The organism is Streptomyces sp. NPDC089424 (genome assembly GCF_044749345.1).
Lineage (GTDB): Bacteria > Actinomycetota > Actinomycetes > Streptomycetales > Streptomycetaceae > Streptomyces.
On sequence record NZ_JBIVHU010000004.1, the window covers coordinates 400,802 to 457,462 of the forward strand.

Here is a 56,661-nt window from a genome sequence, read left to right on the forward strand (position 1 = left end):
ACGACCGAGCTGGGGAACCTGCCCCGGCTCGAACGCCCCGCGTACCTCGGCTCGTCGTCCGATGTCGTGGCCGAGGTCGTCTCGCCCACCGAGAAGGTGGTCCTCCGGGACCTCGCCGCGGGCACCACCACGGACGTCGCCCTGACCCACGGCACCTACGCGGCCACCTTCGGCACCCATGTGCTGACCCAGGCCCGGGAGGCCGACGGCGACCGGGTGCTGTGGCTCCACGGCGACGGCGCCCCCGCCGGCGGCACCCCGGTCGACGGATGGCCGACCGGGATCAGGGCCGACTTCACCGTGCTGGGCGGCGACAGCCGTACCGCCGTCATCGGCTCCGCCCGGGGGAACGGTGAACAGCACCTGACGCTGGTGGACCTGGCCACCGCGACCGTCACCGGCGACGTGACCGTGTCCCACGCTCCGACGGCCGTCGCGCTCGGCGCGGACCGGCTGGTCTGGTACCGGACCGACAGCGCGGTGGCCCACGTCCTGGACCGCGCCGACCTGTCCGCCGCCGAGACCACGGTGACGATGCCCGGCACCGGCACCCCCTCCGTGGGTCTCGCGGGGCGCTGGCTGGTGGTGGCCCGTGCCGTGCCGTCGTCCCCGGGTGACATGGTCGACGTGTCCGGCCAGCGGCTGATGGCCGTCCCGCTCGCGGGCGGTGCCCCGCTGACGCTGCTCCGGCACGCGCACGCCTCCCTCGTCACGGCGGACGACGGCAGTCTGCTGACCGTGGGTGGCACCGACTCCGGGCACTGGGCGGTACGCGGGGTCCGCGACACGGGGGCGGACACCCCCACGCTGACCGAGGTGACCGCCGTACCGCCGAAGGCCGCGTGGATCTCGCGGCTGTCGCTGCAGAACGGTCTCCTGGCCACCCACGAGGCCGACAGCAGCTTCATGAGCGCCTACTACAGCCGGCGCATCGCGGCCGACGGCACGCCGAGCGCGCCGACCTGGATGAGCTGGGACTACGAGAAGACGGGCCCCTACGCCACCGGGGACGGCCGTGCGGTGACGTTCACGGCCGACTCGCTCCCCGGGGGCTCGTACGTCCAGTCCCTCGACGACGACCCGGCCGGCTTCTTCTATCTGCCCTCGGCCTCCGGCACCGTCCTCGACGTCTCCGGCCGCTACGCGCTCGTCAACGGTTCCTCCCCCGCCAAGCAGTACGTCGGCGACCTCGGTGTCCACACCGACCTGCAGCCCGTCGTCACCCGCTCCGTGACGGCGGCCTCCGTCTGGGGTACCGGTCTGTGGACTCCGGGTACGGGCACCGGTGTCGTCACCGCGAAGGACCTGAAGACCGGCAGGACCACCGACACCGTCCGCACGGGCGCCCCGTGCGTCCCCAAGGAACTGCAGGTGGTGGGCCGCTGGATCCACTGGTCCTGCGGCCCGACCGCGGTGTCCGGCGTCTGGGACCGCAAGGCCGGGAGGAACATCCCGGTCCCGTCCGGCCAGGCCCTGCTCGGCGACGGCTACCTCGTGCGGCACGACACCGCGGCCGGGGCACTCCTGCTCACCGCCTTCGCCGACGGCACCGCGAGCACCCGCAAGATCGGCGACCTCGCGGCCGGCGGTCCAGGCCTGCGCGGCGCGAGCTGGACCGTGGACAAGTTCGGCGGACCCGTGGCCTACATCGACGCGGACAAGCGGATCCATCTCGTGCCCAGCGGGGTCCCCACCCAGCCGCTCTCGGTCATCGAGTCCGAGACGACCGACAACGCGTGGGAGAGCAGCGCGGCCCGCAGCCCTTGGTGGCAGTGGCGCGGACTGCTCGCCAAGCCGGCCGCCTCCTGGAAGGCCACGCTCACCAGCAAGGCCACCGGTGCGGTGGTCCGTACGCTCTCCGGCGGAGCGGTGAACGGCAACCTGACCGCGCGCTGGGACACGCGGGACACCAAGGGCGCACTCGTGCCCAACGGCACGTACACCTTCAGGCTGACGGCCCTGCCCGCCGACGGCTCGGGGGCGGCGCTGACGGTGTCCCAGACGGTGAAGGTGTCCGTCGGAGCCGCCGTACGCCGTGACTTCACCAACAACGGCACCTGGGCACCCGACGGGATCGGCGACCTGCTGACCCTGACCTCGTCCGGCGTCATCAGCTACCGGCCGGGCAACGGCACGGGGGGCTTCGGCTCGTTCATGCCGGCCTCCGGCTGGCCCTCCTCGGTGACGCCGATCCCCTTCGGCGACCTCGACGGCGACCGGCGCAACGACGTCCTCGTCCGGTTCAGCAGCGGCGAACTGCGGGCGTACCGGACCATGCGGGGGCAGACCTTCCTCACGAGCACCCCGCGCACCTCGCTCGGCACGGGCTGGAACCAGTACGACGTGCTGACCTCGCCCGGCGACATGAGCGGCGACGGCCGCCCGGACCTGATCGCCCGCAGCTCCTCCACCGGAACCGTCTACCTCTACAAGGGCACGAGCTCCGGGAAGCTCTCGTCACGCGTGAAGCTCTACAGCGACTGGAAGACGTACAAGAAGATCGTGGGCGTCGGCGACCTCAACGGCGACGGCGTCGGCGACCTGATCGCCCAGGACAGGTCCAACAACCTGTACCGGTACCTCGGCACGGGCAGCGGCACCCTCAAGCCGCGCGTGAAGCTGTTCTCGGCCTGGGGAGTCTCCTACAACGCCGTCGTCGGCGTCGGCGACATCACCGGCGACGGCAGGGCGGACATCATCTCCCGCGACACCTCCGGCAACCTCTGGCGCAACAACGGCACCGGCAAGGGATCCTTCGTCCCCCGCACAAAGATCGCCTCGGGCTGGCAGGTGTACAAGGGCGTGTACTGACGTCGGTCACAGTTCCCTTCCCGTCGTCCTCGGCGCCACGGCCGGTCCCTCGGGGAACTCGACGCCTCGGTCGCTGGTGACGGGCGGTCAGGTGGTCTTCCCCAGCAGATGGGGCGCGTAGGTCGCGACGGCCTCCATCAGCTCCTTCTTCGACGGGTTCACCATCGTGTGGCCGGCCACGGTGACGGTGGGCACGGTCTCGTTCCCGTCCGCGACGGACCGGACGAACGCTGCCGCGTCCGGGTCCCGCCAGATGTTCACCTTCGTGTAGTGGAGCCGCATGAACCGGAGTTGCGTGAGCAGCTTCATGCAGTACGTACACATCGGGCGCCAATAGACGACGACGCCGCCGGGCTCCTCAGGCACAGATCGCTCCCTCTTTTTCCGCCGGGTCAGCTGATCAAGGTGGACAGCAAAAAGGCCCGGGTCTGTGACCTGGGCCTTCTTCGTGGAGCGGGTGACGAGAATCGAACTCGCGCTCTCAGCTTGGGAAGCTGATGTTCTACCATTAAACTACACCCGCGTAAGACGCCGACGAGGTCGGTGTCGGAATGCTCGCTCACTGTACCTCATCGCAGGCTCCCGGTGCTCGGACCGTGGGGCCTGTGCTTGTTCAGGGAGTGGGATGCGGCTGCGGGGCACGGGAGTTGGGGCGTACGGTGGGGGCGCGGAAGAGGGGCCGGGCGGGGTCGGAGTGCCGCCTGGAGGGCCGTCCCATTCATCCCGTAATGTGGCCTTCCTCGTCAGGGCGTCAGCCAGACGCGGCTCTTTGGGGAAGGGACTTCAGGACTTGATGGAGCGCACCGTCGTCCGTTGTGCCGATGGGCACGTGTTCACCACCGCTTCGTTCCCGATGCAGCAGGCCGATCGCCTCGGCCCTGGTCGGCTCCTGCGCTGTCCGCGCTGCGCGCGGTTGCGCAGTGTCGTGCCGGTCAGTCTGCAGAGGCGGTAGGGACAGGGACACCCGGAGACCGGGGGACACAGGTCTCGCCGTGGGCGCGTGGAGCCGTCGCGATTGTCCTGGCTCCGCGCGCCTTGCGTATCCTCGGGGCGTGCTTCTCTCAGACAAGGACATCCGGGCCGAGATCGACGCCGGGCGGGTGCGGATCGATCCCTACGACGAATCCATGGTCCAGCCGTCGAGCGTCGACGTGCGCCTCGACCGCTACTTCCGGGTGTTCGAGAACCACCGGTACCCGCACATCGACCCCTCCGTCGAGCAGGCCGACCTGACGCGACTGGTCGAGCCCGAGGGCGACGAACCGTTCATCCTGCACCCCGGCGAGTTCGTGCTCGCGTCGACGTACGAGGTCATCACGCTTCCCGACGACCTCGCCTCCCGTCTGGAGGGCAAGAGCTCGCTCGGGCGGCTCGGGCTCGTCACCCACTCCACCGCCGGGTTCATCGACCCCGGGTTCTCGGGGCACGTGACCCTGGAGCTGTCCAACCTCGCGACGCTCCCCATCAAGCTCTGGCCCGGCATGAAGATCGGCCAGCTGTGCATGTTCCGGCTCAGCTCGCCCGCGGAGTTCCCGTACGGGAGCGAGCGGTACGGGTCGCGGTACCAGGGGCAGCGCGGGCCCACGGCCTCCCGGTCGTTCCTCAACTTCCACCGGACCCAGGTCTGAGCCGTCCGGCCCTCCGGACCCGCCGGCCGGCCCGCGCCCAGCCCCGAACGACAGAGTGGCATCAGTGACATGAGTGACGTACGAGAGAACCTCACCTACGAGCAGTTCGGCGTCGCCGTGCGCGCACTGGCGCAGGCCGTCGCGGACGACGGGTACGAGCCCGACATAGTGCTCAGCATCGCCCGCGGCGGGGTCTTCGTGGCCGGCGGGCTGGCCTACGCCCTCGACTGCAAGAACATCCACCTGGTGAATGTCGAGTTCTACACCGGCGTCGGCACCACCCTGGAGATGCCGGTCATGCTGGCGCCCGTCCCCAACGTCGTCGACTTCTCGGACAAGAAGGTCCTGATCGCCGACGACGTCGCCGACACCGGCAAGACGCTCAAGCTCGTGCGCGACTTCTGCCTCGACGCCGTCGCCGAGGTGCGCTCCGCCGTCATCTACGAGAAGCCGCACTCCCTCGTCCGGTGCGAGTACGTCTGGAAGCGCACCGACGAGTGGATCAACTTCCCGTGGTCCGTCCAGCCGCCCGTGGTGAAGCGTTCCGGGCAGGTGCTCGACGCCTGAGGGGGCGGCCGGCCGGGCGACGCACGGGAAAGGGCCCCCGGCGGGATCGCCGGGGGCCCTTCCTCGCGGATTGCCCGGGATTGCCGAGAGCGTGGGCTACACCGTGCCCAGCTTCACGATCGACAGCAGGGCGATCAGCTGGATCGCCGACGCGCCCAGCGCCTTCGGCCACGGCAGGTCGTGCGACTTGGACACCATCAGCGTGAGCAGGGCGCCGCCCGCGACCCAGGTGGCCCAGCCGAGGATCTGGACGAAGGGGGCGTCACCGCCCAGGAACGTGGCGACGACCAGACGCGGGGCGTCCGTGATGGACATGATCAGCATGGAGAGGCCGACCGTCGGCTGCCACGCCCCGTCGCCGCCGAGCTGGCGGGCCAGGGTGTGGGTCACCACGCCCAGGACGAACGCGCTGAGCACCATCGCCACGGCCGTGGTCAGGACGATCGGGATGGCGTTGGACAGGGTCGCGTTGATCGCGTCCTCGCGCGCGCCGTCGAAGCCGAAGACCGCGATCAGGCCGTAGAGGAAGGTCACGATGAGGGCCGGGCCCCACACCGTGTAGTCGCGCATCTGCAGGAAGGTCTGGTTGGGGGCCATGACGATGCCCCTCAGCAGGTCCTTCCAGTGCAGGCGCGGGCCGATCGGGGCGGCCGGGGCCGCGCCGGCGTGGTACGTGCCGCTCTGGTGGTACGGGTCCTCGCCGACCGAGAAGACCTGCGTGTGGCCCGGGTTGTTCGCGGCGTACGGGTCCGGGCCGCCCTGCTGGTGGTAGGCGCCGTCGTCGCCGAAGTACTCCGGCTCGCCGCCGCCCGGACCGCCGTACCCGCCGTTCGTCTGCTGCCAGCCGGCGTTCCCGTAGCTCTGCTGCCCTGGGTGCGGGTGCTGCGGGGCCTGCGGGTAGCCGTACGACGGCCCCGGCGCCTGCTGTCCGTGCGGGGGGTGTTGCGGTCGCGTGTGCGGGGCGCGGTCGTTCCGGCCGCCCCGTCCGATCCTGAATCCAGCCACGCCATCGAACGTACCTGGTCTCGGGAAGCGGTGGGCGGGGCCCGGGTTCCGTACCGGGGTTTGCTGCCGAGCTGTGACATCCCTTACGGACGTCCCCTACGGGTCCGCCACGCCCCGCCCGGACGTCGTCGGCCGCGGACACGGGGGAGGATGGAGCCATGAGCGTAGTCAAGATCAATGTGCTGACCGTTCCCGCCGAGCAGCGGGAAGTCCTGGAGAAGCGGTTCGCCTCCCGCGCCCACGCCGTCGAGGGTTCCGACGGCTTCGAGTGGTTCGAGCTGCTGCGCCCCGTCGAGGGCACCGACGACTACCTGGTGTACACGCGGTGGCGGGACGAGGAGTCGTTCCAGGCGTGGATGGAGGGGCCGATGAAGGCCGCCCACCAGGGTGCGGGGTCCGGGGAGGGCGGGGAGCGGCCCCGGCCCGCCGCGTCGGGGTCGACGCTGTGGTCGTTCGACGTGGTGCAGCAGGCCGGGCCCAAGGCTTAACGGGGCAAGGGGGCACTCGCACGGCCGGCCGCGGCCGTGGGCCGGTGGCGGCCCGGGGCCGTGCGGCTCAGCAGTTGCCCCATGTCTCCGAGAGGGCCGCGGGGATCTGCGGGATGTCGGCGCAGCCCCCGGCCCCACGGGGGAAGCTGTCGCCGGCGACGTAGGTCCAGGCACCCGTCGAAGCGGTGCTGAAGTACTTGGTGGCGCTGCCCTCGTCCTGGAGGGACACGAGTTCGTCGAGGGTGGCGCCGGCGGTGGCCTGGAAGCGGGTCGCGGCGTAGCGGACGTCGCCGCACCGGCCGTAGAAGAACTGCTGCGGGACCGGCTGGATGTGGCTGAAGCGGGGGAAGCCGCGCCGGTAGGCGTCGGTGACGGCGGCCTTCACCTCGGGGGTGGCGGCGAGGTTGTGGCAGCCGGGGTCGCTCGCGGGGGCCGGGCGGGGCGCGGCGGGGGTGGGCGACGCGGCCGTGTCCGTGGCGGCGGAGGTGCGCGACGGTACGGGGGTGGCGGCGGCCGGGCTCGTGGGGGTGGCCGGGGTCGCGGGTGAGCGGGTGGGCGCCGGGCTCGCGGTGGTGTCCGCGACCGGGGAGGCGTTCAGGGACGGTGCGGCGGAAGGGGCCACGGCGGCGGATCCGGAGTCCGGCGACTCCTGGCATCCGGTCAGCACCAGGACCCCACCCATGACCGCCATCACCGACGCACCTCTGAGACCGGGCATCGCGCATCCTCTCCTCGACGGACGAGTCACGGGCCGGCACCCGTCCGCTCCGCGGCGACGGATGCCGCCGGCGCGCCGCCGGCGAGTGACTCGTTCCTAGACACGTGGGCCGGGTGGGGGGTTGTGGGGAGCGGGATGCGGGTGGGTCTCGGTTCCGTCACGCCCCGGTACCGGCGCGTCCCCCCGCCACCGCTGCCGGGGCCGGGGGTCCAACGAGTGAATCCGGGTGCTCGGTGCGTGGGCCCGCGGCGGGCAGCGGGAAGGGCCAAGGGGCACACCCGACCAGCGCTGGCAGGGAGTACCCCCATGGCGAAGTTCCTCATCCAGGCCACCTATACGCCCGAGGGCACGAAGGGGCTGCTCAAGGAAGGTGCGAGCGGGCGGCGTGCGGCCGTCGAGCAGGTCGTCACCGGGCTCGGCGGGACCGTCGAGACGATGTACTTCGCCTTCGGGGAGGACGACCTCCTGATCATCGTCGACTTCCCCGATCCCGTCTCCATGGCCGCCGTCAGCCTCACCGTCAAGGCCAGCGGCGCGCTCCGGACGCGGGCGACCCCGCTTCTGACGCTGGACGAGATCGACGAGGCCACCCGCCGGCCGGTCACCTTCCGCGCCCCCGGCGGCGCGTGACCGCGCCTGTCAGGCAGCGGACCGCGACGGCGCGGCCGTCGTCGCGCCGACGACGCGGCGCCGCCTGCTCGGCAGCCCGAGGGTCGGGTTGGCGACGCCCCACGCGGCGCCCTTGCAGACCAACTCCTTGTAGACGGCCGCGAGTCGTCCGGTCAGCGCCGCCCGCTTGGCACGGTCGTCGGCGGTGACGTACTGGATGACGCCCTCCTTGCGGCCCAGCGAGACGCACTGGTTGAAGTAGCGCAGCGGAGCGTTCGGGAGCTTGCCGCCGGTCAGGCGGGCGGCGAGGGCGTCGGCGGCCTGCCACGCGGTGGGGATGCCCGACGCGCACGACATCCTCAGCGGCTTGCCGCCGGGGCCCGCGACCTCGGCCGCGTCGCCGATGACGTAGACGTCCGGGTGCGAGAGGGACCGCATGGTCGCGTCGACCACGATCCGGCCCGTGCCGCCGGCCTTCAGGGTGGTGGCCCGCGCGATCGGGTCGACGGTGAAGCCGGTCGTCCACACGGTGACCGCGGCCGGGACGGACGTGCCGTCGGCCGTGACGACGTGGTCGGGTCCGACGCCGGTGACGGTGGCGTTCTCGTGGACGGTGATCCCGAGCTTGCCGAAGACCTTCCGCAGATGACCGCGGCCCTTGGGCGAGAGCCAGTCCCCGAGGCCGCCGCTCGCCGCGAGGGCGATGTCGAGGTCCGGCCGGGCCTCGGCGAACTCGGTCGCCGCCTCCAGGCCGGTGAGTCCGCCGCCGACCACGACCACGCGCTCCCCGGCGTCCAGCCCGGCCAGTCGCTCGCGCAGCCGCAGCGCTCCGGGGCGGGAGGCGATCTCGTACGCGTGCTCGGCGGTGCCGGGGACGCCCTGGCCGTTCCAGCCGCTGCCGAGCGCGTACACGAGGGTGTCGTACACCAGTTCCTCGGCGCCGCCCGTGCCGGTGACGGCGACGGTCTTGCGGTCGGCGTCGACGCCGGTGACCTTCGCGATCTTCAGTACGACGCCGGTGCCCGCGAACATCTCGCTGAAGGGCCGGGGCCTGAGGGGCCGGCCGACCGCCAGCTCGTGCATCCGGACGCGTTCGACGAAGTCGGGTTCGGCGTTGACGAGGGTGATGACGGCGTCTTCGCGGCGCAGCCGCTTGGCGAGGCGACCGGCGGCGACGGCTCCGGCGTATCCGGCTCCGAGGACGATGATGCGGTGCTGCATCTGAAGGCTCCTGTCTTGAGCGGGTTCGCCCCTTGAACCGGGCGGCCCGTCGTTTCCTGACAGGAACGGCTTGTGAAGCAGCTCACATCGCTGAGCGGGCGCACACCTCCCACATCAGAAGGCGTGGAACAGCGGAGCGCCGTGCTCCCCGGCCGCCCACCGCCTGGTCGCGCGTTCCAGCTTGTCGGGGTTGACCTGGCTGCGGAAGGCGGCGATGCCCTCGGGGGTGATCTCCAGGCATACGACGCCGACGACCCGGCCGTCGAGCACGGCCACGATCGCCGGGCCCCCGTTGGCGGTCGTGACGTGGATCCCGGGCGAGCCGCCGACCAGGTCGCGCTTCGACTTGGCCGGCTTGAACAGGCCCCGCATGAACTTCGCGACCGCGAGGGCGCCCTCGAAGGCCTTGGCGCGGGCCGGGACCTTGCCGCCGCCGTCGCCGATCGCGACGGCGTCCTGGGTGAGCAGCCGTACGAGCGGCTCGGTCTCGCCGCTGGTCGCGGCCGCGAGGAACTCGTCGACGACCCGCCGGGCGGCGGCCGCGTCGATCTCGCTGCGGGCCTTGCCGTCGGCGACGTGCTTCTTGGCGCGGTGGAAGATCTGCTGGCTGGCCGCCTCGGTGAGGTCGAGGATCTCGGCGATCTCGCGGTGCGGGTAGTCGAACGCCTCCCGCAGCACGTACACCGCCCGCTCGCCGGGGGACAGGCGCTCCAGCAGGGCGAGGACGGCGTACGAGACCGACTCGCGCTGTTCGGCGGTGTCGGCGGGACCGAGCATCGGGTCCCCGGCCAGCAGGGGCTCGGGGAGCCACTGGCCGACGTAGGTCTCGCGTCGCGCGCGGGCCGAGGTGAGCTGGTTGAGGCACAGGTTGGTGAGGGCCTTCGTCAGCCAGGCCTCGGGGACCCTGATGTGGCCGGTGTCGGCGGCCTGCCAGCGCAGGAACGTCTCCTGCACGGCGTCCTCCGTCTCGCTCGCGGAGCCGAGCAGCCGGTAGGCGATGGCCTCCAGGCGGGGCCTGAATGCCTCGAACCGGTCGACGTCGTTCACCGTCAGGGCCATGGACCGGATTTTAGCGAGGCCGCACAGGACCGACGCTTCCGCCTCAGCCAGGGGTGGGCGGAATCGAGGCCTCCACCCGGGGCGGCACAGGACCGACGCCCCCGCCCAGGCCGGGGCAGGACCGAGGCCCTCCGCCCGGGGCGGCACGGGACCGACGCCTCCGCCGGGCCGCGACAGGGCCAGCGCCCCCCCGCCGGGTTGGGACGGGATCGAGGCCTCCGCCCGGGGCGGGGCAGGACCGACGCCTCCGCCGGGCCGCGACAGGCCCGGCGCCCTTGGCCGGGGTAGGACGGGATCGACGCCTCCGCCGGGCCGGGGCAGGACCGAGGCCCCCCTCCGGGCCAGGGCAGGGCCGAGGCCCTCCGCCCAGGGCTTCGCAGGCCCGGCGCCCCCGGCTGGGGTGGGACGCGGGATCGGGGCCCTCCGCTCGAGGCGGGACAGTACCGACTCCGTCGCCCGGGCCGGGGCAGGACCGAGGCTCCCCCTCGGGGTGGGACGGGATCGAGGCCCCCGGCCGGGTTGGGACGGGATCGAGGCCCCCGGCCGGGTTGGGACGGGATCGAGGCCCTCCGCCCCGGGCGGGACAGGACCGACACCCCCCGTCCGGCCAGGACACCGCGCCGAGGCCCCCGTCCGGACAGGACGGGGGCCTCGGTGGGGGTGCGGTGGCCTCGGGGCCGGCGGGTCGGCTACTTGACCGGCTCGGGCTCCGGTTCGCTCTCGGTGTCCGCCGTGCCCTCCGGGGTGACCGGGGTCCTGACGGAGTCGAGGAGGAGCTGGGCGACGTCGACGACCTGGACGGACTCCTTGGCGGTGCCCTCGTTCTTGCGGCCGTTGACCGAGTCGGTGAGCATGACCAGGCAGAACGGGCAGGCGGTGGAGACGATGTCCGGATTGAGGGAGAGGGCCTCGTCGACGCGCTCGTTGTTGATGCGCTTGCCGATCCGCTCCTCCATCCACATCCGGGCACCGCCGGCGCCGCAGCAGAAGCCGCGCTCCTTGTGGCGGTGCATCTCCTCGTTGCGGACGCCCGGGACGGCGGCGATGATCTCGCGCGGCGGCGTGTAGATCTTGTTGTGGCGGCCCAGGTAGCAGGGGTCGTGGTAGGTGATGATGCCCTCGACCGGGGTCACCGGGACCAGCTTGCCCTCGTCGACCAGGTGCTGGAGCAGCTGGGTGTGGTGGATGACCTCGTAGTCGCCGCCGATCTGCGGGTACTCGTTGCCGATCGTGTTGAGGCAGTGCGGGCAGGTGGCGACGATCTTCTTGGCCGACCTGGGCTTGCGGGACTCCTCGGTCACCTTGCCGTCGTCGTCCATCTCCTCGCCGAACGCCATGTTCAGTGCCATGACGTTCTCCATGCCGAGCTCCTGGAAGAGGGGCTCGTTGCCGAGGCGGCGGGCGGAGTCACCGGTGCACTTCTCGTCGCCGCCCATGATCGCGAACTTGACGCCCGCGATGTGCAGCAGCTCCGCGAAGGCCTTGGTGGTCTTCTTCGCGCGGTCCTCCAGGGCGCCGGCGCAGCCCACCCAGTACAGGTACTCGACCTCGGTGAGGTCCTCGATGTCCTTGCCGACGACCGGGATCTCGAAGTCGACCTCCTTGAGCCACTCCAGGCGCTGCTTCTTCGCCAGGCCCCAGGGGTTGCCCTTCTTCTCCAGGTTCTTCAGCATCGTGCCCGCCTCGGACGGGAACGCCGACTCGATCATCACCTGGTAGCGCCGCATGTCGACGATGTGGTCGATGTGCTCGATGTCCACCGGGCACTGCTCCACGCAGGCGCCGCACGTGGTGCAGGACCACAGGACGTCCGGGTCGATGACGCCGTTCTCTTCGAGGGTGCCGATCAGCGGGCGCTCGGCCTCCGCGAGGGCGGCGGCGGGGACCCCGGCCAGCTGCTCCTCGGAGGCCTTCTCCTCGCCCTCCATGGTCTTGCCGCCGCCGGCCAGCAGGTAGGGCGCCTTGGCGTGCGCGTGGTCGCGCAGCGACATGATCAGGAGCTTGGGGGAGAGCGGCTTGCCGGTGTTCCAGGCGGGGCACTGCGACTGGCAGCGGCCGCACTCGGTGCAGGTGGAGAAGTCGAGCAGGCCCTTCCAGGAGAACTGCTCGACCTGGGAGACGCCGAAGACGTCGTCGTCACCGGGGTCGGTGAAGTCGATCGGCTTGCCGCCCGACGTCATGGGCTGGAGGGCGCCCAGCGCCGTCCCGCCGGTCGCCTCGCGCTTGAACCAGATGTTCGGGAACGCCAGGAAGCGGTGCCAGGCCACACCCATGTTGGTGTTCAGCGAGACCACGATCATCCAGACGAACGAGGTCCCGATCTTGATCATGGCGACCAGGTAGACCAGGTTCTGCAGGGTGCCGACGCCGAGCCCCTTGAAGGCGAGGACCAGCGGGTACGACGCGAAGTACGACGCCTCGTAGTGGTCCACGTGGTGCAGGGCGCCCTCCAGGCCGCGCAGCACGTAGATCGCCAGGCCGATGGTCAGGATGACGTACTCGACGAAGTACGCCTGGCCCGACTTGGAGCCGGCGAAGCGGGACTTGCGGCCGGGCCGCGACGGCAGGCTCAGCAGCCGGATGACGATGAGGACGGCGATGCCCAGGATCGTCATCACGCCGATGAACTCGATGTACAGCTCGAACGGCAGGAAGCCGCCGATGACCGGCAGCACCCAGTCGGCCTGGAAGAGCTGGCCGAACGCCTGGGCCAGGGTCGGCGGCAGCGTGAGGAAGCCCACGGCCACGAACCAGTGCGCGACGCCCACGACGCCCCAGCGGTTCATGCGGGTGTGACCGAGGAACTCCCGCACCAGCGTCACGCTGCGCTGATAGGGGTTGTCGGTCCGGGTGCCGGCGGGTACGGGCTGGCCCAGTTTGAAGTACCGGACGAACTGACCGACGGCGCGCGCGAGCAGGGCGACGCCGACCACGGTCAGGACCAGCGACACGATGATCGCGGCGAGTTGCATTTGGGGGCTCCTCGGGCCTGCGAGGGAGATTACTAAGCGGTAACTTACCCAGTCCGTCTGAGACTACCCGCATCCCTCGTCGCACTGTAGCCAGGCATGGAGTGATCTGAATCGCTGAGGGTTGCCTCACGATCGGAACGCGTTACCTCACGAACCGAACGTGTTATTCGTACCAAATTGATAGATTCACGCCTAATTTAAGACCGTGCTCTACGGCATCGCCGCCGCTGTCGCGGCCCTCTTCCTCGCCTCGCTGCTCACGGCCGTCCTGCGCGCCCTCGCGCTGCGCCTCGGACTGCTCGACCGGCGCCGCCGCACCCGCCCCGTACCGCTGCTCGGCGGGGTGGCCGTCGTCCTCGCCACCCTCGCCGTCGCGGGCACGGGCGAGTGGACCGGCGTCGCGCCGCTCGGCCCCGGCGTCGGCAGGCTCCTGGTCGCCGCCGGGGCGGTCGCCCTGCTCGGTCTGCTGGCCGACCTGTGGCGACTGCGGTCCCGGCTGCTGCTGTGCGGCGCGGCGGGAGCGGCGGCCTGCGTGGTGCCCTACGAGGAGGTCGGAGTCGTCGGCGGGGTGCTGGCCGTCGGCTGGATCGCCGCCGTCGCCGTGGCGTTCCGGGCGCTCGATCACGCGGACGCGCTGGTGGGGACCGTCGGAGTGGTGACCGCCTTCGGGGTGGGGGCGTGCGCCGCGATCGAACTGATGGACGGGCTCGCGGTGCTGCTGAGCGTGCTGGCGGCGGCGCTGACCGGGTTCCTGATGCACAACTGGCCGCCCGCGCGTATCGCCTTCGGCGCGAGCGGGTCGCTCTTCACCGGGTTCGTGCTCGCCGCCGCGGTTGTGCTCACCCGTGCGGGGTACGCGCCCGGGAGTTCAGCGGGCCCGCTGTTCGCGTTCACCGCCGTGGTGAGCGCCGACGTCCTGCTCGTGGTGCTGGTGCGGCGGCTGTCGGGGCGGCCCGGCCCCGACCATCTGGCCCACCGGCTGCGCCGGCTGGGACTCACCCCCCAGGGGGTGACCGTGGTGCTCGGCGCCCTCGCCTTCGCCGGGGCGCTCGTCGGCGTCCTGGTGCACACCGGGTGGGCCGGCCCGGTCGCCGTCCTCGGCGTCGCGGGCGCCGAGCTGCTCCTCGTACTGGGACTGCTGAGGGTGAAGACGCGCGGTCGGCTGACGGGAACCTCGGCGCACTCCGCCGCGTCCTTGCAGGTCACAGGGCACCTGCGTGTAAGGAACGGATAAGAGTTGAGTCGGTACGACTCAGGTCTGTTGACCCCAGCGCGGGCGTCATGCACACTTGAGCCTGTTCCACTCAAGTCAGCTGGAGGAATCAACCATGGCACGTGCGGTCGGCATCGACCTGGGCACGACTAACTCCGTCGTCAGCGTTCTGGAGGGCGGCGAGCCCACCGTCATCACCAACGCCGAGGGTGCCAGGACCACGCCGTCCGTCGTCGCCTTCGCCAAGAACGGCGAGGTGCTGGTCGGCGAGGTGGCCAAGCGCCAGGCAGTGACCAACGTCGACCGGACCATCCGGTCGGTCAAGCGTCACATGGGCACGGACTGGAAGATCGAGCTCGACGGGAAGCCCTTCAACCCGCAGCAGATCAGCGCCTTCGTGCTCCAGAAGCTGAAGCGCGACGCGGAGGCCTACCTGGGCGAGAAGGTGACCGACGCGGTCATCACCGTCCCGGCGTACTTCAACGACGCCGAGCGCCAGGCCACCAAGGAGGCCGGTGAGATCGCCGGTCTGAACGTCCTGCGCATCGTCAACGAGCCGACGGCCGCCGCCCTGGCGTACGGCCTCGACAAGGACGACCAGACCATCCTGGTCTTCGACCTCGGTGGCGGCACGTTCGACGTCTCGCTGCTGGAGATCGGCGACGGTGTCGTCGAGGTGAAGGCCACCAACGGTGACAACCACCTCGGTGGTGACGACTGGGACCAGCGCGTCGTCGACTACCTGGTGCAGCAGTTCAAGTCCGGCCACGGCGTGGACCTGGCCAAGGACAAGATGGCGCTGCAGCGTCTGCGCGAGGCCGCCGAGAAGGCGAAGATCGAGCTGTCCTCCTCCACGGAGACCTCGATCAACCTCCCCTACATCACCGCCTCCGCCGAGGGCCCCCTGCACCTCGACGAGAAGCTCACCCGCGCCCAGTTCCAGCAGCTGACCGCGGACCTGCTGGAGCGCTGCAAGACGCCGTTCCACAACGTCATCAAGGACGCCGGCATCCAGCTCGGCGAGATCGACCACGTCGTCCTCGTCGGTGGCTCCACCCGCATGCCCGCCGTCGCCGAGCTCGTCAAGGAGCTTACCGGCGGCAAGGACGCCAACAAGGGCGTCAACCCGGACGAGGTCGTCGCCATCGGCGCCGCCCTCCAGGCCGGTGTCCTCAAGGGTGAGGTCAAGGACGTCCTGCTCCTCGACGTCACCCCGCTGTCCCTCGGTATCGAGACCAAGGGCGGCATCATGACCAAGCTCATCGAGCGCAACACGACGATCCCGACCAAGCGTTCGGAGATCTTCACCACCGCCGAGGACAACCAGCCCTCCGTGCAGATCCAGGTCTACCAGGGCGAGCGCGAGATCGCGGCGTACAACAAGAAGCTCGGAATGTTCGAGCTGACCGGTCTGCCCCCGGCGCCGCGCGGCGTCCCGCAGATCGAGGTCGCCTTCGACATCGACGCCAACGGCATCATGCACGTCACGGCGAAGGACCTCGGCACCGGCAAGGAGCAGAAGATGACCGTCACCGGCGGCTCCTCGCTGCCGAAGGACGAGGTCGACCGGATGCGCCAGGAGGCCGAGCAGTACGCGGAGGAGGACCACCGCCGCCGCGAGGCCGCCGAGTCCCGCAACCAGGGCGAGCAGCTCGTCTACCAGACCGAGAAGTTCCTCGCGGACAACGAGGACAAGGTCCCCGGTGAGATCAAGACCGAGGTCGAGGCCGCCATCGCCGAGCTGAAGGAGACGCTCAAGGGCGAGGACACCGCCGAGATCCGCACCGCCACGGAGAAGGTCGCGGCCGTCTCCCAGAAGCTGGGCCAGGCGATGTACGCCGACGCCCAGGCGTCGCAGGCGGCCGCGGGCGGCGCGTCCGAGCAGCCCAAGGCCGACGACGACGTGGTCGACGCCGAGATCGTGGACGACGAGCGCAAGGACGGTGCCGCGTGACGGAGGAGACCCCGGGCTTCGAGGAGAAGCCCGACGTCCCCTCCGGCGCCACTCCTGACGACGCCGAGCCGCAGGCCGCCACCCCCTCCCCGGAGGAGGGGGCGGCCCCGGCCGGGGACGCGAACCAGACAGCGGCCCTGGTGGCCCAGCTGGACCAGACGCGCACCGCGCTCAACGAGCGCACCGCGGACCTCCAGCGGCTCCAGGCCGAGTTCCAGAACTACCGCCGCCGGGTCGAGCGTGACCGGATCACCGTCAAGGAGATCGCGATCGCGAACCTCCTGACGGAGCTCCTGCCCGTCCTCGACGACATCGGGCGGGCCCGGGAACACGGCGAGCTGGTCGGCGGCTTCAAGTCCGTCGCCGAGTCGCTGGAGACCGTGGCGGCCAAGATGGGCCTTCAGCAGTTCGGCAAGGAGGGCGAGCCCTTCGACCCGACGATCCACGAGGCCCTGATGCACTCCTACGCGCCGGACGTCACGGAGACGACCTGCGTCGCGATCCTCCAGCCGGGGTATCGCATCGGCGAGCGCACCATCCGCCCCGCGCGGGTGGCGGTCGCCGAGCCCCAGCCGGGCGCGCAGACCGTGAAGCCCGCCGAGGAGGGCGACGCGCAGGCCGACGACAAGGAGAGCGGTGGCCCGGACGAGGGCTGACGTTGAACGGATGAGAGAGGAGGGACGTCGAGGATGAGCACCAAGGACTTCATCGAGAAGGACTACTACAAGGTCCTCGGCGTCCCCAAGGACGCCACCGAGGCCGAGATCAAGAAGGCGTACCGCAAGCTCGCTCGCGAGTACCACCCGGACGCCAACAAGGGCAACGTCAAGGCCGAGGAGCGTTTCAAGGAGATCTCCGAGGCGAACGACGTCCTCGGTGACCCCAAGAAGCGCAAGGAGTACGACGAGGCGCGCACCCTGTTCGGCAACGGCGGCTTCCGCCCGGGGCCGGGCGCGGGCGGCGGCTCGTTCAACTTCGACCTGGGCGACCTCTTCGGAGGCGCCCAGGGCCAGGGCGGAGGAGCCGGTGGCTTCGGCGGCGGACTCGGTGACGTCTTCGGGGGCCTGTTCAACCGGGGCGGAGCGACGACCGGCACCCGGACCCAGCCGCGGCGCGGCCAGGACATCGAGTCCGAGGTCACCCTCAGCTTCACCGAGGCGATCGAGGGCGCGACGGTCCCGCTGCGGATGTCCTCGCAGGCGCCGTGCAAGGCCTGCTCCGGCACCGGCGACGCCAACGGCACCCCCCGGGTGTGCCCGACGTGCGTCGGCACCGGCCAGGTGGCGCGCGGCTCCGGCGGCGGCTTCTCGCTGACGGACCCGTGCCCCGACTGCAAGGGCCGCGGCCTGATCGCGGAGAACCCCTGCGAGGTCTGCAAGGGCAGCGGACGCGCCAAGTCCTCACGGACGATGCAGGTGCGCATCCCGGCCGGGGTCTCGGACGGCCAGCGGATCCGGCTGCGCGGCAAGGGCGCGCCCGGCGAGCGGGGCGGCCCGGCGGGCGACCTGTACGTGGTCGTCCACGTCAAGGAGCACCCGGTGTTCGGCCGCAAGGGCGACAACCTCACCGTCACCGTCCCCGTGACGTTCACGGAGGCGGCCCTCGGCGGCGAGGTCAGGGTGCCGACCCTGGGCGGTCCCCCGGTCACCCTGAAGCTGCCCCCGGGCACGCCCAACGGCCGTACGATGCGGGCCCGGGGCAAGGGCGCGGTCCGCAAGGACGGCACCCGAGGGGACCTGCTGGTCACCGTCGAGGTGAGTGTTCCCCAGGACCTGACGGGGAAGGCTCGAGACGCACTGGAGGCGTATCGCGAGGCCACCGCGGGTGAGGATCCGCGGGCGGAGCTGTTCCAGGCCGCGAAGGGAGCATGAGTCAGCCATGGACATCAACGGCCGTCGACGCAACCCCTATGAGCTGACCGAGGAGACCCCGGTCTACGTCATCTCGGTGGCGGCCCAGCTGTCCGGGCTGCACCCGCAGACGCTGCGCCAGTACGACCGGCTGGGCCTGGTGTCTCCGGACCGCACGGCCGGCCGCGGCCGCCGCTACTCGGCCCGTGACATCGAACTGCTCCGTCAGGTGCAGCAGTTGTCGCAGGACGAGGGCATCAACCTGGCCGGCATCAAGCGCATCATCGAACTGGAGAACCAGGTCGCGGCACTCCAGTCCCGCGTCGCGGAGCTCCAGGGCGCCCTGGACGGCGCGGCCGCGGCGATGCAGCAGCGGGAGGCGGCGGTGCACGCCTCCTACCGCCGCGACCTGGTGCCGTACCAGGAGGTGCAGCAGACCAGCGCGTTGGTGGTGTGGCGGCCGAAGCGACAGCAGCAGGGCGACTGACGCGGCGCGCGGCGAGAGCCACCGGAACATGCGAAGGGGCCGGGAGAACAGCCAGCAGGCTGTTCTCCCGGCCCCTTTTTCCCTGGCCGGGTTCGTTCGCTCCTCTGTCGGGATCGGGCGCGCTCGGCGCGCGCCGGTGATCACGAACTGTGAGCAAAAGGAGTGGTTGTACGGGTCCGCGTCCACGCCTCAACTCCCCGTGAATGGAGGGGTCGTAAAGGGTATCGGGAGGGAGTTTCGCGGTGTGTTCACAGGCTAAGCGGAACGTGATGTTGCCATCTCGTTAAGTGATTTCGCTTGACGCTGGGGGGCGCTGACGCGTTGGCTTTTCAGTCATCCGGGCCGCAGCGCCGCGGCCACCTCGGGAAGCAGCAGAAGTGGGCTCATCCATGCGTCGTCGTATCGCCATATCCGTGGTCGCCTCGTCGTTGACCCTGTCGTTGGCAGGCTGTGGCGTGCTGGAGGCGACGGGCGACAGCAGCGACGCCAGCCCCACCAAGGGCAACGACATCACCGTCGGTCTGCTGCTGCCGGAGACGGCCAACTCGCGCTACAACGACTTCGACCACCCGATCATCGAGGAGCGCGTGGCCGAACTCACCAAGAACCAGGGTGAGGTCCGGTACGCCAACGCCGACGCGGACGCCAACAAGCAGGCGAGCCAGATGCAGCAGATGATCGACGAGCAGGTCGACGTCATCCTGCTGGACGCCGTGGACTCGCACGCCATCGCGGGCAGCGTGGAGAAGGCCAAGGAGGCGGGCATCCCGGTCATCGCCTACGACCGGCTCGCCGAGGGCCCCATCGACGCGTACATCTCCTTCGACAACGAACTCGTCGGCGAGGTCCAGGGCCGGTCCCTGGTGGACGCGCTGGGGCCCGAGATCGACAGCTCGGACAAGATCGTCATGATGAACGGCTCGCCCACCGACCCGAACGCCAAGCAGTTCAAGCAGGGCGCGCTGTCGGAGCTGACCGGCAAGGTGACGATCGCCCAGAGCTTCGACACCAAGGACTGGAAGCCGGAGAACGCCCAGGCCAACATGGCCGCGGCGATCACCCAGATCGGCAAGGACAACATCGCCGCCGTGTACTCCGCCAACGACGGCATGGCGGGCGGCATCATCAAGGCCCTGGAGGCGGCCGGCGTGACCGATCTGCCGCCGATCACCGGGCAGGACGCCGAACTCGCGGGCGTCCAGCGGATCGTCTCCGGCGAGCAGTACATGAGCGTCTACAAGTCCTACCCGCAGGAGGCCCAGGCCGCCGCGGAGATGGCCGTGGCCAAGGTGCAGAGCAGGGACATCCAGTTCGACGCCCTCGCCCGTGACCGGGTCGACAGCCCCACCCACAAGGGCATCCCGGCCCAGCTGGTGTCGGTGGTCGCGCTGACCCGGGACAACATCATGGACACGGTCGTCGCGGACGGCATCCACAAGGTGGCGGACATCTGCACGGCCGAGTACGAGGACGCCTGCGCGGAGCTTCAGATCAAGTAGCGGGCGGGTCCGTCGCTCGGCTGGGTGGAGGGGTGGTTCGCGCTCGGAGCGCGCCACCCCTTCGGTCATTCTTCCGGTCATTCTTGCGGCCGCGGTCCGGGCCGCGCGGTCGGGCGGGCCCGGCCTTGGCGGGGCCTGAACACACCACCGTCGCGTTGTGGCAAGGTGACGGACGGGGGGAGGGAGATTTCTGGCCATACCGGCGGTTTCCCGCGGTCGCCCTGGAGGGAGCCGTGTTGCGGACCAGGTCCGGTCCGCGCATAGTTGCGCTGCGGAAGAGGCTGGAACCGGGGGTGGAATGGGCCATGGCCGGGCACGGGACGGACGAGCATCCGCATGGTGCTGACCGACTGTGCGAGGCCGGGGATCGCGTGTATTCCCGGGCCGTACGGCGAGGCCGTGTGCCGCGCCACGACGCGGAGCCGGTGCCCTGCCTGCTGGAACTCGCCCTGCTGCACCCCGACCCCGACGACATGGACTGGCTGGTCCCGACCTCCCCGCAGGAGGTCATGACCCGGCTGCTGCGCGGGGTGTACGACGAGATCAGCGTCAGCCAGCGCCGGATGGGATCGGCCGTCGCGGCCTTCGAGTGGTACGCCGGACTGGGCGGCCAGGCCTCGTCCTCCGAGAGTGTGGCGATCCGGGTCCTGGACGGACCCTCCCGCATCCAGGCCGCGCTGGACGAGGCCACGGCGGCCTGCGCGACCGAGGTGCTCACCGTGCAGCCCGGGGGCATCCGGCGCGAGCACGAACTGTCGGAGGGCCTGCACCGGGCGCTGGCGCTGCGGGGCCGGGGCGTGCGGATGCGCGACCTGTACAACCACGTCGCGCGGCACGGCCAGGGCCTGCTGAACTACCTGGAGCTGATGGGCGACGCGGTCGAGGCCCGGACGCTGGACGAGGTCATCGACCGACTGATCCTCTTCGACCGCACGGTCGCCTTCATCCCGGCCAACGCCGACCGCACGATGGCCCTGGAGCTGCGGCACCCGGCGCTGGTGGAGTACCTGGTGACGGTCTTCGAGCGGTTGTGGCGGCTGGCGATCCCGCTCACCGCGGCGCTCCCCGACACCGGCATCGAGGGCATCTCCCACCGCGAGCAGTCGATCGCGGCGCTGCTGGCGGAGGGCCACCAGGACGCCGTGATCGCGGAGCGGCTCGGCATCAGCGTCCGTACCTGCCGGGCCCACATCGCCCGCCTCTCGGAGACGCTCGGGGCGGCGAGCCGGACGCAACTGGGCGTCCGGATAGCGCAGGTCGGCCTGGACGGCCCCGCACGGCCGCTCTCCGCCGCCGAGCTCACCCTTCCCGACCAGGGCTCCCCGACGGCCCGCTGAGGCCCGTGACGGCCCGCTCCCGGCCTCTTCGGCGCCCAGGCAGCCGCTCAGGGTCCCAAGGCCCCGGGCCCCCCGCTTCTCACTGTCCCCGTTCCAGCATCCCCGACTGTGCGATGAGATAGCCCAGCTGGGCGCGGCTGCCGCTGCCCAGGGCGGTGGCGAGCTTGGCTATGTGGGCCCGGCAGGTGCGGACGTTCATGCCCAGCCGCCGGGCGATGGCCTCGTCGACGTGGCCCTCCACGAGCAGCTTGGCGATGGAGTACTGGACCTCGGAGATGCCGTCGGGCGCGGTCTCGTAGGGGGCGCCGGCACTGAGCGGGACCGCTCGGCTCCACATGAACTCGAAGACCTTGATCAGGTAGCTCACCAGTCCGGGGTGGCGCAGCTCGAGGGCGACCTGGCGGTCGTCGCGGACCGGGATGAAGGCCACGCTCTCGTCGCAGATGATGAGCCGCTCGACCAGTTCGTCGATGGTGCGGTACTCCGCCTTCCCGTCGGTGAACTGTTCCATGTAGGCGAGTCGTTCGGGGCTGTAGCGCGCGGTGTGCTGGTACAGCGTCCGGATCCGCACCCCGCGCTCGATGAGCGTGCGATCGCGTTCCATCGCCTCGATGAGCCGGTTCTCGGGGCGCTTGCCGCGGCTCGGCTGCACCGTGAGCACCTCGGACCGGCACTGGGCGGTGGCCAGGTCGAGCGCGTCGTTGATCCGGTCCAGGCCCTCCAGGACGGTGATCGAGTGCGCGGGCGTGATCTGCTGGGCGCTCAGGGCCATGAACGGCTCGAAGGCGTCCGCGAGTTCGATGGACGTCCGCCGGCGCTCGGTGATCTCGCGCTCAATGGGATTGAGCCGTTGGGCCAGGGCGACGGACGGCGGCAGCGGCAGCAGCCAGTTCGGGTCGTCCGGATCGGGGTGGAGCAGCGCGAACTCCATCAGGCAAGGCGCGGCTTCCACCTCCGTACGGGCGATACGTCCTGTACGGAGGGCGTTGGCATAGAGACGACCACCTTCGTCACACAGCTCGGTCACCGCGTGAGGATGCGTCGCCTTCGTCCCATTCGATGCCAAATCTCCACCCCCCAGGGTCCTGAACATGCAGGAACATGATGCATCGATTGTGTGGCCATGACGTGCCTGAATGAGCCATCGTCTTATCCGACGGGGGAAGAGGGGACCTTCAAGTGAGGACGAAGCCGACTATGCGTAAGAGAATGCTTCGCTCGGTGCTTGTCGCCGCCTTCTCCGCCGTTGTGGCCTTCGGAACGCTGAGTGGCCTCTCTGGTGCGAAGAGTGATGCGGCGACGGACGTTGTGCGGTCAGCATCGGTGGTGCCCGGTGAGGGAGACGCGCTGGCGTTCCCGGCTGACACCACCTGGGACTGACCATGACCACTCCACCCGACGATCGCTCCTTCCGTAGAGAGATGGCCACCGCCTACCGATCCGGCTGGCACTTCATCGACCTGGCCACCGCCATCCCCCACAGCGGTGACTCGTTGATGGTGACCGTGTTCGGTGAGCCCGTCGTCGTCACCAGGGACGACGACGACGATGTGCGGGCATACCGGTGCCTGCGGCGGCCTCGGGGGGCGCCGCAGCCGGTGCGGTGCGCCATCCGGTACGGAATGATCTTTGTGAACCTGGACCAGCGTGACCATCGTCTGGCGGAGCCGGAGCCGTCCGCCGCCATGACCATCTCGGCCACCCCCCGCAGTGCCTGACGCGATTCCCCCGTCGTAACAGATCGCTCAGGTGCTTCCCCCCGCAGCGGCGTCACCGTGACCTGAACACGGTGACGCCGCTGCAGTTTTTGCGGATTTTTCGCGCTATCCCGGCCTATCGCATCCCTGTTCGAGTGTGGCCGGAAAGTGCTGCTCGATGTCGATGGCGCGTTCCAGGCTTCCTCCGGGTACTCCATAGAGGCCCCGGGTCGCTCCCACCTATGCCCTTGAGTGGAATAGACTCAACTTTGTGGAAGTTGCCTGAGTCAGTCGCTCACGCAAGGAGGAGAACGGACACGTGGACGCCGAGCTGACCAACCGGAGCCGGGACGCGATCAACGCGGCCGGCAACCGGGCCGTGACCGAGGGGCACGCCGACCTCACCCCCGCGCACCTGCTGCTCGCTCTGCTCCAGGGGCGGGAGAACGAGAACGTCACCGACCTGCTGGCCGCGGCCGACGCCGACCAGGCGGCCGTACGGGCCGGCACCGAGAAGGTCCTCGCCCAGCTGCCCAGCGTGACCGGCTCGACGGTCGCGCCCCCGCAGCCCAACCGCGAACTGCTCGCCGTGATCGCGGACGCCCAGGCCCGGGCCCAGGAGCTCGGGGACGAGTACGTCTCGACCGAGCACCTGCTGATCGGGATCGCCGCGAAGGGCGGCGCCGCGGGCGAGGTGCTGACGCGTAACGGCGCCGACGCCAGGAAGCTGCTGGCCGCCTTCCGCACCGCGCGCGGGGGCCGACGGGTGACCAACGCCGACCCCGAGGGCTCGTACAAGGCCCTGGAGAAGTTCGGGACCGACTTCACCGCCGCCGCCCGCGAGGGCAAGCTCGACCCGGTCATCGGGCGGGACCAGGAGATCCGGCGGGTCGTGCAGGTGCTGTCCCGGCGGACCAAGAACAACCCCGTGCTGATCGGTGAGCCGGGCGTCGGCAAGACCGCCGTCGTCGAGGGGCTCGCCCAGCGGATCGTCAAGGGCGACGTGCCCGAGTCGCTGCGCAACAAGCGGCTCGTCGCGCTCGACCTCGGCGCCATGGTCGCCGGGGCGAAGTACCGCGGTGAGTTCGAGGAGCGGCTGAAGACCGTGCTCGCCGAGATCAAGGACTCGGACGGGCAGATCATCACGTTCATCGACGAGCTGCACACCGTCGTGGGCGCCGGGGCCGGCGGCGATTCGGCCATGGACGCGGGCAACATGCTCAAGCCCATGCTCGCCCGCGGTGAGCTGCGCATGGTCGGTGCCACCACCCTCGACGAGTACCGCGAGCGGATCGAGAAGGACCCGGCGCTGGAGCGCAGGTTCCAGCAGGTGCTGGTCGCCGAGCCCAGCGTCGAGGACACCATCGCCATCCTGCGCGGGCTCAAGGGGCGCTACGAGGCCCACCACAAGGTGCAGATCGCGGACAGCGCGCTGGTCGCCGCCGCCACCCTGTCGGACCGGTACATCACCTCACGCTTCCTGCCCGACAAGGCCATCGACCTCGTCGACGAGGCCGCCTCCCGGCTCCGGATGGAGATCGACTCCTCGCCGGTCGAGATCGACGAACTCCAGCGCGCCGTCGACCGGCTGAAGATGGAGGAGCTGGCCCTCAGCAAGGAGACCGACGCCGCCTCCCGCGAGCGTCTGGACAAGCTGCGCCGCGACCTCGCCGACAAGGAGGAGGAGCTGCGGGGCCTGAACGCCCGCTGGGAGAAGGAGAAGCAGTCCCTCAACCGGGTCGGTGAGCTGAAGGAGAAGCTCGACGAGCTGCGCGGGCAGGCCGAACGCGCCCAGCGCGACGGCGACTTCGACACCGCCTCCAAGCTGCTGTACGGGGAGATCCCGGGCGTGGAGCGGGACCTGGAGGCCGCCACGGAGGCCGAGGAGGAGGCCGCCCAGGACACCATGGTCAAGGAGGAGGTCGGCTCCGACGACATCGCGGACGTCGTCGCCTCCTGGACCGGGATCCCGGCGGGCCGGCTGCTGGAGGGCGAGACGCAGAAGCTGCTGCGCATGGAGGACGAGATCGGGCGGCGGCTCATCGGGCAGACCGAGGCCGTGCGCGCGGTGTCCGACGCCGTACGCCGCTCCCGGGCGGGCATCGCCGACCCGGACCGGCCCACCGGCTCCTTCCTCTTCCTCGGGCCCACCGGCGTCGGCAAGACCGAACTCGCCAAGGCGCTCGCCGACTTCCTCTTCGACGACGAGCGGGCCATGGTCCGCATCGACATGAGCGAGTACGGCGAGAAGCACAGCGTCGCCCGGCTCGTCGGCGCCCCGCCCGGGTACGTCGGCTACGAGGAGGGCGGCCAGCTGACGGAGGCCGTGCGGCGCCGCCCGTACAGCGTGGTCCTGCTCGACGAGGTCGAGAAGGCGCACCCGGAGGTCTTCGACGTCCTGCTCCAGGTGCTGGACGACGGGCGGCTGACGGACGGCCAGGGGCGGACGGTCGACTTCCGCAACGCCATCCTGGTGCTGACCTCCAACCTGGGCAGCCAGTTCCTGGTGGACCCGATCAGCAGCGAGCAGGAGAAGAAGGAGCAGGTGCTGGAGGTGGTCCGGGCCTCGTTCAAGCCGGAGTTCCTCAACCGCCTCGACGACCTGGTCGTCTTCTCCGCGCTGAACAAGGACGAGCTGAGCCGGATCGCCCGGCTGCAGATCGACCGGCTGGCCCGGCGGCTCGCCGAACGCCGGCTCACCCTGGAGATCACCGACGCGGCGCTGGCCTGGCTCGCCGACGAGGGCATGGACCCGGCGTACGGGGCGCGCCCGCTGCGCCGTCTCGTCCAGACCGCGATCGGCGACCGGCTCGCCAAGGAGATCCTCTCCGGCGAGATCAAGGACGGCGACACGGTACGGGTGGACACCTTCGAGGGCGGCCTGATCGTGGGACCGGCCACGGGCAAGACGCTGTAGCCGCCGCGCGGGTGCTTCTCGGCGTCACGGACCGCGGGAGACCGTGAACGCCGAGAAGTACACGCGGACGGAGCCGGCGCCCTCCGGGTGCACGGCCACCCGCACCCCGTGCGCCGCCACGCCGTCGGGAAGACCGGCCGGGGAGCGGCCGAGGTCGAGACACAGGTCCGCGTCGGCGTCCGCGCAGTCGGTCCGCGGGGCCGGGGCGTCCGGGTAGGTGCGGGCCGGCCGGCCGCGCAGGTCCGCGCGGGGCATCGGGAAGTCTGCCGCGTAGGCGGTGGTGATCCCGTGCGTCACCGCGCACGACGCGGTCCCGGCGCCGGGCGGCAGCGCGGCCCCGCCGAAGCCCAGCGCCCGCGCGCAGCTCGCCGTCCCGGGGGTGCGGCTGCCGGTGTCCTCGTCGCCGGTGAACAGGAAGGCCACCACCAGGGCCACCGCGAGGAGGCCCGTCAGCAGGACCGGTACGCCCGCGATCGCCGCGAAGACGCCCCACCGCGTCCGGCCGGGCAGGGCCGCCCCCGCCGTCGCGACCTGCCGCTGCCCCGCCATGGCCCCCCGCCCCCCGTACCGGCCGACCGGCCGGATCGCGTCCGCCGACGGCTGACAGACTACGGCGGGGCTTGCCACCCCCCTCCCCGCATGGGGGAGGATGGCGGAATCCGTACGAAGGGAAATTCACGGTGACCATCGACCCGTCCTCGATTCCGAACTTCGGGGGCAAGCCCCAGCCCGAGCCCCAAGGGCCGGCGGGCCCCGTCGTCCCGGATCAGGACCTTGTGAAGCAGCTCCTCGACCAGATGGAGCTGAAGTACGTCGTCGACGAAGAGGGCGACCTCGCGGCGCCGTGGGAGCAGTTCCGTACGTACTTCATGTTCCGCGGCGAGGGTGACCAGCAGGTCTTCTCGGTGCGGACGTTCTACGACCGCCCCCACCCGATCGACGAGAAGCCGCAGCTTCTGGAGTCCATCGACGACTGGAACCGGCGGACCCTGTGGCCGAAGGTCTACAGCCACACCCACGACGACGGCACGGTCCGTCTCATCGGCGAGGCCCAGATGCTGATCGGCACCGGGGTCAACCTGGAGTTCTTCGTCTCGTCGACGGTCAGCTGGGTGCGCGCGGCGATCGAGTTCGACCGCTGGCTGGTCGAGCAGCTCGGCCTGGAGAAGGAGATCAACGACTCGGACGAGCCCGAGGGCGACGAGTAGGACGGCCCAGAGCCCTTCGGGAGCCCGGTCAGGGCACCGGCCGCGACGGCCGGGTGCCCGGGCCGGGCTCTGCCGTGTCCGGGGGCCTGGGAGGGGTCAGGGGAGCCTGTCGCCCTCCCTGAGCCCCGACACGCGCCGCCATGTCAGCCTCACCCTTCTCGCCCGTCTCACCCCGCGAGAGTCTTCAACCGCTTCACGGCCTCCTCCAGCACCGCCCGCTGCTTGCAGAACGCGAACCGTACGAACGGCGCCCCCGCCTCGCGATGGTCGTAGAAGACGGCGTTCGGGATGGCGACGACGCCCGCGCGCTCCGGCAGGGCGCGGCAGAAGGCGATGCCGTCGCCCTCGCCGAGGGGGCGGATGTCGGTGGTGACGAAGTAGGTGCCGGCCGGCCTGAACACCCTGAATCCCGCGTCCGCGAGGCCCGCCGACAGCAGGTCCCGCTTGGCCAGCATGTCGTCGCGGAACCCGGAGAAGTACGCGTCCGGCAGCGCGAGGGCCTCCGCGACCGCGTACTGGAAGGGCCCCGACGCCACGTACGTGAGGTACTGCTTCGCCGACCGCACCGCCGTCACCAGCCCCGGCACGGAGGTGATCCACCCGACCTTCCAGCCGGTGAACGAGAAGGTCTTGCCGGCGGACGAGATCGTCACCGTCCGCTCGCGCATACCGGGGAAGGCCGCCAGCGGCACGTGCACGGCGTCGTCGAAGACGAGGTGCTCGTACACCTCGTCGGTCACCACCAGCAGGTCACGCTCGACGGCGAGCTCGGCGATCGCGGTCAGCTCCGCGCGCGTCAGCACGGTGCCGGTCGGGTTGTGCGGGGTGTTGATCAGCAGCAGGCGGGTGCGGTCGGTGACGGCGGCGCGCAGCTCGTCGAGGTCCAGCCGGAACGAGGCGCCCCCCTCGCCGTCCGGCCGCAGGGTGACCGGTACCCGGGTGCCGCCCGCCATCGCGATGCACGCCGCGTACGAGTCGTAGTACGGCTCGAAGGCGATCACCTCGTCACCGGGCTCCACCAGCGCCAGCAGCGCGGCGGCGACGGCCTCGGTGGCGCCCGCGGTGACCAGGACCTCGGTGTCCGGGTCGTAGGACAGTCCGTAACGGCGCTCCTGGTGCGCGGCGACGGCGGCGCGCAGCTCGGGAACGCCGGGCCCCGGCGGGTACTGGTTGCCGCGCCCGTCGCGCAGGGCCCGTACGGCCGCCTCGCGGACCTCCTCGGGGCCGTCGGTGTCGGGGAAACCCTGGCCCAGATTGATCGAGCCCGTGCTCAGGGCCAGCGCGGACATCTCCGCGAAGATCGTCGTCCCGAACTCGGCGAGGCGGCGGTTGAGGAAGGGGCGCTCGGTGGAGGTCATGGCCGTCATCCTGCGCGCAAGCTCTGGAGTTCCTCAACTCTGCTTTGGGCCGGGCGGCGGCCGGGCATCCCCACCGCACGCAAGAGAACGAGGCGCCCACGGGGGGCCGCTTCGGGGGAAACGGAAGGAGGGTGACGCCATGGTCTTCGGCATCATCCTGGCGCTCTTCATGGCCTTCGTGCTCGTGTGCATCGTGGCCTCGGTCCGCAGTGGCAGGAGGACGGTGGGCAACCGCTCGCGCCGCGGCGGCGGCTCGTCCGACGGCGGCGGCTGGTGGGCCGGCGGCGGGGACGGCGGGTCGGGCGGCGACTCCGGGGGCGGAAGCTCCTGCGGGGGCGGCGGCTCGTCCTGCGGAGGCGGCGGTGGATGCGGGGGAGGCAGCTGACACGGGGCAGCTGAGCTCCGGCAGGGGGAACCGCATCCCTGCCGCGCGGCGCCCGCCGGGCAGCGGTCCGGCCGGGCGCCGCACGCGCGCCGTCCGTGCGCCGGGCCGTCGTGGTTCACGCTCACTCCGGCGTACGCCGACCTCGCTCAGTCGTACGCCCTGGTTGAACAGTTGAGCTGACGAGCCCTCTGAGGGATGGAAACCCTACGAAGTTGGGTAAAAACGCTGTGGCGTAGCCAGAGTTCATGATTCCCTCTACATCACCAACGCGGCCCTCGGACGTCCTGCGGACCCCGCCACCGACCGGGCTCCTGACAGGGCCGCCGGGCCGATCTCCCGGTGTCGACCGGGGTGCGCCGGACCCACCCCGCCTTTCTTTGCGTGCTAGCGGAGCCGACCCATGCTCACGACCCTGAACACCTCCTACACCGACACGCGCGCGGCCGACCTCGCCTGGGCGCTGGGCCGTGAACCACTGCCCGCCCTCGCCACCCTCGACCTCGAACTGGAGGGGGCGAAGCTCCAGTTGCGCCTCCTCGGCGCGTCCCACCAGGTGCTCCTGGAGGAGGAGCGGAGCAGCTGCTCGGAGACGGTGGCGTGCATTCCGGGCAGCAGCACACCGCTGCCGCTCGGCGTCGCCAAGCGGGTGGGGGACTGGGAGTACGAGTTCGCCGCGCGCGTCGAAGCACTGTCACCCGGCTCCTTCGCGGGCCGCGCCCAGGAGTTGCTGGCGCTCGTCTCCGACCACCCGCACGGCCTGGTCGGTGTCTTCCCCGGCAGCCCGCACGCCTTCACGGCCCTGCTCGCCCAGCACCACGAGGGCCAGGTCCACTGGCGCACGTGGCACGCGTATCCCCAGGACGGCCAGTTGGTCGCGACCCGGACGCGGGTGGGGGTCCGGCCGGGGCCGGGGCACCGGCCCCGGGCCTCCGCCACCAGCCTGTCCGGCGACTGAGGAAGCGGCCGGTCTGGCCCGAGGGCAGGCCAGTACGGGGGCGTCGCCTCCCGCGGCGCCCGTTCAAACGCCGCGGGCCCCGACGGCGCGCGGTTCCACACGTGTGGGTGACGAATACCTCCGCATCTGTGACGTAACGTCGCAGTTGTGATCGACCCGCACGCGCCAGCCCCACCCGGCACCCCGCCCGCCTGGCGCGCCCCCGCGCGGATCCCCGTACAGCAGGCGACCGGACGGTTCCTGGTCCTCGCGGGAGTCTTCGTCTGCGCGGCCTGCGGACTGGTGTACGAGCTGGAACTGGTCGCCCTGGCCTCGTACTTGATCGGTGACTCGGTCACCCAGGCGTCCGTCGTGCTGTCCGTCATGGTCTTCGCGATGGGCATCGGCTCGCTCGCCGCCAAACGGCTGCGCCGCCACGCCGCCGCCGGGTTCGCCGCCGTCGAGGCGACCCTCGCCCTGGTCGGCGGGTGCAGCGCGATGGCCCTCTACGCCGTCTTCGCCTGGACCGGCGACTGGGGTGGCCTGTGGGCCGACGGCCCCCGCTGGCTGCTGGTCGCCTTCTCCCTCGGTATCGGGCTGCTGATCGGCGCGGAGATCCCCCTGCTGATGGAGCTGATCCAGCGCGTCCGCCGCCAGGACGCGGGCGGCGCGGTGGCCGACCTGTTTGCCGCGGACTACGTCGGAGCCCTGGTCGGCGGCCTCGCCTTCCCCTTCCTCCTGCTGCCGTTCCTCGGCCAGTTGACGGGCGCGCTGCTCACCGGCGCGGTCAACGTCGTCGCCGGCGGCTGCCTCGTGCTCGGTCTGTTCCGGCGCGATCTGACGTGCCGCGCCCGCCGGCTGCTGATCGTCGCCAACGTCTGCGTCCTCGCCGTCCTCGCCTCGGCCGCCGTCCTCGTCGACGACTTCGAACGCGCCGCCCGCACCGCCGTCTACGGCGGGGACGTCCGCGTGGCCCTGCGGACGGACGTCCAGGAGATCGTGCTGACCGGCGGTACCGAGGGCCGCCCCCTCGACCTGTTCATCGACGGCCGGCTGCGCGTCAGCGGCCGCGACGAACGCCGGTACCACGAAGCGCTGGTGCGCCCCGCGATGAACGGTCCGCACGCGCGCGTGCTCATCCTCGGCGGCGGCGACGGACTCGCCGCCCGCGAGGTGCTGCGCCACGCCGGGGTACGCCGCGTCGACGTCGTCGAACTCGACGCGGAGGTGGTGGAGTTGGCGTCCAGGGATCCGGCACTCTCCGACCTCAACGACCACGCGTACGACGATCCGCGGGTGCACGTCACGGCGGCGGACGCGTTCCGCTGGCTGCGGGGCGCGCAGGCGGGGGCGTACGACGTGGTGATCGCGGACCTGCCCGACCCGGGCATCACGGACAGCGCCAAGCTGTACTCCCACGAGTTCTACGGCCTCGCCCGGCGCGTGCTGGCGGACGGCGGCCGGCTGTCGGTGCACGCCGGGCCGGTCCGCTCCCGCCCGGAGGTCTTCTGGACGGTCGAGACCACGATCCGGGCGGCGGGCCTGCGCACGGCCCCGCACCGGGTGTCCGGACAGGCCTCCGCGTCCACCGCCGGCCGCGCCCCGCACGACTGGGGCTTCGTCCTGGCCGCCTCCGGGGGCACCCCGTCCCCGGGCGCGGACGCCGACGTGCCGGTGCCGCGTGTCACGGGACTGCCGGCGTCCACGCTGGTGCATCCGAGGTACTGAGGCCACCGCGCATACATCGAGCGAGTTGCCGTCGGGGGAGCGTACTTTCGGTCACCCCGGGTAGGCTCCGTCGGCATGGAGCATGAGGTGTTCGTTCCGGTTTCCCCCGCCCTGCTGGGCGCGGCGCTGGCCGACCCCGCCCGGGTCGCCCGGGCCGTTCCCGGGCTCCAGCAGGAGGCGGGTGCCGAGCCCGTCGCCGGGCGGCTCAAGGTGCGGGTCGGCAGTCACTCCATCACCTATCGGGGCACCGTGCGCGTCACCGCGCGGGACGACGGGTCGTACGCCGTCGAGGGAGAGGCCTCCGAGGCGCGCGGCACCGGCGCGGTCGAGCTCGCGCTCACCGTCCGGCTCCGCGGCACCGACGGCGGCACCACCCTCACCGTCCAGGGCGGCGCCTCCGCCGACGGCCGCATCACCGAGCTGCCCGCCGACACGGTCCACTCCGCGGTGACCCGCCTGCTCGACCGCACGGCGGAGAAGCTGGCCACCGACGCCGGGCAGCGCCAGGAAGCCTCGAAGGCGCCGGTCGAGGCGGGCAAGGCCGAGGAAGGCCCGGTCGAGGCGGGCAAGGCCGAGGAAGGCCAGGGCGAGGAAGGCCCGGTCGACGAAGGCCAGGCCGAGGAATCGCAGGGCGAGGGCGACGCCGCCGAGGCCCCCGCCGCGAAGCGGCCGGACGTGCCGCAGGCCCCCGACGAGGAGTGGCACGACGTGCCCGAGGTGCCCGACGACGAGGCGCCTCCGGTCCTCGGCGCCGAGGTCCCGCCCCCGTCCCTCGACCCCACCACCGACGATCCCGACGTCCCGGAGAGCGACGTCGGGCAGCCCGGCGGCGACCAGGATTCCGGCGACGCCACCGAGCCCCCCGCCGAGGCCGCGCACGCGCGCCGCACGATGATCGGCCGCAGCGCGGAGGAGGTCGACCACGCCCCGCCCCGCGGCCGCTACGCCCCCGTCCCGGCCCCGCAGACCGTCGCCCAGAACCCCACTCTGCGCTGGGCGGCCCCCGCCGCCGCGCTGGTCGTGGCCGGCGCCATCGTGCTCGGTCGCGCCCTGCGCCGCCGGCAGTGAGCGCGCACGACCCGACGGGCCCTCTTGATCGCCCCAGTAGGGTCGTCCCGTGAGTAACGAACCCATCACGCTGACCGCGGGCGACGCGGAACTGACCGTGCGGCCGGACAACGGCGGCCGTGTCGCGGGACTGCGCGTCGGCGGCACCGAACTCCTCCGCCAGGGCGAGCGCTTCGGCTGCTTCCCGATGGTCCCCTGGTGCGGCCGGACCCGGGACGGCCGGTTCCACAACGGTGCCGTCGTCCACCAGCTGCCGCTCAACGCCCCGCCGCACGCCATCCACGGCACCGCCCGCGACGGCGCCTGGAGCACGGCCCGGGTCACGGCCGACGAGGCGGTGCTGACGTACGACCTCGTGGACCCCTGGCCCTACCCCGGGCGCGTCACCCACGTCATCGGCCTCACGCCGGACGCCCTGACGCTGACCATGGCCGTGGAGACGTACCACGACTCCTTCCCGGCGCAGATCGGCTGGCACCCGTGGTTCAACCGGAACCTCGACGGGGCGGACGCGCGGCTCGACTTCGCCCCCGCCTGGCAGGAGGAGCGCGGCGACGACCACCTACCCACCGGCAACCGTGTCGACCGCGGGCCCGGCCCCTGGGACGACTGCTTCGGCATGCCCGGCGGGGTCGACGTCACCGTCACCTGGCCGGGCCGGCTGGAGCTGAGGGTGACCAGCTCCGAGGAGTGGGTCGTGGTCTACGACGAGCAGGAGGCCGCCGTCTGCGTGGAACCGCAGACCGGCCCGCCCAACGGGCTCAACACCCTCCCGCGCCTGGTCACCCCCCTGGAGCCGCTGGAGGCCACGACGACCTGGCGCTGGACGCGGCTCTAAGCTGGGCTGCATGAGCGACTCACGCGGCGCGCTGCTGCAGCAGATCAAGGACAAGGCCGTGGTGCACGGCAGGGTGACCCTCTCCTCGGGCCTGGAGGCGGACTACTACGTCGACCTGCGCCGTGTCACGCTCGACGGCGAGGCCGCTCCGCTGGTCGGCGAGGTGCTGCTGGACCTGACCTCCGACCTGGAGTTCGACGCCGTCGGCGGGCTCACCATGGGCGCCGATCCGGTCGCCGCCGCGATGCTGCACGCCGCCGCCGCGCGCGGCCGCAGGCTGGACGCGTTCGTCGTCCGCAAGGCCGCCAAGGCGCACGGCCTGCAGCGCCGGGTCGAGGGGCCGGAGATCGCCGGCCGCCGCGTGCTGGTCGTCGAGGACACCTCCACCACCGGCGGCTCCCCGCTCACCGCCGTCGAGGCGGTGCGGGAGGCCGGAGCCGAGGTGGTCGCCGTCGCGACGATCGTGGACCGGTCGACCGGGGCCGCCGAGAAGATCCAGGAGGGCGCCGGGGTGCCCTACCTCTACGCGTACGCGAAGGACGAGCTGGGACTGGACTGAGTCACCCCTGCCGGGGCCCCTCGGAGCTTCCCGTTTCGTCTGGAAGGATGGGGCCGACGATGACGTCGCACCCCAGGTCTAGGTCAGGGCCGTAAGTACGCAGAACGCCCACCCGCACATACAAGGAGCGGACAGATGCCCATCGCAACCCCCGAGGTCTACAACGAGATGCTCGACCGGGCGAAGGCAGGCAAGTTCGCCTACCCGGCCATCAACGTCACCTCGTCCCAGACCCTGCACGCGGCGCTGCGTGGCTTCGCCGAGGCCGAGAGCGACGGCATCATCCAGATCTCGACCGGCGGTGCCGAGTTCCTGGGCGGCCAGCACAACAAGGACATGGTCACGGGCGCGGTCGCCCTGGCCGAGTTCGCGCACATCGTCGCCTCCAAGTACGACGTCACCATCGCCCTGCACACGGACCACTGCCCGAAGGACAAGCTCGACGGGTACGTCCGTCCGCTGATCGCGGTCTCCGAGGAGCGCGTCGCGCGCGGCGAGAACCCGCTCTTCCAGTCGCACATGTGGGACGGCTCCGCCGAGACCCTGGCCGACAACCTGGCCATCGGCCAGGAACTGCTCGCCCGCGCCGCCGCCGCCAAGATCATCCTCGAGGTGGAGATCACGCCCACCGGCGGCGAGGAGGACGGCGTCACCCACGAGATCAACGACAAGCTCTACACCACGGTCGACGACGCGATCCGCACCGCCGAGGCGCTGGGCCTGGGCGAGAAGGGCCGCTACCTGCTGGCCGCGTCCTTCGGTAACGTGCACGGCGTGTACAAGCCGGGCAACGTCGTCCTGCGCCCTGAGCTCCTGAAGGAGCTCAACGAGGGCGTCGCCGCCAAGTACGGCCGTCCCGCCGACGCCAAGGTCTTCGACTTCGTCTTCCACGGCGGCTCCGGCTCCTCCGAGCAGGAGATCCGGACCGCGCTGGAGAACGGCGTCGTCAAGATGAACATCGACACCGACACGCAGTACGCCTTCACGCGTCCGGTCGCCGACCACATGTTCAGGAACTACGACGGCGTCCTGAAGGTCGACGGCGAGGTCGGCTCGAAGAAGACCTACGACCCGCGGACCTGGGGCAAGCTGGCCGAGGCGGGCATGGCCACCCGCGTCACCGAGGCCTGCCGCCACCTGCGCTCGGCCGGCACCAAGCTGAAGTAACCACGGGAATTCAGCACAAGCGGTACCGCTGTTCATCGGTCGGGCCCGGCGCGAGTGCGCCGGGCCCGCTGTATACCTGGGAACATGCCCGATGTCCGGCTCTCCTCCCCCCAGGGCAAGTGGATCCTGTTCACCACCGTCCTCGGCTCCAGCATGGCCCTGCTGGACTCGACCGTCGTCAACGTCGCCCTGCCCCGCATCGGCGAGGACCTGGACGCCGACCTGGCGGCGCTCCAGTGGACGGTCAACGCGTACATGCTCACGCTGGCGGGACTGATCCTGCTGGGCGGCTCGCTGGGTGACACCTACGGCCGCCGGAAGATCTTCGTCGTGGGCGTGGTGTGGTTCGCGGTGGCCTCGCTGCTGTGCGGGCTCGCGCCCACCGCCGAGGTGCTGATCGCCGCGCGGGCCCTCCAGGGCATCGGCGGAGCGCTGCTCACGCCCGGCTCGCTGGCCCTCATCCAGGCCTCCTTCCACGCCGACGACCGGGGACGGGCGGTCGGCCTGTGGTCCGGTTTCGGCGGCATCGGGGCGGCCGTCGGCCCGTTCGTCGGCGGCTGGCTGGTGGAGGGCCCCGGCTGGCGCTGGGTCTTCCTGCTCAACGTGCCGCTGGCCCTGGTCTGCGTCCCGGTGGCGCTGCGGCACGTCCCGGAGTCGGCCGACGGCCGCAAGCACGGCCGTTTCGACGCGCTCGGCGCGGTGCTCGCCGCGCTGGCGCTGGCCCTGGTGACGTACGCGCTGATCGAGGCCGCCCAGGGCTCCCTGGTGGTCGCCGTGACGGCGACCGCGGGGGTGGCGGCGGGCGTCGCCTTCGTGTACCGGGAGAAGCACCATCCCGATCCGATGATGCCGCTCGACATCTTCGCGTCGCGCCAGTTCACCGCCGTCAACCTGGTCACGCTGTGCGTCTACGCGGCCTTCGGCGGCTTCTTCTTCCTGGCCACGCTCCAGCTCCAGGTGGTCTCCGGCTACTCGCCCCTGGCCGCCGGCACGGCCCTGCTGCCGACGACGGCCCTGATGCTGCTGTTCTCCGCCCGCTCCGGGGCGCTGGGTGAGCGGATCGGCCCCCGTGTCCCGCTCACCGTCGGCCCGCTGCTGGCCGCGGCGGGGATGCTGCTGATGGTGCGGGTGGGCGAGGACGCCTCGTACGTCCGTGACGTCCTGCCGGCGCTGCTGGTGCTGGGCCTCGGCATGGTCACCCTGGTCGCCCCGCTCACCGCCACGGTCCTCGCCTCCGTCGACCCGGCCCGGGCCGGACTGGCCAGCGGCATCAACAACGCGGCGGCGCGGGCGGCGGGCCTGATGGCGGTCGCCGCGCTTCCCCTGGTGGCCGGGATGGGCCCGGAGGCCTACCGCTCGCCGGCCGCCTTCGACGCGGCGTTCGGCCGGGCGATGGTGGTCTGCGCCGTGATCCTGCTGGCCGGGTCGGTCCTGGCCTTCACCTACGTCCGCCGCCCGGCCCCGGGCTGCGAACGCCCCGAGTGCCGCACCCACGGCAACGTGCTGTCCCCGCCGCTGGAGAGGCCGGGTCCTGCGGAGGTGTAGCGCCGGGCGGGTGGCCGGGGCGGAGGGGGACGGCGGCGCTCCCGTTCCGCGGGGATGTACCAGACTGGTCCTATGACGATTCACGAGAACCTCCTGGGGGGACCGCCCCCGACCCACCTCCCCGACGACCCGGAGCCGCGTGAGCTGCTCGCGGGCGGGGCCGCGCCCGCCGACGTCGCCGCGCAGTACCCGACGTCCTCGCTGGCCTGGGCGCAGCTGGCCGACGAGGCCTTCGAACGGGGCAGCGTCGTCGAGTCGTACGCCTATGCCCGCACGGGCTACCACCGTGGCCTGGACGCGCTGCGCCGCAGCGGCTGGAAGGGCCACGGGCCCGTGCCCTGGGAGCACGAGCCGAACCGCGGCTTCCTGCGCGCCCTGCACGCCCTCGCCCGCGCGGCGGGTTCGATCGGTGAGCAGGAGGAGTACGAGCGCTGCAGCCAGTTCCTGAAGGACTCCTCGCCCACGGCGGCGCAGACGCTGGGCTAGGGCCTGTCCGGACCGTTCTCGCGGGCCCGTCTGTGATCCAGGCGGGCCTTGCGATGTTCCGGGGCATCCTTGAGGATGCGGGTGGGGACCGGGGCCCCCGTGTCGACAATGGCAGGGGCGGACCGCTACCCGGAGTAACAACAGGAGACAGCGATGTCCCAAGAGGCTCACGAAACGCACGAGCCCGAGACCCCGCATCTCGATTTCGAGGGCACGACGCCGTACGAGGACTACGTCAAGGCGGATGTGCTCACCCACCTCCAGCACACCCTCTCCGACGATCCCGGTGAGATGGTCTTCCTGGTCACCACCCAGGTGATGGAGCTGTGGTTCACCGTCGTCGTCCACGAGTGGGAGACCGCCGCGAAGGCGCTGCGCGAGGACGACATCCCGGTGGCGGTGGCGGCGCTGAAGCGCTCCGTGCGCGAACTGGAGGCGCTGAACGCCTCCTGGACGCCGCTCGCCGGGCTGACCCCGGCCCAGTTCAACTCGTACCGCTCGGCCCTCGGCGAGGGCTCCGGGTTCCAGTCGGCGATGTACCGGCGCATGGAGTTCCTGCTCGGCGAGAAGTCCGCGTCCATGCTGGTCCCGCACCGCGGCGCCCCCCGCGTCCACGCCGAGCTGGAGAAGGCGCTGCACGAGCCGAGCCTCTACGACGAGGTGCTGCGGCTGCTCGCCCGGCGCGGCCACGCCGTTCCCGAGTCCGTGCTGCGGCGTGACGTGTCGCGGCGCTACGAGCCGTCGGACGAGGTCGAGGCGGTGTGGGCGGACCTCTACACCGGCGACCAGAACGGCGAACTCGTCCGCCTCGGCGAGGCGCTGACCGATGTGGCCGAACTGGTGTGGCGCTGGCGCAACGACCACCTGGTCGCCACCCGCCGCGCGATGGGCGCCAAGGCGGGCACGGGCGGCTCGGCCGGCGTGGCCTGGCTGGAGAAGCGCGCCCGCAAGAACGTTTTCCCCGAGCTGTGGACGGCGCGGTCCCATGTCTGAACTCGCCCTGCGGGCACGGAAACTGGACGAGGCGGACGAACTCGCCCCGCTGCGTGCCCGGTTCGTCGTCGACGACGTGGTCTACCTGGACGGGAACTCCCTCGGCGCGCTGCCCGCGCACGTCCCGGACCGGCTGGCGGACGTCGTCCGCAGACAGTGGGGGGAACTGCGCATCCGCTCCTGGGAGGAGAGCGGCTGGTGGACCGCGCCGGAGCGGATCGGCGACCGCATCGCCCCGCTGGTCGGCGCGGCGCCCGGCCAGATCGTGGTCGGCGACTCGACCAGCGTCAACGTCTTCAAGGCCCTGGTGGCGGCGGTACGGATCGCCGGTGAGGGGCGCGACGAGATCCTCGTGGACGCCACCACCTTCCCCACGGACGGCTACATCGCCGGGTCGGCGGCCCGCATGACGGGGTGCTCGCTGCGCGCGGTGGCGCCGGACGAGGTGCGGGCCGCGCTGTCGGGGCGTACGGCCGCGGTCCTGCTGAACCACGTCGACTACCGCACGGGCCGCCTGTACGACCTGCCGGCCCTGACGGCCGCGGTGCGCGAGGCGGGCGCGGTGTCCGTCTGGGACCTGTGCCACAGCGCGGGCGCGCTGCCGGTCGGGCTCGACGAGCACGGCGTCGACCTGGCGGTCGGCTGCACGTACAAGTACCTCAACGGCGGCCCGGGTTCCCCCGCGTACCTGTACGTGCGCCGGGACCTCCAGGACCGCTTCGACTCGCCCCTGCCGGGCTGGAACTCGCACGTCGAGCCGTTCGGCATGCGCGGCGCGTACGAACCGGCGCCGGGTGCGCTCCGCGGGCGCGTCGGCACGCCGGACATCCTCTCGATGCTGGCCCTGGAGGCCGCGCTGGAGGTGTGGGACGGCGTCCCGATCGAGGCCGTGCGCGAGAAGTCGCTGGCCCTGACGGACTTCTTCCTGGAGTGCGTGGGGGAGTACGTGCCCGACGGGCGGGTGGAGCCGGTGACCCCGCTCGCGCACGCGGAGCGCGGCAGCCAGGTGGCGCTGCGATGCGCGCACGCCGGGGACGCCGGGGACGTGATGAAGCGGCTGATCGAACGCGGCGTGGTCGGTGACTACCGGGCCCCGGACATCCTGCGCTTCGGCTTCACACCGCTGTACGTGGGGTTCGGCGACGTGGAGCGGGCGGGGCGGGTGCTGGGGGAGGTGCTGGGGGCCTAGGGCTTGTCAGACAGGCCCTGGTCCTTCGGCGCCGGACCCGGGCGCGGGCGCGTGTGCTCACCGCGTGACGTACACCCCCGCCGCGGCGGCCGCGTGCGCGGCGTGCGCGGCGCGCTCCGCGGCGGGGGTGTCCGGGGCCACGCCGGTCGTCAGCAACTCGTAGTAGAGGGGTGCCGAGACCGCCCGTACCACCGCCGCCGCGTCCGTGCCCAGGGGCAACTCACCCCGTGCCACGCCCTGTTCCACGCAGGGCGCCCACTCGGCGACCCGGACCTCGTAGAACCGGCGCAACGCGGCCGCCGTCCGCTCGTCGCAGACGGCCGCCGCGATCACCGCCCGGAACAGCGCACCCTGCCGGGGGTCCGCCAGCGTCCGCCCCACCAGGCGGGCGTTGGCCAGCAGGTCCCCGAGCACGGATCCGGTCTCCTCGCGCGGCAGCGACTGTTCGGCCATGTCCATGAGCAGATCGGCCACCAGCCCGGTCACCGATCCCCACCGCCGGTACACGGTCGTCCTGCCCACCTCGGCCCGCCGTGCGACGTCCGCGAGGTCGAGGTGCGCGAACCCCTGCTCGGCCAGCACGTCCCCGGCCGCCCGCAGGACGGCCGCACGCACGCGTGCGGTGCGCCCGCCGGGGCGCACGGTGCCGGGTTCGGCGATCATGGGGTCTCCTCGGGGCTGCTCGGTACGCGCGCGGGCGGGGAACGACCGTGAACCACGAGCGTAAACGAAACGGCGGAACCGTTTACCGTTCCCTCGTCGCCCTCACCCAGCGTGACATCCGCGTGCAGCCCCACGTCACCGGCCTGATACCGTCCCGGCCAACGGCCGATTTCCCCTCTGGTCCGCCAAACCCGTTACGTCGTTGAGAGGTTGGAGCATGCCGGACGACGCCGCAGCAGCCCGGACCGCCGCCGAGGAGCAGTCCGCCTTCTCGCATCCGGCCGTCGACCCCGACGCCACGGCCGCGTACGGCGACCACCCGGACCAGCTGATCGACTTCTACGCCCCGCGCGGCACGGAGTCCGCCGGCTCCGCGGCCGTCGCCCCGCTCGTCGTGGTGCTGCACGGGGGCGCGTGGCGGGCACCGTACGACCGCCTGCACATCAGCCCGTTCGCGGGCTTCCTGGCCCAGCGGGGGTTCGCCGTGGCGAACGTCGAGTACCGCAGGGGTGCGGGTGGCGGTGCCGGTGCGGGTGTCGACGGGGGCGCGGGTGTCGACGGGGTGGTCGCCGGTCGTTGGCCGGAGACCTTCGACGACGTCGCCGCCGCGCTGGACGCGCTGCCCGCCCTCGTACGGGAGGCCGTGCCGCAGGCGGACTTCCGCCGCACGGTGATCACCGGGCACTCGGCGGGCGGGCACCTGGCGTTGTGGGCGGCCGCCCGGCACGTCCTGCCGGCGGACGCGCCCTGGCGCACGGACCGGCCCGCGCCGCTGCGGGGCGTGGTGGCCCTGGCCCCGATCGCCGACTTCGCGATGGCCGAGAAGCTGGACGTATGCGGCGGCGCGGCGGGTCAACTCCTCGGTGGGGCCGAGTGGTTCGCCGAGCGTCGGCCGTCCGCCGACCCGGCGCTCCTGCTGCCGACCGGCATCGCGACGACCCTCGTCCAGGGGCGGGCGGACGAGGTGGTCCCCCAGGCCGTCGCGGAGTCGTACGCGGACGCGGCGGCGAAGGCGGGGGAGGTGGTGGGTCTGACGCTGCTGGAGGACGTCGGGCACTTTCCGCTGATAGATCCGGTGGCGGACGCGTGTGCGGTGGTGGCGGAGGAGATCGCGCAGTTGGCGTGGTGAAAGGTGGGGGGGCGCGCGGGTCGCGGTGGGTTGCGCGGGCCGCCGGAGGCCGCCGGGGGTCGCCGTTGGCCGCGGCGGGCCGCGGGGGCGATGGGTCGGCGGGGGGCCGCCGTGGTGCCTCCCTCATACCCGTAGTACCTGAGAGCTACCTGCCGTAAGAGCTCCCTGGCGGGACGCGGACGACGTGTCCTGATCCGTAACTTCCTCACCAGAAAGCCCGATGGGCGGGCGGACGGGGAGGAAGACGGTCATGGGGCTGGGGTTCGGGGTCGTCGCGAGGGCGGGCGGTCGGACGGCGAGAGGCGCGAGGGCACCTGTCCTCACCGTCCGGCGTCTACGCCGTTCCCTGCTCGCGCTGCTCATCACCGGCGCCGTCGTGATCCCCCTCTCCGGGGCCGCCCGGCCCCGTGTCCCGGCTCCCGCCCCGGCCGCTGTCCCCATTGCCACCGCATCCACTCTGGACGAGGTCTACGCCGCCCACCGCGCGAACGCCGCGGCGGCGTCCCGCATGGCCGAGGCGCACGGCGACCACGGCCGCGCCGCCGCCGACCGCGACCTGGCGGGCCCGTCCCGGCATCTCCTCGCCTTCGACGGCCGTGGTTCCGGCCTGGCGACCGAGGTGTTCGGCGACCTGGCCCACGCCGACCGCATAGCCGTCCTGGTCCCCGGTGCCGACACCACGCTGGACACCTGGACCCGCTTCCGCGCCACGGCCACGGCCCTCTACGGCCGCCTGACCCGCGACGCCCCGAAGGGCTCCCGTCCGGCGGTGCTCGCCTGGCTCGGCTACGAGACCCCGCGCACGATCAGCACCACCGCCCTCACCACCACCCGCGCCGACCAGGCCGCCCCCCGGCTCGCCGCGTTGATACGGCAGCTGCACGTCGTCGCGGGCCCCGGGGCCCGCGTCTCGCTGCTCTGCCACTCCTACGGCTCGGTCGTCTGCGCCCGCGCCGCCTCCGCCCGACCCGGCGTCAGCGATCTCGCGTTCGTCGGCAGTCCCGGCACGGGCGTGGACTCGGCGGCGGAGCTGCGTACGTCCGCGCGCGTCTGGGCGGCCCGGGGCGGCGACGACTGGATCGCGGAGGTCCCCTACGTCAGGGCCGACCTGTTCGGCACCACCGTCGGCTTCGGCACCGACCCGGTGTCACCGGCCTACGGGGCTCGCGTCTTCGCGGCCGGCGACGGCGGCCACAGCGACTACTGGACGCCGGGCTCGGTCTCCCTGGCCAACCTCGCCCGGATCGTCCTCGGCCGCACCTCGGAGGTGACCCGTGCGTGACCTGCGCGAACGAATCTTTCGCCACGTCCGGGAGTCCGCCGCCCAAGTCGAGGCGGCCACACCGCCGGGCCGGGACCGCGCGGTCGACGCCCTGCGGGCCTTCGCGATCCTCGGGGTCGTGCTCGGCCACTGGCTGGTGACCGCCCTGGTGGCGGACGGCGGAACGCTGCGCGCGTCCAGCCCGCTCCAGCACATGCCCTGGCTGTCGCCGATCTCCTGGGTCTTCCAGACGCTGGCCGTGTTCTTCCTGGTGGGGGGAGAGGTGGCGACCCGGAGCCACGCCTCGGCGCGGGCGCGCGGCGTGCCGTACCGGAGCTGGCTGGTGGCCCGTCTGGCCAGACTCTTCGTGCCCGCGGTCGCCCTGCTGACGCTGTGGACGGTGGTGACGGTCGCGCTGCTGCTGAGCGGCGCGGAGCTCACGACGACCCGCACGCTGGTCAAGCTGGCCCTGTCACCCCTGTGGTTCCTGCTGGTGTTCGCCGTCCTGACGGCGGCGACGCCCTTGCTGACGCGGGTCAACCCGCTGTGGCCGCTGGCGGTCGTCCTCCATGTGGACCTCGTGCGCCTCGGCCTCGGCGGCCCGTCCTGGCTCGGCTGGGTGAACGTCGCCGCGGGCTGGCTCGTGCCGTTCACCCTGGGGGCCGCCTGGTCCCGGGGCGAGTTGGAGCGCCGCCGCGCCGGATGGGTCCTGCTCGTCGGCGGGGCGGCGGTGACGGCGGTCCTGGTCGCCTGGGCCGGCTATCCGGCGTCGATGGTCGGCGTGCCCGGCGCGGACCTCTCCAACCTCGACCCGCCGACGCTGGCCGCGGTCACCTTCGGCCTCGCCCAGTGCGGGCTCGCCCTGCTGCTGCGCGGTCCCCTGCGCCGGGGCATGCGCCGGCCCCTGGCCTGGGCTGCGGTCGCGCTGCTCAACCTCTCGGCGATGACGATCTTCCTGTGGCACCAGACGGCTCTGATGGCCACCACAGCCACCGGCCTGCTCGCCGGCCACCTCCCCGGCCTGCACACCCGCCCGGACAACCTGGCCTGGACAGCCGCCCGCCTCGGCTGGCTCCCGGTCTTCGCCCTGGCGTTGGCGGTCTGCTGGGCGGCGTTCCGCGTCCACGAGCCGCGCACCGACGGCCGGGGCCCGCGCGGCGGCCGGCGCACGCGCCTCCCCCGCTCACGCGTCGTCCGCGTCCATCCCACCCCTGAGCTGACCCCGGCCGCCCGGCGACCACCCGCCCGGCCGGACGCTCCCACCACCGCACCGTCTGTCTAGGGTGAGCGGCATGACGGGCAGGGGGCTCCCCGAAGAGCCGCACAGGCAGCGGGCCGAGGGGGATGCGCGCGGGGAGCGGTCGCGCATCGAGAGGAGCATCGGCGTGGAGCTGAACCACGTCGACGGGGACGCGCGCACCGGGACGCCCACCCCCGACTCCCGTTCCTCCGGCCCTGGTTCCCTGCGCGCCCGCGCTCTTCCCCACCTGAAGAACGCCCTCCGCACCCTCCGCGACGACCTGTGGACCGGCACGGTCAACCCCCTGCCGCCCTCGATATGGCTCCGCTGGTTCCCGCACGGTCTGGTGTTCCTGGTGGCGATCGGCACCCTGGTCGCCGACGCCGACCAGATGGGCGACGGCTACGGACTCGGCACGGAGTACGGCCTGCTGTGCGCCACGGCGCAGGGCGTGGCCGTCGCGCTCGCGCTGTGGTGGCCGGTCCCGGCGTGGTGGCTGTCGACGACGGCGACGATCGTGGCGGCCATGGGCGCCCGGATCCATCTGATCGCCGGCCAGGTGCCCGGCGAGCCCGGCTGGCCGTGGGGCCCGCCCGCACTGGTCGCGCACGGCCTGGTGCTGTTCCTGCTGGCCCTGCGCGTGCCCACCCGCGTCGCGGCCACGGTCCTCGCCCTGACGGCACTGGCCACCTGGATCATGCAGGGCCTGATCGGCGCCGCGAACTACTCGTCCACCGGCACGTTGGCGGTCGCCCTCTTCGCGGGAGTCGTCCTGCTCGGCACCGCCCTCAGAGGCCGCCGCGAGGCGCGGACCCAGCTCGTCGAGCAGGCCGGCATCACCGCCGAGGAACGCGCCCGCCGCACCCTGCTGGAGGAGCGCAGCCGGATCGCGCGCGAGCTGCACGACGTCGTCGCGCACCACATGTCGGTGATCTCCATCCAGGCCCAGGTCGCCCCGCACCTGGTGGAGAACCCCTCCGAGGAGCTGCGCGAGAACCTCGACGGCATCCGCAAGAACGCCCTGGAGGCCCTCACCGAACTCCGCCGCGTGCTCGGCGTCCTGCGCTCGGAGCACCCCGACGACCCCGACGGCCCGTACGGGCTGGGCGGCGCCGGCGCCGGCGCCGCCCCCGACGCGCCGCAGCCCACGCTCGACCGGCTCGACGCCCTGATCGACAACACCCGGGCCGCCGGGCTGCACGTGGTGACCGACATCCGGGGCGAGCCGAACCTGCCGTACTCGCCGGGCGTGGAGCTGTCGGCGTACCGGATCGTGCAGGAGGGCCTGAGCAACGCCCTGCGCCACGCGCCCGGCTCCCAGGTCCGCGTCGAGATCACGCACTTCCCCGAGGGCCTCTATCTGGGCGTCATCAACTCCCGTCCGCAGCGCCCGGTCCAGCCCTCCCCGGGCGCCGGACACGGCCTGCTCGGCATGCGGGAACGCGTGACGATGCTCGGCGGCCACCTCACCGCGACCCGGACACTGCACGGCGGCTTCGCGGTCTCGGCCTTCCTCCCGAAGGACGGCCGCCCCCGGCCGGAGGGCCCCCGCGTCCCGGACCCCGACCCCCGGCTGCCCGCCCCGGAGCTGTACTTCCCCCCGCCCGGCGTGGCGGACCCCATGCACCTCGGGTCCCTGGACCCGCTGACCCCGCCAGGAGAAGAGACCCCATGACGAGCGGCACCATCCGTGTACTCATCGCCGACGACCAGCAGATGGTCCGGCAGGGCTTCACCGTGCTGCTCAACACCCAGCCGGACATCGAGGTGATCGGCCAGGCGGTCGACGGCCTGGACGCCGTGGCCAAGGTCGCCGAGCTGGACCCGGACGTCGTCCTCATGGACATCCGCATGCCCGAGCTCGGCGGCATCGAGGCCACCCGGCGCGTCACCACCGCCACCGCGACGACGAAGGTGCTGGTCCTGACCACCTTCGACCTGGACGAGTACGTGTACGAGGCGCTGCGCGCCGGTGCCTCCGGGTTCCTGCTGAAGGACGCCTCCGCGGACCAGCTGGCGGAGGCGGTCCGCGTGGTGGCCGCCGGTGACGCGCTGCTCGCCCCGGGCATCACGCGCCGGCTGATCGCCGAGTTCTCCCGGCTGGAGGGTCCGCCGCGGACCCCGCTCAAGGAGCGCGTCGGCGATCTGACGGAACGGGAGACGGAGGTGCTGGCCCTGATCGCCCGGGGCCTGTCGAACGCGGAGATCGCCCAGCACCTGGTCGTGGCGGAGCAGACGGTGAAGACCCATGTGGGGCGCATCCTGGTCAAACTGGGCCTGCGCGACCGCACCCAGGCGGCGGTCTTCGCGTACGAGTCGGGCCTGGTCAGACCCGCCGGCTACTGACGGACGCGACCGGTCGGAGGGCCGGTGCGACGGTGGGCAGCGAACCCGTAGTACCTGAGAGGGATGCCGAATGACCCCTCTCACTGGTGACGACCGCGGCCCCCGTCGAGCCGTACGGTTTTGAACGTGACCGAGACGACCCAGACGCACAGGACCCCGACACCGCCGAGCGGTGCCGCGGCGCGCAGCCCCGAGTACCGGCTGGCCCAGGATGCCCTGCGGGGGCTGCGCCAGGATCTGTTCCACGACGCCTTCGCCTACCGCCCGCTGCCCCGCATGAGCGTCGACGGGCCGATAACGCGCCGGCTGAAGGGCCGGCTGCGGCGCTACGCGGCGTGGACGCCGCACGCGGTGGTCACGTCGGCGGGCCTGCTGGCGATGCTCGTCGGGTACGAGTCGAGCCGCAGCGAGACCTTCAGCGCGCTGGTCGGGCTCCTCGCGCTCGCCCCGGTCCTGCTGACCCTCGTGCGTCCCGTCGGCGCCTTCTGGGTCTCCCTGGCCGCGGCCCCGGTCTCGGGCATGTTCTACGGCGGCTGGTACGAGTGGCCCTGGCCCCCCGGCAGCTTCCTGACCCACCTGACCGTGCTGACGATCGTCGCCGTGCGCACCCGGCCGCGCACCGCCGCGTGGATGTGGGTGCTGACCCTGCTCTACGGCCTCTTCGCGGACTCCTTCCTCAGCGCCGGCTACTACGACTCCAACACGGGCCCCATGCTCGTCCTGTCGGCGCTCGTCCTGCTGGTCGTCGCCGTGCTGCACATCCGCCGTGAGGCCCGGCAGGAGGTCACCGCCCAGCAGTCGGTCACCGAGCACGAGCGCTCCCGGCGCACCCTCCTGGAGGAGCGCACCACGATCGCCCGCGAGCTGCACGACGTCGTCGCCCACCACATGTCGGTCGTCGCCATCCAGGCGGAGGCCGCTCCCTACCGGGTGGAGAATCCGCCGCCGGAGCTGGAGCGCGCCTTCGTCACCATCCGGGAGAACGCGGTCGCGGCGCTCACCGAGCTCCGGCGCGTCCTCGGCGTCGTGCGCGCCGAGGACTACGAGGCCCCTGAGGCCCCCCAGCCCACCCTCGGCGACCTGGACGCCCTGCTGGCCAATGTGCGCGACGCGGGCCTGACCGTCGACAAGACGGTGACCGGGGCGGTGCGCGAGCTTCCCCAGGGTGTGGAACTCTCGGCCTACCGCATAGTCCAGGAGGCGCTGAGCAACACCCTGCGGCACGCGCCCGGGGCGAGCGCCCAGGTGGAGATCGGCTACGTCCTCGGCGGTCTGGGCCTGCGGATAGTCAACGGTCCGCCGCCGGCGCCGGCCCTCGTCAAGCCCTCGCCCGGCGCGGGCCACGGCATCACGGGCATGCGCGAACGCGTCACCATGCTGAACGGCGAGATGACGGCGGGCCCCACGGACGAGCACGGCTACGAGGTGACGGTGTTCCTGCCGGTGGCCATGGTGAGCGAAGGTGACGCATGACCATTCGCGTGCTGATCGCGGACGATCAGATGATGGTGCGGGAGGGCTTCTCGGTCCTGCTGAACGCGATGCCGGACTTCGAGGTCGTCGGCGAGGCGGTCAACGGCCGGGAGGCGGTAGAGAAGGTCCGCGCGCTCTCGCCTGACGTGGTGCTGATGGACATCCGGATGCCCGAGCTGAACGGCATCGAGGCGACCCGGGAGATCATCGCGGCGGACGGCGCGGCGAAGGTGCTGGTGCTGACGACGTTCGACCTCGACGAGTACGTGTACCAGGCGCTGCGGGCGGGAGCCTCCGGGTTCCTGCTCAAGGACGCCTCGGCGCGGCAGCTCGCCGACGGGGTCCGGGTGGTGGCCGCCGGCGAGGCCCTGCTGGCCCCGTCGGTCACGAGGCGGCTGATCACGGAGTTCTCCAAGCTCTCCGACGCTCCGGGCATCCCGGCCACCGCGCAGGCGGCGTACGGGGATCTGACCGAGCGGGAGACGGAGGTGCTGGTGCTGATCGCCCAGGGCCTGTCGAACTCGGAGATGGCCGGGCGGCTGGTCGTGGCCGAGTCGACGATCAAGACCCACGTCAGCCGCATCCTGGTGAAGCTGGGCCTGCGGGACCGTACGCAGGCGGCGGTGTTCGCCTACGAGGCACGGCTGGTGACGCCGGGCTGAGCACCCGGGACGGGGTGGCCAGCTCTGCCCACCCTGGTCAGGGAGTGCGCTTCCGGGCTAGCGTCCGTCCATGGCAGCTGCTTCCGACCTCGCCTTCGACCCGTGGGACCCGGCGTTCCTGGCCGACCCGTACCCCGCCTACGCGCGGCTGCGCGCCCGGGGCCGCGTGCACCACTTCGAGCGCACGGACCAGTGGCTGGTCCCGCACCACGCGGACGTCTCGGCGTTGCTGCGCGACCGGCGCCTCGGCCGCAGCTATCAGCACCGGTTCACGCACGAGGACTTCGGGCGCACCGCGCCCGCGCCGGAGCACGAGCCGTTCCACACGCTCAACGACCACGGGATGCTGGACCTGGAGCCGCCGGACCACACGCGGATCAGGCGCCTGGTGTCGAAGGCGTTCACCCCGCGCACGGTGGAGCGGCTGAAGCCGTACGTGGAGAAGCTGGCCGGTGACCTCGTCACGGCGCTGGCGGAGGCGGGCGGCGGCGATCTGCTGACGGACGTGGCGGAGCCGCTCCCGGTCGCGGTGATCGCCGAGATGCTCGGCATCCCCGAGGCGGACCGGGCCCCGCTGCGGCCCTGGTCGGCGGACATCTGCGGGATGTACGAGCTGAACCCGTCGCCCGAGACGGCGGCCCGGGCGGTGCGGGCGTCGGTCGAGTTCTCCGCGTACCTGCGGGAGTTGATCGCCCTGCGCCGCAAGGAGCCGGGCGAGGACCTCGTCTCCGGGCTGATCGCGGCGCACGACGAGGGGGACCGGCTGACCGAGCAGGAGATGATCTCGACGGCGGTGCTGCTGCTGAACGCCGGCCACGAGGCGACGGTGAACGCCACGGTCAACGGCTGGTGGGCGCTCTTCCGCAACCCGGACCAGCTGGCCGCCCTGCGCGCCGACCACTCCCTCGTCCCCTCCGCCGTCGAGGAGCTGATGCGCTACGACACCCCGCTCCAGCTCTTCGAGCGCTGGGTCCTGGACGACATCGAGATCGACGGCACCACGATCCCGCGGGGCGCGGAGGTGGCGTTGCTCTTCGGCTCGGCCAACCACGACGAGAGGGTCTTCGCCGCGCCGGAGCGCCTGGACCTGACCCGCGGGGAGAACCCCCACATCTCCTTCAGCGCGGGCATCCACTACTGCATCGGCGCCCCCCTTGCCCGCATCGAGCTGGCGGCGTCGATGCGCGCCCTGCTGGAGAAGGCCCCCACGCTCGCCCTGTCGGCGGAGCCGCAGCGCAAGCCGAACTTCGTGATCAGGGGCCTGGAAGGGCTGAGCGTCACCGTCTGACGCGCGTCCGCCACGCCCACGGCTGGTGCGATCGGGTGACGCTGTCACGTGATCGGCCGCGTGTCGTCGCCCACTGCCCCCCGGCCCTCACCTCGGCAGGAAGGATGACCGGTGAGTGGCGGGAACGCACGCATGGGGAGCCGACCAACCTGTGAGCATCCAGAACGAACACCAGGGCGCCGCGGCAGCCGAGGACTCGTACGAGAACGAGCTGCCGGTCAGGAGCAGAAAGCCCGGGAACGTCGTGGTGAGGTGGCTGACGACCACCGATCACAAGACCATCGGCACGCTGTACCTGTCGACGTCGTTCGCGCTCTTCCTGGTCGGTGGCGTGATGGCGCTGTTCATGCGCGCCGAGCTCGCCCGTCCGGGCACGCAGATCATGTCGAACGAGCAGTACAACCAGGCGTTCACGATGCACGGCACGGTCATGCTGCTGATGTTCGCGACGCCGCTGTTCGCCGGGTTCGCGAACTGGATCATGCCGCTGCACATCGGCGCGCCGGACGTGGCGTTCCCGCGGCTGAACATGTTCGCCTACTGGCTCTACCTCTTCGGCTCGCTCATCGCGCTGGCCGGCTTCCTCACCCCCCAGGGCGCGGCCGACTTCGGCTGGTTCGCCTACTCGCCGCTGTCGGACGCGGTCCGCTCGCCGGGTGTGGGCGCCGACATGTGGATCATGGGTCTGGCCTTCTCCGGCTTCGGCACCATCCTCGGCTCGGTCAACTTCGTCACCACGATCATCTGCATGCGCGCGCCCGGCATGACGATGTTCCGCATGCCGATCTTCACCTGGACCGTGCTGCTGACCGGTGTCCTGGTCCTGCTCGCCTTCCCGGTGCTCGCGGCGGCGCTGTTCGCCCTGGAGGCGGACCGCAAGTTCGGGGCGCACATCTTCGACTCGTCGAACGGCGGAGCGCTGCTCTGGCAGCACCTCTTCTGGTTCTTCGGGCATCCGGAGGTGTACATCATCGCGCTGCCGTTCTTCGGCATCATCAGCGAGGTCGTCCCGGTCTTCTCCCGCAAGCCGATGTTCGGCTACTCGGGCCTGATCGCGGCGACCATCGCCATCGCCGGCCTGTCGATCACCGTGTGGGCGCACCACATGTACGTCACGGGTGGCGTGCTGCTGCCGTTCTTCTCCTTCATGACGTTCCTCATCGCGGTGCCGACCGGGGTGAAGTTCTTCAACTGGATCGGCACGATGTGGAGGGGATCGCTGTCCTTCGAGACCCCGATGCTGTGGGCGACCGGGTTTCTCGTGACGTTCCTCTTCGGTGGTCTGACCGGTGTCATCCTGGCCTCGCCGCCGCTGGACTTCCACGTCTCCGACTCGTACTTCGTGGTGGCGCACTTCCACTACGTCGTCTTCGGCACCGTGGTCTTCGCGATGTTCGCGGGCTTCCACTTCTGGTGGCCGAAGTGGACCGGCAAGATGCTCGACGAGCGGCTCGGCAAGATCACTTTCTGGACGCTGTTCATCGGCTTCCACGGCACCTTCCTGGTCCAGCACTGGCTGGGTGCCGAGGGCATGCCGCGCCGCTACGCCGACTACCTGGCGGTCGACGGCTTCACCGCCCTGAACACCGTCTCGACGATCGCCTCGTTCGTGCTCGGCCTGTCGATGCTCCCGTTCCTCTACAACGTCTGGCGGACGGCCAAGTACGGCAAGCCGGTCGGCGTCCAGGACCCCTGGGGCTACGGCCGTTCGCTGGAGTGGGCCACGTCCTGTCCGCCGCCGCGGCACAACTTCGTCACCCTGCCGCGGATCCGCAGCGAGTCCCCGGCGTTCGACCTGCACCACCCGGACTTTGCGATGATCGAGGCCGAGGCCCACGGGCAACGGCGCTGAGCAGCCGGGGGATCACGTGCGAGAGCCACCCGGACCGGACACAGACGGCAAGCTCGCCAACCAGGTGGAGGGATACCTGCTCTGGCAGGCCAGGGTCGCGGAAGCGGAACGGCGGGCGGATGAGTTCCTGCTTCCGCTGGAGTGGCTCACCACGTCCCAGCGCGCGGAGATCCACCAGCGCTATGTGGCCGACGCGCTGCTGCGGGCCCGGGGCGACCTGGAACGCGTCCAGGCCCGCTGCCTGTCGCTGCGGGGCGAGTACGAGCACCGGTACCGCGCTCTGCGCATGCGCTGTGTCGGCGTGACGCTGGCCGTATGGGCGGTCCTCTTCGCCGCCGCCACCCTGGTGCTCGTGGAGTGAGGCCGCCCCCATGACGCCCGGCGCGGCCCGGACGGGTCCGGGCCGCTCCGGGCGAGGGCCGGTTCAGGAACTGACCATGTCCCGGCGCCGCAGCCCGGCCAGCCCGGTCCCGACCAGCAGCGCCGCCAGCCCGGTCAGGAGCAGGACAGGGGCCCACCGCATCTCGCTGCCCGGCAGCTTGGGGAGATGGCCGAAGGGCGAGAGGTCCAGCACCGCCTGGGGGACGTCCAGTGCCGGACCGACCCAGCCGATCAGGAGCACGGCCCCGGCGACGCCCCACGCGGCGGGCGCCAGCCGCGGGGAGCACCCGTGCAGGAGCACCGTCACACCGCCGATCACCCAGATCGCGGGGAGCTGTGCCAGGCAGGCGCCGAGGACAGGGCCGAAGTCCCTGCCGTAGCCGGCCGCGAGGCCCGCGCCGGCCAGGAGCATGAGCAGCACCGAGCCGCCGAACGCCACCGCCAGATGGCCCGCCGCCCAGCGCAGGCGCCCGACCGCGTTCGCCAGCACCGGCTCCGCGCGCCCCGAGGTCTCCTCGCCGTGCAGCCGGAGCACCGACGCGACGACGTAGAGCGCGGCGACCAGGCCGAGCATCCCCACCATCGCCGCGAGGAACGCGTCCGTCAGGCCGGACTGGCCGCCCATCCGCTGGAAGATCTCGCGGGCGTTGTCGTTCTCGCCGACCAGGTCGGCCGCGCCCTCGGTCATCCCGCCGTACACGACCCCGGCGAGGAGGAAGCCGACGCTCCAGCCGAGCACACCGCCCCGCTGCAACCGCCAGGCCAGGCCCGCGGCCGTGCCGAGGCGTCCCTGTGCGGGCCCGGGCCGGCTGGGCAGGAAGCTCATGCCGACGTCGCGCCGCCCGGCGAGCCCGTACGCCACCGCCGCCTGCGCGACCGTCGCGCCGGCGAACAGCAGCAGCACCCACCACCGCTCGTGCGCGAACGGCCGCAGGTTCTCCAGCCAGCCGATCGGCGAGACCCACGTCAGCACCGAGGACCCGTCGTCCGTCGCCGAGTCGCCCGCCGCGCGCAGCACGAAGGCCGCGCCCAGCAGCCCGGCCGTCAGCCCGCGGGCCAGCCGGGCGCTCTCCGTGAACTGGGCGACGATCGCCGCCGTCGTCGCGAAGACCATGCCGACGCCCGCGATCCCGAGGCCGAGGGCCAGCGCGCCGCCCGCGCCGTGAGCCGCCAGGCCCCCCGCGACCACCAGCGCCAGCACGGCGCAGGCGACCGCCGCCGTCAGGAGGGCGGCCGTCAGCGGGGCCCGCCGGCCGACCGCCCCGGCCGAGATCATCTCCTGCCGGCCGCTCTCCTCCTCGTCCCGGGTGTGCCGTACGACGATCAGCAGGCTCATCACCGCCGCGAGCGCGCCCGCGTACACCCCGACGCGCCACGCGGTCAGCGCGCCGAGGGAGTCGCCGAAGACCGGGCCGACCATGGCGCGCAGCGAGGCGTTGGTCGCCATCTGCCCCAGCAGGTCGGCGCGTTCGGCGGCGGTGCCGTACAGGCCCCTCAGTGTGCTCGGCATGGACAGCACCATCAGGGCGTTCACGCCGACCCAGATCGGGACCATGGCCCGGTCGCGGCGCAGCGCGAAGCGCAACAGGGTGCCGGTTCCGGCGAGTTGACGGGATCCGGTGCCCCGTGCGGCGAAGGTCGTGGCGGTCATCGCGCGGCCACCTCGTCCGCCGCGCCCCGCGTGCCCTCCCCGTCCGTCCCGCCCGTCCGGCCCGTCCCGCCGGTCTCCTCCTGGTAGTGCCGCAGGAACAGCTCCTCCAGGGTGGGCGGCGTCGAGGTCAGGGACCGCACGCCGGTGGCGCTGAGGGACTTGAGGACGTCGTTCAGCTTGTCGGTGTCGACCTGGAGCCGGACGCGGTGGCCCTGGACGTCGAGGTCGTGCACGCCGGGCAGGCGGGTCAGCCCGTCGGGCGGCCCGGCCAGCTCGGCGGTCACACTGGTGCGGGTCAGATGGCGCAGGTCGGCGAGCGAACCCGTCTCCACCGTGCGGCCCTTGCGGATGATGCTGACGCGGTCGCACAACTCCTCGACCTCGCTGAGGATGTGGGAGGACAGCAGGATCGTCCGCCCTCGCTCCCGCTCCTCGGCGACGCACCGCTGGAAGACCTCCTCCATCAGCGGGTCGAGTCCCGAGGTCGGTTCGTCGAGGATCAGCAGGTCGACGTCCGAGGCGAAGGCGGCGACGAGGGCGACCTTCTGCCGGTTGCCCTTGGAGTAGGTGCGTCCCTTCTTGGTCGGGTCGAGCTCGAACCGCTCGACCAGTTCGGCGCGGCGCCGCTTGTCGAGGCCGCCGCGCAGGCGGCCGTAGAGGTCGATGACCTCGCCGCCGGAGAGGTTGCGCCACAGGGTGACGTCGCCGGGGACGTAGGCGATGCGGCGGTGCAGTGCGACGGCGTCCGCCCAGGGGTCGCGGCCGAGCAGCTGGGCGGCGCCGGAGTCGGCGCGCAGCAGGCCGAGCAGGACGCGGATGGTCGTGGACTTGCCGGAGCCGTTCGGGCCGAGGAAGCCGTGTACCTCACCGGACTCGACGTCCAGGTCGAGGCCGTCGAGCGCATGGGTCCGGCCGAACGACTTGTGCAGGCCGGAGACGGTGATTGCCTTGGTCATGATTCAGAACGTACGCTTCCTTCAGAAATTTGTGAAGTTAAGGAAGCGTATAAATCGTCGGTACACTCGAGGGTGGGCGCTGAGCAGGGGAGATGATGCAGCGATGACGGAACCGAGCCAGAGCGCGGAAGCGGGCGCGGCGGAGCGGCGGGACCCCGCGACCGTCTCCCGTTTCGTCGAGCACTTCGCGGCGCAGCTCGTGGAGGCCGGCATGCCGAGGATGCCCTCGCGCGTCTTCGCCGCCCTGCTCGCCGCCGACGCCGGATCCCTGACCTCCGCCGAACTCGGCGACCAGCTGCAGATCTCACCGGCCGCGGTCTCCGGAGCGGTGCGCTACCTCGCCCAGGTCCACATGGTCTCGCGCGAGCGGGAGCCCGGTTCGCGCCGGGAGCGGTACCGGGTGCACGGCGACCAGTGGTACGAGGCGCTCACCAACCGCGAGGCGGTGCTCAAGCGCTGGGAGGACGCCCTGCGCGACGGCGTGGACACCCTCGGCGCCGACACGCCCGCGGGCCGCCGGCTCGCGGAGACCCTCGCCTTCTTCGAGTACCTCGAGGGTGAGCTGGACGCGCTCATGGAACGCTGGCGGGCGCACCGGGAGGAGCTCTTCGGGCGGCGCTGACCTCGCCTCCCGCTCACCTCCCGGGCAGCGTCAGCCCCCAGGCCCCCTCGCGCACCCGCCACGTCCTGGTCCGCACCGGTCCGCTCACGCCCGCGTCCGAGCGGTAGCGGAAGTCCGCCCCCGACACGGTCACGGTCCGCCCCTCCGCCCGCAGCGGGGTGGCCTCCGCGCCGAGCGACAGCGGGCGCACCTCGATCTCCGCGGCGCCGGAGCCGTCCGGGGCGAGCGAGACGGCCTCGACCGGCTGGTCCAGATCGACCAGCGTCACCCCGTCGACCTCGACCCGCAGCCGCGCCGGTCCGGGCGGGGGCACCGAAGGCGAGCGCACCGGGCGGGCCGCCACGAGGGTGCGTACGAGGGACTGGCAGGTCCGCAGCCAGGGCGTCCGCGCCGGGACGGCGCCGCCCTCGCCGAGCGGCACCGGCGGGATCCGCAGCGCCCCCAGCACCACCCCGTCGCTGTCGTCGACGAGCAGGTCCAGGCGTCGTTCGGCCCCCTCCAGCACGGCCCGTGCCGCCGACACCGTGCTCACCGGCACCCCCAGGGCCGTGGCGAGACCGAGGGCGGGTCCGACGGGGACGAGCGACAGCACGCTTCCGGCCAGCTCCCGCTGCCGGTGCAACAGGGCCACCGTGCGCACCAGGGCGCGGTCGTCACCGATCACCACCGGCCGCCGGGAGCCCCGGCGGGCCAGCGCGCGGGCGAACTCCTCCGGGCCGTCCGGCAGGCACACCTTGGCCGACGCACCCGCGCTGAGCACGTCTTTCGCGATGCGGACGGCCTCTCCGTCGGTCCTCCGAGCGACCGAATCGATGATCACCAGCAGCTGATCGGACGTCGGAGAAGTCGCCACCTCGGTCATGCCTCGCTTCCTCGGGTAGCATCTTTGTGCAAGAGCCCCTTGCGCTATTGCGCCAGGGGCTTCGTCTATTCCGGGGCATCCGGTCCGACGGTCGCGGCCAACGACGGCCGCGGGGCACGCGGCGGCACGACCCACCGCGTTCGCCCCTGACGTTGGACATGCCCCGCCCGGAAGGGGTGTACGCGCGTGCCCGCACTTGTGCTGCTCGGTGCTCAGTGGGGTGACGAAGGCAAGGGAAAGGCGACGGACCTGCTAGGCGGTTCGGTCGACTACGTGGTGCGTTACCAGGGCGGCAACAACGCCGGTCACACGGTCGTCGTCGGCGACCAGAAGTACGCACTGCACCTCCTCCCTTCCGGAATCCTGTCCCCCGGCTGTACGCCGGTCATCGGCAACGGCGTCGTCGTCGACCCGTCTGTCCTGCTCTCCGAGCTGAGCGGACTGAACGAGCGTGGCGTCGACACGTCCAAGCTCCTGATCAGCGGTAACGCGCATGTGATCACGCCGTACAACGTGACGGTCGACAAGGTGACGGAACGCTTCCTCGGAAAGCGCAAGATCGGCACGACGGGCCGCGGCATCGGCCCGACGTACGCGGACAAGATCAACCGCGTCGGCATCCGGGTCCAGGACCTGTACGACGAGTCGATCCTCACCCAGAAGGTGGAGGCGGCGCTCGACGTCAAGAACCAGATCCTCACCAAGCTCTACAACCGCCGTGCGATCGCCGTCGGCCAGGTCGTCGAGGAACTGCTCGGTTACGCGGACAAGCTCGCGCCGTACGT

Annotated in this window: 51 protein-coding genes and 1 tRNA gene (2 of these 52 only partly in view); 38 read left to right on the top strand and 14 right to left on the bottom strand. The window is 71.9% G+C overall.

Annotated elements, in window-relative coordinates:
* Positions 1-2,811, top strand: the 3' portion of a protein-coding gene (locus ACIP2X_RS21515; RefSeq protein WP_401675421.1) for an FG-GAP-like repeat-containing protein. 288 nt of this gene lie to the left of the window's left edge; 2,811 of the gene's 3,099 nt are visible here — the last part of the coding sequence; its start codon lies off the left edge, out of view; the stop codon is at positions 2,809-2,811.
* 87 nt (positions 2,812-2,898) lie between these two features.
* Here ACIP2X_RS21515 and ACIP2X_RS21520 read toward each other — a convergent pair whose 3' ends face one another.
* Both ACIP2X_RS21520 and ACIP2X_RS21525 read right to left on the bottom strand, forming a co-directional pair.
* Positions 2,899-3,177 carry a glutaredoxin domain-containing protein gene (locus tag ACIP2X_RS21520; protein WP_401675424.1) on the bottom strand — a complete coding sequence of 93 codons (279 nt, stop codon included), beginning with the start codon at positions 3,175-3,177 and terminating at the stop codon, positions 2,899-2,901.
* 83 nt (positions 3,178-3,260) lie between these two features.
* Positions 3,261-3,334 (bottom strand) — tRNA-Gly (locus ACIP2X_RS21525).
* Between the two features lie 529 nt (positions 3,335-3,863).
* Between ACIP2X_RS21525 and dcd the strand changes: the two genes are divergently transcribed.
* A complete protein-coding gene (gene dcd, locus ACIP2X_RS21530; RefSeq protein WP_399369549.1) occupies positions 3,864-4,439 on the top strand; it encodes a dCTP deaminase in 576 nt (191 codons plus the stop codon).
* Positions 4,440-4,508: 69 nt separating this feature from the next.
* Positions 4,509-5,006, top strand: a complete 498-nt coding sequence (locus ACIP2X_RS21535; protein ID WP_401675428.1) for a phosphoribosyltransferase — start codon at positions 4,509-4,511, stop codon at positions 5,004-5,006.
* Between the two features lie 96 nt (positions 5,007-5,102).
* Here the strand turns inward: ACIP2X_RS21535 and ACIP2X_RS21540 are convergent, their stop codons facing one another.
* Positions 5,103-6,011 (bottom strand): Yip1 family protein, encoded by a 909-nt coding sequence (locus ACIP2X_RS21540; protein WP_401675431.1) that lies wholly within the window; start codon positions 6,009-6,011, stop codon positions 5,103-5,105.
* A gap of 158 nt (positions 6,012-6,169) precedes the next feature.
* Here ACIP2X_RS21540 and ACIP2X_RS21545 point away from each other — a divergent pair, with 158 nt between their 5' ends.
* Positions 6,170-6,499 (top strand): antibiotic biosynthesis monooxygenase family protein, encoded by a 330-nt coding sequence (locus ACIP2X_RS21545; RefSeq protein ID WP_401675433.1) that lies wholly within the window; start codon positions 6,170-6,172, stop codon positions 6,497-6,499.
* Positions 6,500-6,566: 67 nt separating this feature from the next.
* Here the strand turns inward: ACIP2X_RS21545 and ACIP2X_RS21550 are convergent, their stop codons facing one another.
* Positions 6,567-7,217 carry a hypothetical protein gene (locus ACIP2X_RS21550; RefSeq protein ID WP_401675436.1) on the bottom strand — a complete coding sequence of 217 codons (651 nt, stop codon included), beginning with the start codon at positions 7,215-7,217 and terminating at the stop codon, positions 6,567-6,569.
* Between the two features lie 306 nt (positions 7,218-7,523).
* On the opposite strand from ACIP2X_RS21550, the gene ACIP2X_RS21555 reads away from it, so the two are divergent.
* Positions 7,524-7,847: a GYD domain-containing protein gene (locus ACIP2X_RS21555; protein WP_401675438.1), complete on the top strand. Its 324-nt coding sequence runs from the start codon at positions 7,524-7,526 to the stop codon at positions 7,845-7,847.
* A 9-nt stretch (positions 7,848-7,856) separates the two neighbouring features.
* Here ACIP2X_RS21555 and ACIP2X_RS21560 read toward each other — a convergent pair whose 3' ends face one another.
* From ACIP2X_RS21560 to ACIP2X_RS21570, 3 genes are all read right to left on the bottom strand, one after another.
* On the bottom strand, positions 7,857-9,047 hold the full coding sequence (locus ACIP2X_RS21560; RefSeq protein WP_401675441.1) for an NAD(P)/FAD-dependent oxidoreductase: 1,191 nt from the start codon (positions 9,045-9,047) through the stop codon (positions 7,857-7,859).
* Between the two features lie 114 nt (positions 9,048-9,161).
* Positions 9,162-10,106: an RNA polymerase sigma factor SigJ gene (sigJ, locus tag ACIP2X_RS21565; protein WP_401675444.1), complete on the bottom strand. Its 945-nt coding sequence runs from the start codon at positions 10,104-10,106 to the stop codon at positions 9,162-9,164.
* A 689-nt stretch (positions 10,107-10,795) separates the two neighbouring features.
* Positions 10,796-13,078: a (Fe-S)-binding protein gene (locus ACIP2X_RS21570; protein WP_401675447.1), complete on the bottom strand. Its 2,283-nt coding sequence runs from the start codon at positions 13,076-13,078 to the stop codon at positions 10,796-10,798.
* A 205-nt stretch (positions 13,079-13,283) separates the two neighbouring features.
* Here ACIP2X_RS21570 and ACIP2X_RS21575 point away from each other — a divergent pair, with 205 nt between their 5' ends.
* The 7 genes from ACIP2X_RS21575 to ACIP2X_RS21605 all read left to right on the top strand — a co-directional run bounded on the left by ACIP2X_RS21575 (position 13,284) and on the right by ACIP2X_RS21605 (position 21,418).
* Complete coding sequence (locus ACIP2X_RS21575) at positions 13,284-14,312, top strand: MraY family glycosyltransferase (protein ID WP_401675450.1); 1,029 nt, start codon at positions 13,284-13,286, stop codon at positions 14,310-14,312.
* Positions 14,313-14,406: 94 nt separating this feature from the next.
* A complete protein-coding gene (gene dnaK, locus ACIP2X_RS21580; RefSeq protein WP_401675453.1) occupies positions 14,407-16,245 on the top strand; it encodes a molecular chaperone DnaK in 1,839 nt (612 codons plus the stop codon).
* Positions 16,242-16,901, top strand: a complete 660-nt coding sequence (gene grpE / locus ACIP2X_RS21585; protein ID WP_401675456.1) for a nucleotide exchange factor GrpE — start codon at positions 16,242-16,244, stop codon at positions 16,899-16,901. The genes dnaK and grpE overlap by 4 nt, the downstream gene beginning before the upstream one ends.
* A 33-nt stretch (positions 16,902-16,934) precedes the next feature.
* A complete protein-coding gene (gene dnaJ, locus ACIP2X_RS21590; RefSeq protein WP_401675459.1) occupies positions 16,935-18,116 on the top strand; it encodes a molecular chaperone DnaJ in 1,182 nt (393 codons plus the stop codon).
* Between the two features lie 13 nt (positions 18,117-18,129).
* Complete coding sequence (locus tag ACIP2X_RS21595) at positions 18,130-18,582, top strand: heat shock protein transcriptional repressor HspR (RefSeq protein WP_365451339.1); 453 nt, start codon at positions 18,130-18,132, stop codon at positions 18,580-18,582.
* Positions 18,583-18,971: 389 nt separating this feature from the next.
* Positions 18,972-20,081 (top strand): sugar ABC transporter substrate-binding protein, encoded by a 1,110-nt coding sequence (locus ACIP2X_RS21600; protein WP_401675462.1) that lies wholly within the window; start codon positions 18,972-18,974, stop codon positions 20,079-20,081.
* 305 nt (positions 20,082-20,386) lie between these two features.
* Positions 20,387-21,418, top strand: a complete 1,032-nt coding sequence (locus ACIP2X_RS21605) for a LuxR C-terminal-related transcriptional regulator (RefSeq protein ID WP_401675465.1) — start codon at positions 20,387-20,389, stop codon at positions 21,416-21,418.
* Between the two features lie 79 nt (positions 21,419-21,497).
* On the opposite strand, the gene ACIP2X_RS21610 is transcribed toward ACIP2X_RS21605, so the two are convergent.
* Positions 21,498-22,511, bottom strand: coding sequence for a helix-turn-helix transcriptional regulator (locus tag ACIP2X_RS21610; RefSeq protein WP_401675468.1), 1,014 nt, complete (start codon positions 22,509-22,511; stop codon positions 21,498-21,500).
* 289 nt (positions 22,512-22,800) lie between these two features.
* Here ACIP2X_RS21610 and ACIP2X_RS21615 point away from each other — a divergent pair, with 289 nt between their 5' ends.
* Both ACIP2X_RS21615 and clpB read left to right on the top strand, forming a co-directional pair.
* Entirely contained in the window at positions 22,801-23,136 is a 336-nt protein-coding gene (locus ACIP2X_RS21615) for a hypothetical protein (RefSeq protein WP_401675470.1), read from the top strand.
* Between the two features lie 298 nt (positions 23,137-23,434).
* Entirely contained in the window at positions 23,435-26,032 is a 2,598-nt protein-coding gene (gene clpB / locus ACIP2X_RS21620; RefSeq protein ID WP_401675472.1) for an ATP-dependent chaperone ClpB, read from the top strand.
* 24 nt (positions 26,033-26,056) lie between these two features.
* On the opposite strand, the gene ACIP2X_RS21625 is transcribed toward clpB, so the two are convergent.
* On the bottom strand, positions 26,057-26,581 hold the full coding sequence (locus ACIP2X_RS21625) for a hypothetical protein (RefSeq protein ID WP_401675474.1): 525 nt from the start codon (positions 26,579-26,581) through the stop codon (positions 26,057-26,059).
* 131 nt (positions 26,582-26,712) lie between these two features.
* Between ACIP2X_RS21625 and ACIP2X_RS21630 the strand changes: the two genes are divergently transcribed.
* Positions 26,713-27,240, top strand: a complete 528-nt coding sequence (locus ACIP2X_RS21630) for a YbjN domain-containing protein (protein WP_401675476.1) — start codon at positions 26,713-26,715, stop codon at positions 27,238-27,240.
* Positions 27,241-27,407: 167 nt separating this feature from the next.
* Here the strand turns inward: ACIP2X_RS21630 and ACIP2X_RS21635 are convergent, their stop codons facing one another.
* Complete coding sequence (locus ACIP2X_RS21635) at positions 27,408-28,607, bottom strand: pyridoxal phosphate-dependent aminotransferase (RefSeq protein ID WP_401675478.1); 1,200 nt, start codon at positions 28,605-28,607, stop codon at positions 27,408-27,410.
* A gap of 130 nt (positions 28,608-28,737) precedes the next feature.
* On the opposite strand from ACIP2X_RS21635, the gene ACIP2X_RS21640 reads away from it, so the two are divergent.
* From ACIP2X_RS21640 to kynU, 11 genes are all read left to right on the top strand, one after another.
* A complete protein-coding gene (locus ACIP2X_RS21640; protein WP_401675480.1) occupies positions 28,738-28,983 on the top strand; it encodes a hypothetical protein in 246 nt (81 codons plus the stop codon).
* 400 nt (positions 28,984-29,383) lie between these two features.
* On the top strand, positions 29,384-29,938 hold the full coding sequence (locus tag ACIP2X_RS21645; RefSeq protein WP_401675482.1) for a DUF2617 family protein: 555 nt from the start codon (positions 29,384-29,386) through the stop codon (positions 29,936-29,938).
* Between the two features lie 147 nt (positions 29,939-30,085).
* Positions 30,086-31,645 (top strand): polyamine aminopropyltransferase, encoded by a 1,560-nt coding sequence (locus ACIP2X_RS21650; RefSeq protein WP_401675484.1) that lies wholly within the window; start codon positions 30,086-30,088, stop codon positions 31,643-31,645.
* Positions 31,646-31,720: 75 nt separating this feature from the next.
* Positions 31,721-32,713, top strand: a complete 993-nt coding sequence (locus tag ACIP2X_RS21655) for an SRPBCC domain-containing protein (protein WP_401675486.1) — start codon at positions 31,721-31,723, stop codon at positions 32,711-32,713.
* Between the two features lie 49 nt (positions 32,714-32,762).
* Positions 32,763-33,551 carry an aldose 1-epimerase gene (locus ACIP2X_RS21660; RefSeq protein ID WP_401675488.1) on the top strand — a complete coding sequence of 263 codons (789 nt, stop codon included), beginning with the start codon at positions 32,763-32,765 and terminating at the stop codon, positions 33,549-33,551.
* Between the two features lie 10 nt (positions 33,552-33,561).
* Positions 33,562-34,110, top strand: coding sequence for an orotate phosphoribosyltransferase (pyrE, locus tag ACIP2X_RS21665; RefSeq protein WP_401675490.1), 549 nt, complete (start codon positions 33,562-33,564; stop codon positions 34,108-34,110).
* A 135-nt stretch (positions 34,111-34,245) separates the two neighbouring features.
* Positions 34,246-35,277: a class II fructose-bisphosphate aldolase gene (gene fbaA, locus ACIP2X_RS21670; protein ID WP_401675492.1), complete on the top strand. Its 1,032-nt coding sequence runs from the start codon at positions 34,246-34,248 to the stop codon at positions 35,275-35,277.
* An 84-nt stretch (positions 35,278-35,361) separates the two neighbouring features.
* The gene (locus ACIP2X_RS21675) at positions 35,362-36,822 is read left to right on the top strand and encodes an MFS transporter (protein WP_401675494.1); all 1,461 of its coding nucleotides are present in this window, start codon (positions 35,362-35,364) and stop codon (positions 36,820-36,822) included.
* Between the two features lie 72 nt (positions 36,823-36,894).
* Positions 36,895-37,308, top strand: coding sequence for a DUF3151 domain-containing protein (locus tag ACIP2X_RS21680; RefSeq protein WP_401675496.1), 414 nt, complete (start codon positions 36,895-36,897; stop codon positions 37,306-37,308).
* Between the two features lie 153 nt (positions 37,309-37,461).
* A complete protein-coding gene (locus tag ACIP2X_RS21685; protein WP_401675498.1) occupies positions 37,462-38,301 on the top strand; it encodes a tryptophan 2,3-dioxygenase family protein in 840 nt (279 codons plus the stop codon).
* A complete protein-coding gene (kynU, locus tag ACIP2X_RS21690) occupies positions 38,294-39,490 on the top strand; it encodes a kynureninase (RefSeq protein WP_401675500.1) in 1,197 nt (398 codons plus the stop codon). The genes ACIP2X_RS21685 and kynU overlap by 8 nt, the downstream gene beginning before the upstream one ends.
* Positions 39,491-39,547: 57 nt before the next feature.
* Here the strand turns inward: kynU and ACIP2X_RS21695 are convergent, their stop codons facing one another.
* Complete coding sequence (locus tag ACIP2X_RS21695; RefSeq protein WP_401675502.1) at positions 39,548-40,153, bottom strand: TetR/AcrR family transcriptional regulator; 606 nt, start codon at positions 40,151-40,153, stop codon at positions 39,548-39,550.
* 217 nt (positions 40,154-40,370) lie between these two features.
* On the opposite strand from ACIP2X_RS21695, the gene ACIP2X_RS21700 reads away from it, so the two are divergent.
* The 10 genes from ACIP2X_RS21700 (at position 40,371) to ACIP2X_RS21745 (ending at position 51,765) form a co-directional block, all read left to right on the top strand.
* Complete coding sequence (locus tag ACIP2X_RS21700; RefSeq protein ID WP_401675504.1) at positions 40,371-41,282, top strand: alpha/beta hydrolase; 912 nt, start codon at positions 40,371-40,373, stop codon at positions 41,280-41,282.
* Between the two features lie 250 nt (positions 41,283-41,532).
* Entirely contained in the window at positions 41,533-42,564 is a 1,032-nt protein-coding gene (locus ACIP2X_RS21705; RefSeq protein ID WP_401675506.1) for an alpha/beta hydrolase, read from the top strand.
* Between the two features lies 1 nt (position 42,565).
* On the top strand, positions 42,566-43,825 hold the full coding sequence (locus ACIP2X_RS21710; RefSeq protein WP_401675829.1) for an acyltransferase: 1,260 nt from the start codon (positions 42,566-42,568) through the stop codon (positions 43,823-43,825).
* 10 nt (positions 43,826-43,835) lie between these two features.
* Entirely contained in the window at positions 43,836-45,458 is a 1,623-nt protein-coding gene (locus ACIP2X_RS21715) for a histidine kinase (protein ID WP_401675508.1), read from the top strand.
* Positions 45,455-46,129 (top strand): response regulator, encoded by a 675-nt coding sequence (locus ACIP2X_RS21720; protein ID WP_401675510.1) that lies wholly within the window; start codon positions 45,455-45,457, stop codon positions 46,127-46,129. The genes ACIP2X_RS21715 and ACIP2X_RS21720 overlap by 4 nt, the downstream gene beginning before the upstream one ends.
* A 126-nt stretch (positions 46,130-46,255) precedes the next feature.
* A complete protein-coding gene (locus ACIP2X_RS21725; RefSeq protein ID WP_401675512.1) occupies positions 46,256-47,602 on the top strand; it encodes a sensor histidine kinase in 1,347 nt (448 codons plus the stop codon).
* Positions 47,599-48,264: a response regulator gene (locus tag ACIP2X_RS21730; protein WP_401675514.1), complete on the top strand. Its 666-nt coding sequence runs from the start codon at positions 47,599-47,601 to the stop codon at positions 48,262-48,264. Before ACIP2X_RS21725 ends, ACIP2X_RS21730 begins: the two co-directional genes overlap by 4 nt.
* Before the next feature lie 70 nt (positions 48,265-48,334).
* On the top strand, positions 48,335-49,552 hold the full coding sequence (locus tag ACIP2X_RS21735) for a cytochrome P450 (RefSeq protein WP_401675516.1): 1,218 nt from the start codon (positions 48,335-48,337) through the stop codon (positions 49,550-49,552).
* A 151-nt stretch (positions 49,553-49,703) separates the two neighbouring features.
* Positions 49,704-51,404 (top strand): cytochrome c oxidase subunit I, encoded by a 1,701-nt coding sequence (gene ctaD / locus ACIP2X_RS21740; RefSeq protein WP_401675518.1) that lies wholly within the window; start codon positions 49,704-49,706, stop codon positions 51,402-51,404.
* Between the two features lie 16 nt (positions 51,405-51,420).
* Entirely contained in the window at positions 51,421-51,765 is a 345-nt protein-coding gene (locus tag ACIP2X_RS21745) for a cytochrome C oxidase subunit I (RefSeq protein ID WP_401675520.1), read from the top strand.
* A 63-nt stretch (positions 51,766-51,828) separates the two neighbouring features.
* Here the strand turns inward: ACIP2X_RS21745 and ACIP2X_RS21750 are convergent, their stop codons facing one another.
* Both ACIP2X_RS21750 and ACIP2X_RS21755 read right to left on the bottom strand, forming a co-directional pair.
* On the bottom strand, positions 51,829-53,436 hold the full coding sequence (locus ACIP2X_RS21750; RefSeq protein WP_401675522.1) for an ABC transporter permease: 1,608 nt from the start codon (positions 53,434-53,436) through the stop codon (positions 51,829-51,831).
* Complete coding sequence (locus ACIP2X_RS21755; RefSeq protein ID WP_401675524.1) at positions 53,433-54,392, bottom strand: ATP-binding cassette domain-containing protein; 960 nt, start codon at positions 54,390-54,392, stop codon at positions 53,433-53,435. The genes ACIP2X_RS21750 and ACIP2X_RS21755 overlap by 4 nt, the downstream gene beginning before the upstream one ends.
* A 103-nt stretch (positions 54,393-54,495) precedes the next feature.
* Here ACIP2X_RS21755 and ACIP2X_RS21760 point away from each other — a divergent pair, with 103 nt between their 5' ends.
* The gene (locus ACIP2X_RS21760) at positions 54,496-55,014 is read left to right on the top strand and encodes a GbsR/MarR family transcriptional regulator (protein ID WP_401675526.1); all 519 of its coding nucleotides are present in this window, start codon (positions 54,496-54,498) and stop codon (positions 55,012-55,014) included.
* 13 nt (positions 55,015-55,027) lie between these two features.
* On the opposite strand, the gene ACIP2X_RS21765 is transcribed toward ACIP2X_RS21760, so the two are convergent.
* On the bottom strand, positions 55,028-55,876 hold the full coding sequence (locus ACIP2X_RS21765) for a diacylglycerol kinase (protein ID WP_401675528.1): 849 nt from the start codon (positions 55,874-55,876) through the stop codon (positions 55,028-55,030).
* A gap of 186 nt (positions 55,877-56,062) precedes the next feature.
* Between ACIP2X_RS21765 and ACIP2X_RS21770 the strand changes: the two genes are divergently transcribed.
* Positions 56,063-56,661, top strand: partial view of an adenylosuccinate synthase gene (locus ACIP2X_RS21770; protein WP_401675530.1) — the 5' portion only. It continues 685 nt past the right edge of the window; only the first 599 of its 1,284 coding nucleotides appear in the window; the start codon lies at positions 56,063-56,065; the stop codon falls past the right edge of the window.

Coding starts and splice junctions, on each gene's coding strand:
- dnaK (WP_401675453.1), top strand. CDS start 14,407: ATGGCACGTGCGGTCGGCATCGACCTGGGCACGACTAACTCCGTCGTC.
- ACIP2X_RS21715 (WP_401675508.1), top strand. CDS start 43,836: ATGACGGGCAGGGGGCTCCCCGAAGAGCCGCACAGGCAGCGGGCCGAG.
- ACIP2X_RS21765 (WP_401675528.1), bottom strand. CDS start 55,876: ATGACCGAGGTGGCGACTTCTCCGACGTCCGATCAGCTGCTGGTGATC.
- ACIP2X_RS21755 (WP_401675524.1), bottom strand. CDS start 54,392: ATGACCAAGGCAATCACCGTCTCCGGCCTGCACAAGTCGTTCGGCCGG.
- ACIP2X_RS21705 (WP_401675506.1), top strand. CDS start 41,533: ATGGGGCTGGGGTTCGGGGTCGTCGCGAGGGCGGGCGGTCGGACGGCG.
- ACIP2X_RS21545 (WP_401675433.1), top strand. CDS start 6,170: ATGAGCGTAGTCAAGATCAATGTGCTGACCGTTCCCGCCGAGCAGCGG.
- ACIP2X_RS21680 (WP_401675496.1), top strand. CDS start 36,895: ATGACGATTCACGAGAACCTCCTGGGGGGACCGCCCCCGACCCACCTC.
- ACIP2X_RS21735 (WP_401675516.1), top strand. CDS start 48,335: ATGGCAGCTGCTTCCGACCTCGCCTTCGACCCGTGGGACCCGGCGTTC.
- kynU (WP_401675500.1), top strand. CDS start 38,294: ATGTCTGAACTCGCCCTGCGGGCACGGAAACTGGACGAGGCGGACGAA.
- ACIP2X_RS21695 (WP_401675502.1), bottom strand. CDS start 40,153: ATGATCGCCGAACCCGGCACCGTGCGCCCCGGCGGGCGCACCGCACGC.
- ACIP2X_RS21655 (WP_401675486.1), top strand. CDS start 31,721: ATGGAGCATGAGGTGTTCGTTCCGGTTTCCCCCGCCCTGCTGGGCGCG.
- ACIP2X_RS21720 (WP_401675510.1), top strand. CDS start 45,455: ATGACGAGCGGCACCATCCGTGTACTCATCGCCGACGACCAGCAGATG.
- ACIP2X_RS21730 (WP_401675514.1), top strand. CDS start 47,599: ATGACCATTCGCGTGCTGATCGCGGACGATCAGATGATGGTGCGGGAG.
- ACIP2X_RS21625 (WP_401675474.1), bottom strand. CDS start 26,581: ATGGCGGGGCAGCGGCAGGTCGCGACGGCGGGGGCGGCCCTGCCCGGC.
- ACIP2X_RS21675 (WP_401675494.1), top strand. CDS start 35,362: ATGCCCGATGTCCGGCTCTCCTCCCCCCAGGGCAAGTGGATCCTGTTC.
- sigJ (WP_401675444.1), bottom strand. CDS start 10,106: ATGGCCCTGACGGTGAACGACGTCGACCGGTTCGAGGCATTCAGGCCC.
- ACIP2X_RS21640 (WP_401675480.1), top strand. CDS start 28,738: ATGGTCTTCGGCATCATCCTGGCGCTCTTCATGGCCTTCGTGCTCGTG.
- ACIP2X_RS21555 (WP_401675438.1), top strand. CDS start 7,524: ATGGCGAAGTTCCTCATCCAGGCCACCTATACGCCCGAGGGCACGAAG.
- dnaJ (WP_401675459.1), top strand. CDS start 16,935: ATGAGCACCAAGGACTTCATCGAGAAGGACTACTACAAGGTCCTCGGC.
- ACIP2X_RS21615 (WP_401675470.1), top strand. CDS start 22,801: ATGACCACTCCACCCGACGATCGCTCCTTCCGTAGAGAGATGGCCACC.
- fbaA (WP_401675492.1), top strand. CDS start 34,246: ATGCCCATCGCAACCCCCGAGGTCTACAACGAGATGCTCGACCGGGCG.
- ACIP2X_RS21570 (WP_401675447.1), bottom strand. CDS start 13,078: ATGCAACTCGCCGCGATCATCGTGTCGCTGGTCCTGACCGTGGTCGGC.
- ACIP2X_RS21600 (WP_401675462.1), top strand. CDS start 18,972: ATGCGTCGTCGTATCGCCATATCCGTGGTCGCCTCGTCGTTGACCCTG.
- ACIP2X_RS21700 (WP_401675504.1), top strand. CDS start 40,371: ATGCCGGACGACGCCGCAGCAGCCCGGACCGCCGCCGAGGAGCAGTCC.
- ACIP2X_RS21750 (WP_401675522.1), bottom strand. CDS start 53,436: ATGACCGCCACGACCTTCGCCGCACGGGGCACCGGATCCCGTCAACTC.
- ACIP2X_RS21535 (WP_401675428.1), top strand. CDS start 4,509: ATGAGTGACGTACGAGAGAACCTCACCTACGAGCAGTTCGGCGTCGCC.
- ACIP2X_RS21605 (WP_401675465.1), top strand. CDS start 20,387: ATGGCCGGGCACGGGACGGACGAGCATCCGCATGGTGCTGACCGACTG.
- ACIP2X_RS21645 (WP_401675482.1), top strand. CDS start 29,384: ATGCTCACGACCCTGAACACCTCCTACACCGACACGCGCGCGGCCGAC.
- ACIP2X_RS21635 (WP_401675478.1), bottom strand. CDS start 28,607: ATGACGGCCATGACCTCCACCGAGCGCCCCTTCCTCAACCGCCGCCTC.
- ACIP2X_RS21685 (WP_401675498.1), top strand. CDS start 37,462: ATGTCCCAAGAGGCTCACGAAACGCACGAGCCCGAGACCCCGCATCTC.
- pyrE (WP_401675490.1), top strand. CDS start 33,562: ATGAGCGACTCACGCGGCGCGCTGCTGCAGCAGATCAAGGACAAGGCC.
- ACIP2X_RS21760 (WP_401675526.1), top strand. CDS start 54,496: ATGACGGAACCGAGCCAGAGCGCGGAAGCGGGCGCGGCGGAGCGGCGG.
- ACIP2X_RS21610 (WP_401675468.1), bottom strand. CDS start 22,511: ATGTTCAGGACCCTGGGGGGTGGAGATTTGGCATCGAATGGGACGAAG.
- ACIP2X_RS21550 (WP_401675436.1), bottom strand. CDS start 7,217: ATGCCCGGTCTCAGAGGTGCGTCGGTGATGGCGGTCATGGGTGGGGTC.
- ACIP2X_RS21560 (WP_401675441.1), bottom strand. CDS start 9,047: ATGCAGCACCGCATCATCGTCCTCGGAGCCGGATACGCCGGAGCCGTC.